Genomic DNA, 57,671 nt, shown 5'->3' with positions numbered 1-57,671 from the left:
GACCGACATGCTCATGCATTACTATTACACGCGTGATTTGACATACGCGAACAAGGTCTATCCGGCGCTCAAACAGGTCGCGACGTTCTGGCAGAACTACCTGTCGTGGGACGGCACGCGGTACGTGATCCTCAACGACGCCCAGCACGAGGGCAACGCGTATCCGCAGACCAACGGCGTCATGTCGCTGGGCCTGGTGCGGTTCCTTTTGCAGGGGTGCATCGACCTGAGCGCGGATCTCAACCAGGACGCGTCGCTTCGCGCGACCTGGCAGGACCGGCTGGGAAAGCTCAGCGCGTTCCCGACCTTCACCCGCAACGGCCAAACGGTGTTCCGCTACACCGAGATCGGGCTGGACTGGAACAGCGGCAACGCCATCGGCATCCAGCACATTTACCCCGGAAGCCAGATCGGCCTGGGGAGCGATTCAACGCTTTTGCAGATCGCGAAAAACATGGTGGGCCAGATGGCGCGATGGAGCGACGACAACGGCACGAACACCTTTTATCCGGCGGCAGCGCGCGTGGGCTATGACCCGGCCACCATTCTCACCCAGCTCGATTCCTGGATCGCCGGCCATACCTACCCGAACCTGCACATCCACACGGGCGGCGGCGGGCTGGAGAATTTCAATACCGTCCCGTCAACCGTGTGCGAGATGCTCGCGCAGTCGTTCCAGAACAAAATCCGGCTGTTTTCCGACTGGCCGGCAAACACGTACGCGAAATTCGGCGACCTCGCGGCGTACGGCGGGTTTCTTGTGTCGAGCGACATAGAGAAAAACGCGGTGCAATATGTGCGGATCGTCAGCAACAAGGGAAGAAACTGCACTTTTGTAAATCCGTGGCCGGGTCAGACATTGCGGGTTTACCGAAACGGAATCGATTCTGGCACGGTGTCGGGGGGCGAAATCACTCTGGTGACGGCGGTCAACGAAACCATCCATGTCGCACCGGACGGAACATCATATAATGAAATTCTGGCGAGGATGAGCTTACCGGCGGGAGCCGCCACTGGAATGGCGTTTGGCCCTTATAGAGCTCAATGTAAAGGATCGTTCAGCATAACAAAAGAAGGAATGCCTGCCAGGACAATAGTATTCAGCACGGTTGATAATGGGGATGACGCTAAACGCCTGGTCGCCGGCATTTATCGTTTGAACGGCAGTTTGATTAAGATGGTGTCCGCAAACGGCAATTCGGTCCGGTGGAATCTGACCGACGCCGCAAACGCACGCGTTCCGGCGGGGGCGTATGTCTGGAAAGTCAAGATTGAGCTTAAGGGTCGGTCGTTTATCAAATCCGGGACTCTTCTCATTGAGCGATGATGAAAGCCGTTCTTTTGGGACAAAACGGCAAAAGACAAGAAAGTCTTGTTTGCATGATCGTCCAGACCTCACCCCAACCTCCCCCTCCGAATCGGAGAGGGGCGTTTTAAGGAATTTACAAATACGCAATATTACCTTTTGCCGCGTTAGGCAGGACTTGGGATGATGACTCCCGTCAGGTTTTAAACGGCAATCGGTTTTTTTAGTAACTTTTAGAGAGCGGAGAAAACAAAACCGTAGTGTACCATATGCTGGCTACAATTCTTGTCTTTCTCCACCGCGTAAAGCTCGCGCTGCAGCTGACGGATCGCAAGCCACTACGTCACTCGGCGAATCATTGGTGTATCGACGTCAAGGAGGGGGTGTGGGTGCAGATCACCGCCGCCGCGCTTCTTGATAATGGGGACAAGGTATGCCGCGCCCATACAAACCTGTGCGGCGGCGGAAGCTGCATCCCAGGGGGAGACCTCCCCCCACAGATTGAATATTTTTTGGCAAATTTACAAGGCACGGTGCCGTGACCGGCAGGCGCCATGATTGCCATGCTGTATAAAAAAAACGTGAAGCCGCGGAACGCCCGCTTTTTCGGTTTTATTATAATGGAGGAAAAACATGAAACAGATTAATCAAAACAAGGTTCCATCAACGTCGATTCTGATTCTCATCGTTAATGCAAGCCTGTTATCGGCGGCGCCGGCCGCATTCTCGCTTGTCGCGCCCGACAGCGTCTGGCTGCAGACGCATTCGCCCGCGTTTATCTGGCAGGCAAGCAGCGGCGCCTCCCAGTATGACTTATGGATCGACGGCAAACAGGCCGCCACCGGAATGACCGGCGTGTCGTGCATTGCGCAGCAGCCGCTCGCGCCGGGACGCCATACCTGGTTTGTCAAGGCGACCGGCGGCGGTGCAACCGTCTCCAGCGCCGACACGGACGTCTTCATGGTCGAAACGCCGCCGCAGCATATGTGGGACTGCACCGACGGGTTCGAGCGCGGCGACCTCAACGACTACATTTCAGACGGCATCGCCATAACATCGAACGCGCTCGACGGCGCCCGCTCCGCGACTTACGCGACGCCGTCGTCCATGGTGATGCATTACGCGATGAACCCCGCGTTCACCAACGAGCAGGAGGCGGAGGCGAGCGTGCTGTTTTCCCTTGACGACCCAAACGCCGACGTGGGCGTGGGCTTTGCCGCCGAAAACGGCGTGTGGTGCTATGCCATACTCGACCGGGCGCACAACGCCCTGAACGTCGAGCGCCGCGCGACGTACTCGATTTTCCCGCACACCGAGGCGGGCTATACAAAGGCGAACTGGACCGAGCGCCAGGAAAACGGCTTCTATGTCTGGTGCGCCGATTCGCAGCCGCTGCCCGCGCTCGCGCAGGGAACAAAGTACCGCCTGAGATTCGACCTGTCGAACCGCCTGCCCTCAATGGGCAAGGCGGCGCAGGCGGTGCTGGAGACCGAAACCGGCACCGTGCTCAAATCGCTGCAGAGCATCCTCGACGACGTGTACGCCCCGCACCCGCTGTTCATCGTGAGGAACGGCGCAGCGCGCGCCGACGATTTCAGGTTCCAGCTCCTTGACAGATGGTCGTACAACTGGGTGCCGCACCAGGGGCCCCTCAATCCCGCCTGGGCGGGATTCAACCCCGCCGTGTGGCGCGACGCGAACAAGAAGTGGTGGCTCACCGCGCGCACCGACAACAAGATCCGCTGGAGCACCGACGGCGTGAACTGGTCCGACCAGACCGCCAACGCGCCGCCGGTGTCCATCATGGACCCGGCCACGCTCGGCGTCGCCGGAAACCCGTGGAGCGACGGCCGCACCTATCTTGCTTCCTGCGACGGCTGCTGTTACAACCCGGTGCAGATATATTATTCCACCGACCCGGGCAGCGGCGTGTGGACCAAGTGGGCCGAGCACGCGGGCCTGCCCGACTGCGGCCGCGAGCACGTGTTCCTTGACACAAAAGACTGGCCCACGCTTTCTCCCATCGCGTACAACGGCACGGCGTATCGGTTCCTCAGCATTCTCGAGGGCGACGTGGGCAAGGGCGGCAGCACCATGATCAAGCTGTCGAACGACGAATTGAACTATGTCAAGATCGAGTGCACCGACCTGTACGGCAACGCCGCCAACGCCGCGCTCGAGCAGCAGAACCAGTGGATGATGGAATGCCTCAACTCGGCCACGAGCAGCGCCGTGGCGCTCGACGGCGACATCAGGGTCATGGGGTTCAAGGACGGCATGCGCTACGAAAAGGCGTTCCCCCAGGAGATCATCCTCGACGGCAAGGCGCCGTGGAAGGTCAAGGCCATCCAGACCATCCCCGGGTTCCCGTATTACTGGGGCGACTGGCACAAGGCGCGCGACAAGGCGGGCGCGTCGTGGTACGGCGGCAAATACGAATGGCCGTCGTGCTTCGTGTGGGTGTCCGAGGAGAAAAAAATATACAGCTACTGGGGCGAGGAAAACACCATAAACCTCTCCACCGCGCTCGTGGTGCCGCAATTTTGCTGCGCCGCGCTTATGGCCGACACCGCGAACGTTTCGGGCGGCGGCCAGGTGGCCGTGGGCGCGACCATCTGGAATTACGGGGACGCCGACGGCATCGACACGGTGCAACTCACCAGCGACGGCGGCGTTGTCGACACGAAGATACTCAGCCTTGCCGCCAACACCGACACGGCAGTGGTGTTTTCGCTCATTGCGCAGGCGGCGGGGCCGCACGTGCTGTCCATTGACAATTGCAAAACGGCAATCCTCGTGACCGGCCCTTCGGCGGTCGCGGCGCCGGCAACAGGCGCGGCGTTCTTTCCCAAGGCGCCCGGGCCGTGGCTCTACAGAATCATCGACCTGCACGGAAAAACAGTACGCATGGCAAAGGCAGGCCGGCCGGACGTCGCGCCCGCACAACTGTGCGCAGGGTGCGCAAAGGGAGTGTATGTGGTTCAGGTGCTGGAGGAAAATAGGGTGATAAAGAGTTTGAAGGTGATGAGATAAAATCAAGTTCGATCTAAAAATCTTAGAGTTGATTAATGAGAACCGGTGCCGTGACCGCAGGCGCCATGATTATTGATGTGGCCACGAGACCTGCTGGGCTTCCCCCCGCAAATTGATTGTGCTTCAGTAAGAACTGCCGCCGCGGCGAAGCCGCGGAACGCCTAACCTATGTGGGCCCGGCTGTGTTTTTTATTTTTTTTGCAAATGTGACAGCCATCACATCTTGCTTTTAAAACCATTAGTATTTTAAAAGAGGTTGACAAAGGTATAAAAAAATTGTTGTGTGAAAAAAGACAGATACATGAATTTGCAAAGAGAAGTTTTTTCAACAAATCCATTCTTCATAAAACCCTTATCCATCAGAGGAGCAATATGAGACCATCAATTTGGAAATCCGCTCTTACCGTATGCGGCCTGGCATTCCTTGCCCATGCCACGCTGTCACAACAGGACGCCATGCAAATTGCCCAGCAGGAAATCCAGAATACCGTAAAAGTGTCCACCTGCGGCAGATGGACGTCTCAAACGCAAATAGCCACGGCCTATCCGATTTACATAGACGGCATAACAGGTATCTCATACTACGAATGCAAGGCAACGACTAATGGGGTCGATGCGGGTTATGTACTGGTCAATGTAAATCAAACCGACGTCATTATTGTTGAAAGTGCTACGATAGGGAAGACGCTGTACGAACAATTTCAAGCAATGCTTGGAAGCACGAACTTTATCGTTTGTCGTTACAACGATGTGTGCTCGGCGGCTTTAGATCCGACCAGCAAAAACGTGCTTGCTACCATGGGATTTCCCAATCCCAACCAACAAGGCTTGGCAAAAACCGCGGCTGCCGCAGCCACTTCGGCCATCACAAACTTCCGGGCAGCTTCCCAAAAGGCCGGGTGCCAACCTAATTATCCGCCTTCCTTTATCAAACAATACTACAGCGACAGCACTAAAACCGTTTTAGGGAAAATTGCGGCCGCCACCACGGATTTTTGCCAATTGAAAAGCAGTTACTCCTGTTCCGGATACCCCCCTTGCAATAACACGCACCCTACTTTGGCAAATATCCAGACTCCGCCGTGGAACCAATATAATAAGAGCGATGGCGCATTCAACGGGTGCGGGCCGGTGGCGTGGGCAATTGTGTACGGTTACTGGAAGCAATTTAAAGGAAAGGACAAGCTCTTTCCGGGCCTTGCAAATCTCAATGGGGATTATTGTATGGAGAATAATACCTGTTCCGGTTCTCCCACCACAATCCCCGCCCTCGATCAGCCCGTCTATAATTGCATGGATATTTGTTCCGGCAATATGGGAACGTTTGAAATCGGGAATTCAAGCGCAACACTGCCGTTTAATATGGGAGAAGGAGTCTGGTACGCGCAAAATTTGGGATACGAAGTAACATGCACGAATAATACCGCCCCGACCAATCTTGATGAGATAAAATCAAATATAAGCAACGATCAGCCCGTCATTATCGGCACGGACGACAATTTCTGGTCAACCGCTTTTGGCGCTCCGGGAGGAATTCCGGACCACTATATTGTCGCCGAGCAATATTTACGATGCAACAAGACGGTTTATATTCTCGGCCAGCAAATCGCGTCCTATGCCTCGTCAATAAAATTGTACTGCAATTACGGGTGGGGAGGTAATTACAAATGGCTCACCTGTGTTCAAAGCGCGATCGGGGTCCCGGGGGCCGTTAATTGCTACACTACCTGTGCCATCAATAATTATTATACCGTCGATTTCTACGCTACGAAAGTTTCCGGAACAATTCCATTTACCGTCACCTTTAATCTGACGAATAATCTGTTGTCAAGCGTCGATCCTATTTGGAAGGGAAAGCTTCCTTGTTTAAAGTGGGATTTTGGCGATGGCGTCATCGTGACCGGACAAGACACGCAGACGCCGCCGAATGTCGTGACATTCACGCATAAGTATGCGAAAGCCGGCAAGTATACCGTCGCCTTATATGCAAGCGACGCCGGATGCGGAACGGGCTGGCAAATTACCGTCAATAAACCAAATTATATCCACGCGTACCCCGGCACGGCCCCCTATGCCGATCTGCTTTTGAAATAGAATGGAAAGACAGCTAAAACAAATATTAAGACAAAAGGAAACCATGATTATTGATTGAAAATCGGAACCGTTATTTTTTCACCTTAAACAAGATGGAGGTTTTTTATGAAACGTATTCTTCTTTGTGCAATGGTCGGGGTCATTCTGGCTTTTTCCGGTTCCTTTGCGGCATGCGGCTCTAATAATCTGTATACCGGGACCGTAAATTGGGTGTATCAGAATGCCAATTCAAATGATTTTTGTTTCGGGTTGTCGGGTTGCTCTGATACGTATATCATTTCCACCACGAATACCACGCTGCAGAATCAGCTGATTGCTTTGCTGATCATGGCGAAGACGGCAGGATTCAACGTGTGCGTAAATTACGACGCTTCAAATAACGTGATAGGAATACAGGTCGCTAATTAGTCGTACAATTTTTCGCCGACGCAGGAAGCCCCATCCGTTTGTGGGGCTTTTCTATTTTTCCGTCTTGCAGCGGCGATTCCTCCTGCCTCGGGAAGCGGCACTGAAGACGGTAAAAAAGCGTGCTTGATGTGCGGTTGGCGTAATAAACGATGATTTTTTCAACAGCCTGTTAGGCAGGACCGGAGGCCTTGCTGACAGAAAGGCCCTGGGCACAAACCTGCTAGTTTCGGTATGCGGATGAGACCTTGTTTGGAATCGGCAGCTAACATCCTCCCCGGGGGAGGCTTGGAGGGCGATACAATCGCATTTTCCTTGCCGGGTCTAAGGGCCGGTGAGGCCCTTCCATATCTTGAATTTGTATTTGCATTTTCGTTTTCTTAACCCTAAATTACCCGTGCAAATTGTCTTCCCGCCCGGGCATGACGCCCAATTAGGCGCATGATATCCTTTTTGACCTATCATTTCGTCCCCAAAGTATATCCTACATGTCAAAATGCTACGCTGTATGCTTTTCTTATTAAATGTTGTCGCATTTCACCGCCCTCAATCCGTCCTGCCGACCTGCCCTTTTCCCATCAAATCAACAAATCCCCACATTATACCATCCCTCCTCCCCAATGTCAACGAAATCCATTTCGCCGTCGTAACCCCCATATCCACAGGTCAATGCGTCATTTTTCTCTTCTTTTTTTTGTAACATCGTGGTATCATTAAGTATCAAAAAATCCATTATCATTCTTTACCGGGAACCGCTTTGAACAAAACAGCCGCATTCACTTTATTTACCGGCCTCCTGACCGTGACCCTGCTTGCCGAGTCCAACAAATACACCATTGCCGTGACCGACCTTGTGGGCCAGGGCATTGACCAGTCCACGGCGGCCATACTTTCGGACCGGTTGCGCACCGAGCTTTTCAAGACCGGTTCGATCACGGTGCTTGAGCGCGGGGTGATGCAGGACATTCTCAAGGAGCAGGGGTTTCAGCAGACGGCGTGTTCGGCCGACTCGTGCATCGTGCAGGTGGGGCAGTTGCTCGGCGTGTCGCACATGATCAGCGGCACCATCGGCAAGCTCGAAAAGTTGTACACGCTCGACATCCGGATGTTCGAGGTGTCGTCCGGGAAAATCGTGTATTCCGAGAGCGTGGACTGCGAATGCCCGATTGAAAAGGTGATTACCGGCTCGATACCGGTGGTCGCGAAGAAGATCGCGCGGCACATTACCAATCCGTCGCAGGACACTGCCCAGATCGCGGCCCCGGCGGAGCAGCCTGCTGAGCCCGCAGCACCGCCGCCGCCTCCTCCTCCTGTCAAGCATTTTGGCGGGCTCAGCGTTGCGAGCGTTCCGAGCGGCGCGCAGGTGATCATCAATGGTTCTGCAGCCGGCGAAACGCCGTTTGCGACCGAGAAACTCGAGGCCGGGCCGTATCATCTCAGGCTCGACATGCCTTCGTACAAGTTCGTCGACGATTCGGTGGTCATTGCCGAGGGAAAGGTTGAAAAAAGGGAATTCACGCTTGAGCACACGGTGACGTGGCGCGATTCGGTGGCCGCGGCGCGGCGCGACTCGCTGCGGAGAATTGCATCTGTCAAGCCTGTGGTGAAGGCTGAAAAAGAGAAGCAGCGGAAGAAAAGCCCCGCGGTCAAGATCACGTTCGGCGCGCTTTCGCTGGTTTCCGTGGCGGCCGGCGTTTACATGGATTTTCTGGTGCAGGAGCAGGTCAAAAAGGCAAACGGCCTTAAAAGCGATTATGCCAAGCTGGCCGACAATACGCAGTATCCGTATTATTCTTCGCAGATCAAGCAGAACACCGACAACGCGAACGCGTTCCAGCTTGCCGAATATATCTGTTACGGGCTTGCCGGCGCGTTGGGGATCGGGTTCGTGGTATCGCTTTCGTTTTGAGAAGGATTATTCATTAAGTTGTAGAAAACATCCTTGCAAAGGCGCCGAGGACGCGGAGAAATTGAAACAAAGTTGGAAGTTGGAGGTTGAGCGTTGAAAGTAAGAAAACAAATAATCGGCCTCAAACCTTCAACTTCCAACGTTAAACTATTCATGTTCTCTCTGTCTTGTGTTCTTTGCGCTCTCCGCGTCTCTGCGGTGAATTTTTAAGAACAAGTCGGGTCAAAATGGTTTTGGAAAGTATTGTGCTCCCATGATAAAAAGAAAAAATATTCTCTATGCAATTGCCGGAACGGCAATCCTGTTCTTCGGCTGCACCAGGATTCCCGGCGACCTGGGAACGCTATCCTACAACAACGTGGACCGCCACATGGTGTTCATTTCCGGCGGCGCGTTTCAGATGGGGGAGTCCGACTTTTCCGATGCGGTGCCGCTGCACCAGGTCACGGTCTCGCCGTTCTTTATTGACAATGCCGATGTGGTGCAGGCCGATTATCAGGCGCTCATGAGCGTGAACCCGTCGTATTACAACGACGATTCGCTCATGCCCGTGGTTTCCGAATCGTGGTACGACGCGGTGCTGTACTGCAACGCGCGGAGCAAGCACGAGTTTTATGATACGGTGTATTCATTCAATTATATCCACGGAACGCCCGGCATCGGGTGCGACAGCCTCGGCGGCCTGCTGATTGACTATTCGAAAAACGGGTACCGGCTGCCCACCGAGGCGGAATGGGAATATGCCTGCCGCGCCGGAACGGTCACGCGCCGCTACTGGGGAAATTCCATGGACCATAATTTTTGCTGGGACTCCGCGAACAGCGGCGGCATGCCCCACCGCGTTGGCCAGAAAATCCCCAACGATTACGGCCTTTACGACATGAACGGCAATGTGCTGCAATGGTGCGACGACTGGTACGCCGCGTATCCGTCGGTGAGCCAGACCGATCCCACCGGCCCGTCAACCGGCGTCAAGCGTGTTCTGCGCGGCGGCTCATGGTATTCGCCGGACCGCGTGGTCAGCTCAGGGAGCCGCTGGAAAGACAGCTCGTCCAACCGGTTTTCCGATTGCGGGTTCAGGTGCGTGCGCGCCAACTCACTCAATGCGCCCGTTCCGTATTCACCGGCCAACGGCGCGACCGGTCAGTCGCAGAGCCTCACCCTGTCGTGGGGGACGGATTCCGGAGCGGTGTGGTATCATGTGCAGTTGTCAACGAGCGACTCCTTTGCCACGCTCATCGTTGACGATTCGAACCTGACCTCCACGTCGCAGGCCGTGTCCGGCCTTGCGGCCAATACGGCGTATTACTGGCGCGTGCAGGCGAAGAACGCGACCGGCGCGAGCAGGTTCTCGAGCCCGTGGAAATTCACCACCGTGCCGGCAACGGCGCTGCCGGCGCCCACGCTCCTTTCGCCCGCCAACGCGGCGGCTTCGCAGCCGCTGGTGGTCGCGCTTTCGTGGACGACGGTGACCGGCGCGACCGGCTACCACGTGCAGGTGTCCACGGCCGTTTCCTTTTTGACAATAGTAACCGAGGATTCCCTGCTTGCCGCGCCTTCCAAGACCGTCGGGAACCTTGCGGCCGCAACGCTGTACTACTGGCGCGCGCGGGCGAAAAACGCAAACGGGCCCGGCGCATGGTCTTCGGCATGGAGTTTCACCACCGCCGCGGGCACGCCGGACACCATGAAATTCATCGGCGGCGGCACCTTTGCCATGGGCTCGAGCGACCCACTGGATTACAACGCCTCGCCGCCGCACCTCGCGACGGTCTCCTCGTTCTACATCGACAGCGCGCCGGTGACGCAGGGCGACTATCTGGGCCTTATGGCAGTCAACCCGTCGAATTTTTACGGTTCCGGCCTCAGGCCCGTTGAGCAGGTCACGTGGTTCGACGCGGCGCTCTACTGCAACGCCCGGAGCAAAAGGGACAAAAGGGACACGGTGTACTCGTTCACCTCCATCACCGGCCGGGCCGGCGACGGCTGCTCCGGTCTGGGAAACCTTTCAATTGATTACACCAAAAACGGGTACCGGCTGCCCACAGAGGCGGAGTTTGAATACGCGGCCAGGGCGGGAACAACCACGCCGTATTTCTGGGGCAGCGACACGCTCACGGGGAAGTCGTATGCGTGGTGGAAGGGCAATTCGCTCAATAACACCCAGCAGGTTGCGTCAAAGCTTCCCAACGGATGGAACCTGTACGATATGAGCGGCGATGTATGGGAATGGTGCAACGACTGGTTCGGCACGTATCAGTCCGGCCTCCAGTCCGATCCCACGGGCGCGGCCGTCGGCACCAACCGCGTCATGCGCGGCGGATCGTGGCGCGACAGCGTCGGCACGCTGCGCTCGGCGTTCCGGTGGAGCAACATGCCGGGCGCGACGCTCAACAGCTACGGGTTTAGGTGCGTGCGGAAATATTTTGCTGCCGCCGGGCCCCAGGCGCCCTCGCTTGTTTCCCCGGCGAGCGGCGCGGTCTCGCAGCCGCTGGCGCCCGCGCTTTCATGGTCATCGGTGGCCGGCGCGACGTCGTACCGGTTGCAGGTGTCAACCGACAGCACGTTCGCATCAGTCACTATCGACGATTCTTCGCTTGTGTCGCCCTCGATGACGCCCGACACGCTTTTGGGCGGGGTGAAATATTTCTGGCGGGCAAGGGCGCAGAACGCAAGCGGCGCGAGCGCCTGGACCACCGCGTGGAGCTTCACCACGGTGATGCCGGCGCTTCCCGCCGCGCCCGCGCTTGTTTCTCCCGTCGGCGGCAGCACGGGGCAGCCGCTCTCGCTCACGTTTGACTGGGCAAAGGTGAGCGGCGCGGCGACCTATTACATCCAGGTGTCCACCAACGCGCTGTTTACCACCGTCACGTTCCAGGATTCCACGCTGACCGCTGATTCCTTTCCGGTGCGCGGGCTTAGCGCCAACACGGTGTACCGCTGGCGCGTGCGCGCCAAGAACGCGGCCGGCGCGGGCGCGTGGTCAAGCATAGTGAGCTTTTCCACCGGCACGGGCTTGCCGCCGTCCGCACCCGTCTTGAACAGTCCCGCGAACGATACGACGAATTTGTCCCGCAAAGGGATCGTCCTTGCCTGGTCAACCGTCACCGACGCGGTTTCATACGAGGCGCAGGTGTCGGGCGACAGCCTTTTCTCAAAATACGTTGTTGATGATTCAACCCTCAGTTCCGCGTCAAAAACCATTGATTCGCTCCCGGGGTCCGTTCTCAAATATTTCTGGCGCGTGAGGTCGAAGAACGCGAACGGCGCGAGCGCGTGGACCAGTGTATGGAGCTTCACCATCAGCGCGGCGGCGCTGCCCACGCCGGTGTTGAGCGCGCCGGCCAACGGGGCGACCTTCATATCGTCGCCGGTGACCCTTTCCTGGTTGATCGTGCCCGGCGCCGCGACCTATCATGTCCAGGTGGCCTCCGACAACCTGTTTTCCTCCCTGCTCAGGGACGATTCTGCCTTGACATCTGCGACGACAACGGTCAACTTCCCGCCGGTGCCCTTCCTCGTGTACTGGCGGGTTCAGGCGCAGGGCGCGGCCGGCGCGAGCGCATGGTCGCCGGTGTGGATTTTTTACGCCAACGGGACCCTTTCGGCGCCGGGACTGGACGCGCCGGCCAACGGGACCGCGGGCATGCCGCTCACCGCCGCGCTTTCGTGGTCCGCCGTGAGCGGCGCGGCGAACTACCATGTCCAGTTGTCAACCAGCAATTTGTTCACGGCGCCGGTTGCCGATGATTCGACCTTGACAACAACGACAAAAACGGTTTCGGGCCTCGCGCGCGGCACCACCTATTACTGGCGCGTGCAGGCGAGGCAGCAAAACATCACGAGCTCGTGGACCGCAGCGTGGAGCTTTACAACCACAACTAATACCGTACCGTGGGTCACCAAAAAAAGCATGCCCAAGGGCATGCTGGCCTCGGCCGCGGTCGTCGGCGACAAGATATATGTGATAGGCGGCTATTACGACACCAACTCGATGAACGTGCTGCAATACGACCCGGCGGCCGACTCCTGGAACGTTTATGACACCCTTGACATCAACAGGTCGCCCGCCGCGGCCGCGGTCAACGGCAAGATCTACGCGATCGGCGGCGGCGACATCAAAACAGTCGAGGAGTACGATCCCGTCGCCAAGACTTGGACCTTGAAGGCGGACATGCCGACGCAGCGCGGGCCCGCCCTGGCCGTGATCGATTCCACCATTTACGCGGTGGGCGGATACAATTCGATTTCGGGTTCGCTCGGTACCAACGAATCATACAATCCCTCGGCCAACGCCTGGACGCAGCTGACCGACATGACGCCCCGCAACAGCACGCCGGTTGCCGCGGCCAACGGAAAGGTGTATGCCATCGGCGGCGAATACTGGCCCAGCACGCCGCTGGACCTGGTGCAGGAATACGACCTGGCCGCCAACGTGTGGAACGCGAAGACCGCCATGCCCACCAAGCGGACGCGGGCCGGGGCCGCGACGGTCAACGGCAAGATCTACGTGATGGGCGGCACCGACGACGTGAGCGATCTTGCCAAAGTGGAATGTTACGATCCGTCAACCGACTCGTGGACCACCAAGGCGAGCATGCCCACGCCGCGGTGGGGCGTTGACCTCGTGGTGGTCAACAACAAGATCTACGCCATCGGCGGCGTGCAGGGGGCAAACGGATACATGACGACGGTTGAGGAGTACGATCCTTCGCTTGATCCGTGATAAATTTAAAATAGAAAGCCATGGCGTTCCCCCATAATAAAGGCTGGGTCACACGATCCAGCCTTTATTATGGGGTCGGCCGTCCTTCCGGTCTCGGGCCCGCCCTCGGGCTGCCGCGCGAAGCCGCCGACGCGGCGGCAAAATTCAAGCCTGTCAACTAGCACAATGGCGCCGACCAAGTATTGATTAATAGGATAACCTCACCCCGGCCCTGCGGGCCGCCTCTCTCCCGCAGGAGAGGGGGACGCTTATATTCTCCGGTTCAACCCGGGGCGGTGCCCCGGGCTATAACTATGCAGCCACTTCGTGGCGGTTTCAATAACTAAAATGAAAGTTCGCCTTGGTAATCGGTCGCTTCAAGGGTGCGCCCAGCGGGAGGTTCGGGCTTGCGGACGCCGGTACCCGGCCGCACCCAGGAGGGGGTAGCGTAGGACCGGGCGTGCTTAACGGGTACGAATCTGTTGAAAAATGGTGGAGCGCGACCTGGCCGGAGCGAGGGGGAAACTTTCCCCACGAGATGATTTTATTTTATAAACTTGGATTATTTACTTCTTACTTGGGGCGCCTTCAACAGCCTGGCTTACCGCGGCCACCAGCCTCTCCAATGTAAACGGTTTCTGGATATACCCCCGTATCCCCGGCATCCTGATGATCGAGGCCGTGTCGCCCACCATGAACCCGGTGGAGAAAATGGCGCGCGCATCGGGATTGACGGCGCGCAGGGCAGAGAAGCAGGCCCTGCCGTCCATGATGGGCATGTTCATGTCGAGCACGATGCAGTCGACATTCCCGTAGTTCTGGCGGTACCACTCCACGGCCTTCTTGGGGTTGGTGAACGAGGTGGTGGTGTGCCCTTCGCCGGACAGGAATTCCTTGACAAACTCGCATATCATGGGCTCGTCGTCGACGACCATCACGTGCAGGAGGCGGCCCTTTTTTTTCGACACGGCCGGCGCCTTTTCGGCGGGCGCGGGGCTCGCCGCCTGCGGCAGCCAGAGCGTCATGGCGGTGCCCTTGGCGACCGTCGACTCCGCCTCGATGAACCCGCCGTGGCGCTTCACGGTCCCGAACACGCTCGCGAGCCCGAGGCCCGTTCCCTTGCCCGGCTCCTTGGTGGTGAAGAACGGCTCGAACAGGTGTGCCTTGACATTTGCGTCCATGCCCGTGCCCGTGTCGGACACGGAGACCGAAACGTACTGGCCCGGCACGATGGTGTAGGGGCGTTTTGCCGCGAACACCTTGTCGATCGAGACGCAGGCGGTGGAAAAGGTGAGCGTGCCGCCGTCGGGCATGGCGTCGCGCGCGTTGATGGCGAGGTTGAGGAACGCGCTTTGCAAAAGCGACTGGTCGCCCTGGATCACCGGGTTGAGCGCGGTGAGGTTCTTGGCGATCACGATGCGCTTGTCGATGCTGTGCGACAGGAGCGCCGCGACGTCGTCGATGAGGGTGTGGATGTTGAGCGGCTTCACCTCGTAGGCGCCCTGCCGCGAGAACGCCAGCAGCTTGCGCACGAGGTCGGTGGCGCGGTCGCCGGCATTGAGGATCGCGGTGGCCTGTTCCTCGACCTTCGGATCGCTGGCCGCGCCGCCTTTTTCGCGGTTTTCGAGCCTGATGAGGCTCGCGTATCCCATGACCGCGGACAGGATGTTGTTGAAATCGTGCGCCACGCCGCCCGCGAGCAGGCCCACCGACTCCATTTTCTGCGACTGCCGGTACTGCTCCTCGAGGGCCTTCTTTTCCGTTACGTCAATCATGCACATGCGCATGCCCGTGATTTTACCTTCCGCGTGCACCTGGTCGCACTGGAGAAGCACCCTGAGCGTCTTGCCGTCCTTGCGCACGATCCTGAAGTCGTGCAGCGGAAGGTGGCTTCCGGCAAGGATCGCGCTAAAATCGCTTTTCGCCTGCTGCCGGTCGTCGGGATGAAGCAGGTCGAGCACGGTATGCTCGCGGTCGAACTCGCCCTGGGTGAAACCGGTCAGTTCGTATCCCGACCGGTTGAAGAACGAAATGACCAGGTCGCGGTCCGCTTCGCAGATGCCCACCGGTAGCATGTCGGCCGTCTCAAAAAAACGCGCGTCGCTGGCGCGTTTCTCGGCGTCGGCCTTTGCCATGGCGTTGCGGTACCCGCGGTGGAGCACGAGCGTGAAGATCACGGCAAGCGCCAGCGCCATGAAAAACGAGGTCGAGACGTCGGCCATGCGTTCGAGCTCTGAAGAATATCCAACGATGATCTCGGGATTGGTGAACTCCAGGATCATGAGCAGCACCACGTCGATGAGGTACATGCCCAGGGTGAGAATGCGCCCCACGCCGCTGGCGAACACGAGAAAAATAAGGGGGCAGATGAGAAGGAACAGCTGCGTGCCGCCGCGGCTTCCCGCGTTGAAAATCCACACCACCGAAAGGAGGGCGACCAGCGTGCCGGTTGCCGGGTACACCAGTTTCGTGTACGAAACGCCGCGCCAGGACAGGTACCAGAACAGGGCGAACAGGAGCGCGGCAAGCAGGGTGCCGATCTGGAGGACCATATTAAACTTGAGCAGGGCATTCTCGACAAACGCTAAAAGGGCGGCGCAGCCGCAAAGGATCTGCACCCAGGGAAAAAGCCATTCCTCCAGGTTCTTGCTCGGGCTGCTGCGGGTGACAAAATGCGATATTCTGCGGAGAATATCCATGAGACCGGCGTGCTCGACGTCCGGGCCGTTCTTGGTTTTGATGGAGGTGGAATTGCTCATCAGGTGAAGCTGATATAATGATAAAAATGAAATACAATACTATATAATGATTCCAAATTGTACTACTTCGGGAGCGGTTTTTCAAGGCCGGAGTAAAGGAAATCGGAATGGAGGATGACCAATCATGCCTGTGCTTACGACCCGAACGCGTAAAAGAGCAGCGCGTAGCAATAGGCCAGCGTCTCATCGGCCACGGCCCTGATGCCGTTGCTGTAATGCCACCACTTTCCGGCGTCGTAATCGCGGCTCGGGCATGCCACGATCCCAACGGAGCAGCCTTTTCCCAGCGCTTTTTGAAAGAGCAGCTGCGAACGCCGCGAATGGCACCCCAGGGAATACAGGGTGATTGATTTTACCCCGGGCGCGGACTGCGACAGCCATTTCTTGACCGCCACCCCTTCCTCGTAGGTGCGGTCTTTCTGGACAAATACCGAAGGAACTGCGATTATTTTGGAACTGTCGACGCCCATTTTCTTCAGGGTGGCCGAACAGATATGCGCGAAGGAAGAATAGCCGGTTAAAAAGAATCCGGTTTCAGGCGGGCCTCCGGTGACCACAAGCAGGCGGCAGTTCCTGTTGAGGAAATCCTTCGCGGCAAGCTGCAGCGCGTAGTCGGGCACCCATCCCTCAACAACAAGAACATCCGATCGTCCGGGGCGCACCGGCGAGAGAAACGGATGAATGGAAAACACAAACGCAAAGCACCCGGCGGCCGCGAGCAGTGCGATGGCGCACCATCCCCACAGGGTGGGAACAAGGAGTTCTCTCCGTGTAAAGAATTTCATTTTAAGCTCTAAAAATGCATCATGCTTAAGCAGTGTGCACCGCACTTATCTTTTTCCAGTCCTGCCTGACGCGCGGGCAAAGGTAATGTTACCGCGTTTTTTTCTCCCCCTTATCAAGGGGATGCCCAGGCAGAGGGGGACTTTCCGCTGTGGATGCGTCGCGAAGGGGCGACGCATCGCGAGCTTTGGTGCGAGCGAACCCACGCGCCCCTTTGCAGGAAAGGGCGTGCCCCCGGATCGCCGCCGCCTTCCCGGTTTTTCTTCTTGTCAAGAGGGCGGCGGAAGCCGGGAGCCGGGGGAAACCACGAAGTGGCGTCCCCATCAAATTAATAAATCGACACGGGCTATGGCGTTCGTCCATCCCCAATGACCTGCAGGCCGCAGATGGTCATGTCGTCGCGAAAGGGGCGGCCGCCCGTGAACTGCCGGACGTCGTCCATGATCCCGGCGACAAGCGCGTCGGCGGTGTCGGCGTGCGGAAGCCTCGCGAGAAGTTTTTCGAGGCGCTCCGAACCATAGGTGTCGCCGTGAACGCCTTCGGCGTCGATGAGGCCGTCGGTGTACATGAAAAAGCTGTCGCCCGCTTCCAGCGGAATGGTCGATTCCCCGAGCTCGGCGCGAAACGAGGCGCCGTCGGAAACCAGGCCGAGCGCCATGCCGCCGGTCGCCATGATCCGCGGCCCGCCGTTGTATTTGTCAAGCTTTATGAGCGGCGGGTGGCCGGCCCGCGCATACGTCATGGACGCGCCGTCGCCGCTGATGATGAGGCACAGGGCCGTGATGAACGAGCGGTGGTCGATGTTCGCCGCCATGCTGTCGTTCACGGAGCACAGCAGGCTGCGTGCCGACGTTTCGCGCCTTCCTTCGGCGCGGAACATCGACCGCAGCATCGTCATGAGTAGCGCGGCCGGGATCCCCTTGCCGCACACGTCGGCGATCGCGACAACCCAGTTGCCGGCGTCGTTCTGGAAATAATCGAGGTAATCGCCGCCCACCTCGTACGCCGGATAATACACTCCCTTGAGGCTCACGCGGGGGATGTTCGGCCTGAATGACGGCGTCAGCCGGTGCTGGATGGCGCGCGCCGCCTCGAGTTCGATGTCGAGACGGGCCTTCTGTTGGAGCATCGCCATCTGCGCGTGCAGCTGATCGTTGGCGGTCTTCAGCTCCGCCGTGCGCTCCTCAACACGCCGCTCAAGGTCGTTTTTCGCCTTTTGCAGCGCGTCCTGATATTGTTTGCGCTCGGTGATGTTCCGGCTCACGCAGATGAGCCGCGAGACACTGCCGCCGTCGTCGAATTCGGGCACCTTTGACGTGGCGACCCACTGCTCCTTTCCCGCGATGCCCATGATGGGCTCCTCGCGGTCGAGGATGGGCGTGCCGGACCTGATGATGTTCCGGTCGTCGTCGTGGTACCGGCCGGCCAGGTCGGGCGGGAAAAAGTCGTACACCGTTTTGCCGATCACATTGCGCTCATCGCTCTCGCCGATGAATTTCCGGTGCGCCGCGTTGTCGACGATGTAGCGGCCGTCCGCGTCCTTGACGTAGATGTTGTCCGGGATCTTGTCGAGCAGCACCTTGAGGAGGTCGCGCTCCCGGGCGATGAGCGACAGCGAATGTTCGCATGCGTCAAGACGCCGCCGCAGTTCCCGCGCGTCGGCCGCGCCGCTCTCCGCGGCGGTGCTCCATGACTGGCGCGTGTGCGGTTTCTTATTCAATGCTCATCAGCTCCAAGACGCCGTGCAGCGGCCGCGCTTCGCCGGCGAACCTGACCTCGGCGTCGTAATAACGGGTGATGGGTTTCCCGATCACCACCTTGACCAGGTAGCCGGTAAAGGCGCCGAGTTCGTCCACGAACGAGTACCGGTACAGCAGGTCGCGTCCGGTGATGATGAATGAATTGTCGAGCGCCGAAATGACGCGGCCCTCGACTTGCTTTCCGTCAACCGACAGCCATTCCTTCCTGATATGAAGGCCGGTCATGGCAAGGGGCTTCTCCTGGCCGTTTTTCCAGATCCATCCCGCGGCCGGCAGTTTTTCCTCCGGCGGCAGCCTGAAATCCGCGAGAAAAAAGCTGTCGCCTTCAAATCCCCTGAAGGTCACCCATCCGCGGCAGACGTCCCGGGAGGTGCCCACCGATTTCGCCACTTCCAGCATGCCGAATCCGTTCAGGTCCTGTTTGGGAAATCCGGGAACGTCGAGCGAGGTCTCCAGCGAGGTCCACGGAACCAGGATTTCATAATCATAGAATTTTCCCGATTCGTTTTTCGGGAAATCGAGGTTGGGTGTTTTCATGGCCGCGGGAACGCCGTGCAGTTTGATCTTCACCGTGCCCTTGCCCAGTTTCGCAAAAAGGCACGTGTTTCCGCCGCAAACGCTCAGCGTGTTGGTCCCCACCGACAGCGTGGAGGCGCCCTGCTCAGAGTAGTTCCATTCCTTCCGGCTGAATTTCTCGTTAACCTTCCAGGAGGTCGCCCCCGGCTTGAGCACGAGCGCCTTGCACGCGGCGTTGTTGTTTTCCACGCCCAGATTGGTAAAAGTCAATTGCACCTGGACAAACAAACGGTCGCCGTGCATGGCGGTGAGGGTGTAATATTCGGTGAAGCTTTTGTTGCCGAGCATGTCGGGATTGAGCGGGTGCCCGGTTTGGGAGGCAAATGAGGTGACGGCGAGAATGATGAAAAGAAAAAGGAATGATAATGACGGATGAAATTTCGGGAGTAACGGTCTGTGCACGATCATTCCTGGAATGTTTTATTAAAGGGTAAATTTTATTATGAATAATATAAATGATACCTGATTTCCATGTAGTAAGGATGGATGCTTATAGAATTATTTTTCGAATAAAAAAGGAAAGTGCAAGCGAGAAACCTCACCCCGGCCTTCGGCCACCCCTCTCCCGTAAGGAGAGGGGAAAAAATTCTTATCCCCCTCGCCCTGTGGGAGAAGGGGGTGAGGTTAACGCAATCAAGATAAAAGAAATTATTCTGTCGGTTGATTATTTGCCGATGTCGGCGCCGACCCCGCGAAGCGGGGAAACGCCCAGACCACAACGTAGATTCATCTCTTTACTTTTCAAGAACGGGAACTGCAGGCATGCGGATATACCCCTCTGCAATAGCTTTGCCCAATAAAGGTGTAACCGTAGACTTTAGCAGCGGCGCGGACGGCTCAAGAATATGCAGCGCGGTTGACAGCTGCGCCACGGGGCCGGTCACCGCCGCGTCGGGAACAATGCCCTTGCGGTGGTAATCGCCGATGCGGGAGCTTATCCCCATGAGGCGCAGAAAGGTGATCTTGAGGTCTCTTTTGCCAAGATATGTGCGCGAGATGATGATCTGGCCGATGCCCTTGCCGTAGGTGGTCTCGCCCACGAGCGCGGCCGTGTCGCCGCCGGCCGCGGCGCGGCCGTCCTTGAGGCCCGCGATGAGGATCTCCGAGGCGCTGGCGGAAAAGCCGTTCATGAGCACGGCCAGGCGCTTGCCGGCGAGCGTGGGCGAATGCGCGAGGAGCGTTTTCCAGTTCACCCACGGCACGGTCGCGGCGGTGCGCGCCGACTCGTCGTATGTGCGGTACGTCGCCTGGATGTAGGGCGTATTGACAGGAAGGAAATATTCCATGATCGAATCGACCGTATTGATGTCGCCGCCGCCGTTGTTGCGCAGGTCGATGATGATGTTGGGTCGCCCGGCAAGGAGGGGAAGCGTGGTGAGAAATTCCGAATAGGTGACGTATTGCTTGAATTCGGTGATCGTCAGCACCGCGGTTGAATCGGTGAGAGCATCATAATACACGGTGTGGGTATCGAGCACGGCCGCGGCCGATGACAGCGCGGCGCCCGCCGGAAGCTGCGTGGAGTCGTAGGTGGTGTAATTGACGCCGTGGAGCGTGTCGTCGACGCTCGCGAGCAGGGCCTCGGGGATCTGAAAGGAATCGAGCGCGGTCTTTTCGCTTGGCACCTTGTCCTGCCACAGGCTGTACGCCGAAAGGTACTGCCACACGCTTTCGAACTCGGGCAGGTCGCGGCCGGAAGTGTCGAAGGGGTAGGTGGCGCATCCGGAAATGAATAAACAGGCAATGCTTGAAAAGACGGCTTCTAGAATCACGCAGGGACGAACAGATGAGTGGGTCCTTTTCATATACGATCTATCCAAATAGAAACCCTTCGACAGGCCTGGCAAGGATGACATCGGGGTCATTCCCGCGAAAGCGGGAATCCATGTGGACTGGACTCCCGCTTTCGCGGGAGTGACAATTATTCTCACTTCGCTTCAACAACCTCTCAACCCGTCAACCTTTTTTCCTGGCTTCCTCCGCCGCGTTGCGTATCGCCGAAATCCGTTCTTTATAATCCTCCGCCTTGAACACATAATTGCCCGCCACAAAAACATTCGCGCCCTCGCGTGCGCACAGCGCCGCGGTTTCGCGGTTGATGCCGCCGTCCACTTCGATGTCGAGTTTGGGGTTACGGCGTGAAGCCTCGCCGGCCAGCGTTTTTATTTTGGGCAGCATTTCGGGAATGAATTTCTGGCCGCCGAACCCGGCATACACCGTCATGATGAGCGCCTGGTCCATTGCGGCGAGATGGGGAAGAAGCAGGTCAACGCCTTTGTCGGGATTGATGGACGCGCCGGCGCGCACGTTGCGCTTGCGGATGTCGGAAAGCACCTGCTCCAGATCGCTTTCGCACACCTCGGCGTGCACGATAAGAACATTCGCGCCCGCGTCGCAGTACTGCGTTATATACTTTTGAGGGTTCGAAATCATGAGGTGCACGTCGAGCGGTATCGAAACGCATTTCTTCACGGCCTCCACCAGAAGCGGGCCGAACGTGAGGTTGGGCACAAAGTGGCCGTCCATCACATCGCAGTGGATGCGGTCCGCGCCGCAGGCCTCGGCCTGCTTCACTTCCTTTTCCAACACCCTAAAATCCGCCGAAAGAATGGACGGCGCCACGAGAACCGCCGGTTTTGACATGCGCTGCTGCTTTCTACTTGAAAAATTGCGAAACGGCCATGACCTTCACCACATCCCAGTTCGAGGCGATGTAATCGTAAATGGAAAAAACCGTCACCGCAGCGGGAACGCACATGACCCAGAACCCCGGGTGCCTGCCCCAAACCACGAGCGGGATCCACGGCACGTGATATGCTGCGCCGAGGCACAGGGCCAGGACCGTGAACGCGCCCACGGCCTGCACCACGGCCTTGAGCTTTCCCATCTGCCGCGCCGCAAGCACCTTGCCGTGGTATGCGCACATCATGCGCAGAATGGAAAGCACGGCGTCGCGGTATAAAAAAAGCAGGAACATCCACAGCGGGATGATGCGGTCGGCGCACACCATGAACGATAGGAAAATGGTCTGGCGCGAAAGGCTGTCGGCCATGGGGTCGAGGAGCTTGCCGAAATCGGAGACCTGGTTGCGCGCCCGCGCCATGCGTCCGTCAAAAGCGTCGGAAAGCTCGATGAGCGCCGCAAGGCCGGCGGAGATCCACAGGCCGACCACGGGCGAGGCGGCGTGAAAACTCCGGATGAAGAAGAACGCGAAAAACGGCGCTATGACGATGCGCGACAGGGTAAGCGCGATGGCGAGGTTGAACGGTTTCATTTGGGGTTGCCTCCGGTTTTTACGTTCTGTATGATCGCGGCAATGGACGCCTTGCCGCTGCAGCCGAATTTTTCCCACACCGGTCCGCATTTCGCGGTGAACAGGCAGGCGATGGTCGCACGCGGGTACCGGCGGCCGAATTCCGAAAGCACGTAGTAATTGGCCTGGCCTTTTGCGATCACCAGGTCGGCGCGGGACAGCGCGGCCGACAGCGCGCGGCTCATTTCCCTAAAAGAAATTCCGAGCGTGTCGGGGCCGGCACCAATGAGCCGCGAAGCCGCGTGCTGCATCCCGGCGGCCCTTGCGTCGGCCATCACCGCATCGCTGGTGATGGGCCCGCCGCGCAGCGGCACGGTGACATCGGCGCCGTACGACGAAAGAAGGCCGACCAGAAGCTTGTCAAAGGGGAGCTCGCCCACGTTGTCCGGTATGTAAACGATCGATTTGGCCCGCCACGCCGCCGCGTGGATGCGGCGGCAATGGTCGACGTCGAGCCCTTTGCGAAAATACCCGGCAATGGTTTTTTCGGCCCGCGCGGCGGTGAGGCCGTAGCCCGCGCCCGCGGTGCGGAAGTCAAGGCTGTTTGCCGCAATCGCCCACCGTACAAGATACCTGAACCTGCGCTCGCCGCTCAGCGCCGAGGCCCTCTTTTCGACCCTGCGGGCGATTGCCATTCCCGCCTTCAGGCACGCGGCGCGCAGCCTTGCAAAGGGCATCTTGACGCCGAGGCGGCGCTTGAGGATACGGTGGAGCTCGGTGATATAATACGAGGGGGGCATCCCGTCGGCGATATGGCCGGAAAGGTAGGCAAGCGACTCGCTGAGCACGGCCGCGCCTCCGGCGGCCGGCGCGTGGAGCATGTCAAGCGCTCCCGTTATGTCATCCACGAAACAGGCGAGGCATTCGGGGACGAATTTCATAATAGTAAAATAAATGAAAGACAAGTATTGATAAGCCGTTAAAATGATGATGCTTGTAATTTACGGTCAATCTCTATATAATGGTTATATGATTATGATAATGTTGGTGGGGCCTCCACCTGGCCCCCTGCTTCCGCCGCATCCCATATGTCAATAATAAAAACCTCTTGGAGGATGCGGCGGTGATCCGGGGGCACACCCCTCTTGGCGCCGGTACTTTAGTGATTCGCGGAAAGAATTAGTGGCTGGCGATGCAGGAGTGGCAGCGTAAGCCATTATTCTGTAGATAAAGACAAGTATTATAGCCTGTAGGGTGCAGTTGCCGAGTGGCCGCTTTTAAGCGGCGTATCGAGACGCAAGGCATATAAGGGCGGTGGCAGCCCGAGTGTGAAGCACGAGACCGGAAGGACGGCCGACCCCGCGCAGCGGGGGAACGCCCAAACCTTATATTTAGCAAACCCCTGCTTAATAGGAGCCGGGCAATGAAATTGCTCAGGAGAATCGGGAAGAGCCTGCTCATCGGATCGGCCATGGGGATCGCTGTCGCCCTTTTATTCAACCTCTTTTTTTTAAAACGGGTCATCGACGTGCTTGAAGACCAGACCTATTACCTGCGCTATCATATGTTATACGAAGATAACGCGCCGGCCAGGGCGGACGGCATGGAGGAGGAAAACGACAACGGCATTTACATCATCGACATCGACGAGATGAGCCAGCACAAGCTCGGCAAGTATTGGAACTGGGACCGCTCGTACCATGCCCAGATGCTCAGGACGCTTGCGAAACACGACCCCGCGGCGGTCCTGTTCGACATCATGTTCTTTGATCCCGACGATAAAAATTACGTCTCGCGGTTCGAGCGCCTTATTGACACATGCAAAAGCAGGACGCCGGGGTTTACCGTGCCCGCGCCGGTATACGGGCCGCTTTTGTCGTCCATCGATTACGACCGGCGGTTCATCGCCGCCACCGGTCAGGCGGGGAACGTTTTTCATGCCGTTGAGATGGAAGAGAAACGCGACTATCCGGGCTGGGCGCAATCCACGATCGAATCGAAAATGACCATGGAATGGCACGATTCGCTCCATCCGTCGTCGGCCCTTATTCTGCCGCCGCTCAAGCGGAAGCAACTTTTCGATAAAAAGCCGGTCATCGACGGCATATTCCCGGAACTCGCCCGGGCCGCGCGGGACATCGGGTTTGTCAATATGCCGCCCAACTCGGACGGCGTTGTCCGCGAGATCCCGCTTCTGTACGGCTTCGGCGACCATACGCCCGTGTACCTGCCCATCAGCGTGCGCGCGGCCGCGACCCTGTTCGGCACGCCCAACGGCGAGATCGTGTTCGAGCCGGGACGCTATCTCGACATCGGCAGGCCCCTCAAGGCCTTCAAAGACTCAAGCGGCACGCTCAGGTTCTCCTACCCCAACCTCACCGCCCCCATGGTGGAAGCGATAATTGACAAAAGGGAAGCAATCATGGGCTGCAGGCCTCGTGCCACGGTGGAGGTCGCGTCGCTGCTCAGGGTCGGCAGGGACAAGAACGGCGCCGCGTTCGTCGAGATGTCGTGCGGGCTGTTCCCGCCGTCGGTCTCCCGCGCGCTCCTCGACTCAGGCACCGGCAGGATGGCGGCGTTGAGAAAAGGTGATTCGCTTTTCCTCGGGCCTTCCATGGTTGTCAAGCGGTCCTCTTCGGACCAGTGGGCGCTCACCGCGCCCGAGGGCGACGGCGAATGGGATTTGTCGGCAGTGGACCTCGAGACGCTGGGCCGGCTCAGCCGTTCCGATTTTGACAAGGTCCGTCCCGGTGAAAAAAGACTTCTGTTTTACGATTTTTACGTGACGAACCATGACGGCACTCTCGCATCCTCGCTGCCAATCATGAACGCGTCGGTGCTCAAGGATTTGTGCACTACGGGCTGGGCGCCAATCGAAAAACTGGCCCCCGGCACGCGCATGGACTTCGGCAAACCGGTGAGGATACCGCTCACCAAAGACAACCGCCACATTGTCACTTATTTCGGACCCAAGACAAAGACCTTTCAATATAAAAGCTTTTATGAAGTCTTAAAGGACCGCGTGCATGGCAATCTGGAAGGCAGGATTTTCCTCGTGGGCGCCTCGGTGCAGGGCCTTTTCGACATCGTGCCAGCGCCCATCGACAACCGGTACCCGGGCGTGGAGGTGCACGCGTCGCTCCTCAATTCCTTTTTGACCAACACCTTTGTCACGCGGCTTGCGCCGTGGCAGGACTTCATCATCCTGCTCATGGTGGCCATCATCATCGGGTTCATGTCGTTTTTCCTCAAGCCGCTTGTCGGCGCGATTTTGAGCGTGGCCGCGGTGATCGGGTACTTTGCCGTCGCGATGACCATTTTCGGCGGCAGCCATCTGTGGATCGAGATCGCGCGCCCCGTGCTCGCCATCCTGCTCACGTTCACTGCCGTGATGGCCTACCGCTACATCACCGAGGAGAAGGACCGCAAGTTCCTGCAGAGCACCTTCAAACAGTACCTGTCGCCCGAGCTCATCGACCGGATGTACGCCTCACGGCAGCTGCCCATGCTCGGCGGCGACGAGCATGTCCGCACCGCGTATTTCACCGACATCCAGGGGTTCTCGACGTTCTCCGAGAAGCTTGGTTCCCCGACGCGCCTCGTGGAGCTGCTCAACGAATACCTTTCGGAGATGACCGACATCCTGCTGAAGCGCGACGGCATGCTTGACAAATACGAGGGCGACGCGATCATCGCGTGCTTCGGCGCGCCCATGCCCATGGACGACCACGCCAAGCAGGCGTGCCTCACCGCGCTCGACATGCAGCGCCGGCTGGCAGAGCTGCGGAAGAAATGGACGGCGGAGGGCGACAAGTGGCCCGCCATCGTGCACGAAATGCGCATGCGCATCGGCATCAACACCGGGCGCATCGTCACCGGCAACATGGGCTCCAAGACGCGCATGAACTACACCATGATGGGCGACCCCGTGAACCTCGCGGCGCGGCTGGAGAGCGCCGCAAAGCAGTACGGCGTGTTCACCATGATCAGCAACTTCACCTGCGACCTGGTGAAAAACGATTTCGAGGTGCGGCAGCTCGACAAAATCACCGTGGTGGGAAAATCCGAGCCGGTGACCATCTACGAGCTCATGGCCGAAAAGGGGAAGCTTTCCACCGGAACCGCGCAGATGCGGGACCTATATTCAAAGGGCATGGCGCACTATTGCAAACAGGAATGGGACAAGGCCGTTGAGGTGCTTAACGAATCGGAAAAACTCGAGCCGTACCGGGCGTTTGCAAAGACCACGCCGAGCAGGGAGCTCATCAGGAACTGCGTCAAGTACAGGGAAAACCCGCCCGGCCCCGGTTGGGAGGGCGTGAACCGGCTGACGTCGAAGTAAATGAAACGTCAATGAAAAAAGTTTTGACGCCGCCTGAATAGTATATTGATTTAACCGGCAATGGTTTTGCGGCTGGAACGTATTCTTGTCGACACCAAAAAAGGGGTTCGCTATGATGGGAAAAATCATTCTTCTGCCTTTCTGGATCCTTAAAAAAGGCCTGGGCGCCGTGTTCGGGATTGTCCGTCTTGTTCTCGGTACGGGCATCGCCGCGACCCGGTTCGTGCTCGGCAGGCGGCTGGGCACCGTTGCGCTTGTCGTGGCCGCGTTTATTTTGGGGAAAAAGTATCTGGAGAAGAAGGCCGAGACGCCGGATCTTGATAATTCAAATTAATAATCCGGGCGTTCCCCGCGCTCAAGGCACGGGGTCGGCCGTCCTTCCGGTCCACCCCTTCGGGTGCTTCTCCCTCGTCAGGGATTTCCAAGGGTCACAAGGGTCGTCGTCCTTCGGCTCGGGCTGCCACGGTGTCCGGGCAGCATCGCGCTCCGGCGCGGCCCCCAGTCCTGCCTGCTATGTAACAAGGCAATAAAAAAAATCTACCTTCAGAAAAAAGATTTCAACAACCTGCTATCCGAGCTCTTCGCACAAGTTTGCTGTTCGTGAAATTGGGAGATGGTGTCAACAATTCTAACGCTCGTTAAAGATTGCTCTCTAACCAGTAGGACTGACGTCGTACACCACTTTCCCGAACTACTTGTCGATTTCTTTTTTCTAAGCCTTCATTGACCATTTGTTTTCCAGTCCCACTACGCAACAAGACCTATTTGATATTCTTGATTCATAACCATACACGCATACAGCCTTACTGCAAGCTTGCGTGCCACCGCAACAATAGCCTTCTTCTTACTCCCCGAGTTTCTCCTCACCTTTTCGAATTTCTCACGCAATACTGGGTCCTTTCGGATGCTTACCCATGCGCTTTCTATCATCCACGATCGGACAAACGTCGGCCCCTGGCCGGTTATTCTCCCTTTGTGTTCCGTCTCCCCTGAAGAATGTTCACCTCCTGTCAATCCAAGAAAATTTGCTAGCGACTTGCCGGTGCTGAATCTCGTAAAATCTTCCCCAAGCTCCAGCACCAGCCGTATGGCCGTCAGCCATCCTATCCCAGGAAGACCTCTTGCTATTGCAAATGCCCTCTGGTATCGCGGATTCTTACTTAATGCTAGTAGCTCCTTACGCAACTCAATTTGATATGTCCACAAATTCTCTAAAAGTGAAAGTAGCACCTTGATCGGCTTCCGCAGCACTACACCTACCGACAATTCCTCAACGCTCCGAAATTCACTCTTTCCCCATGCTTTCTCCTCCGGTATCGCCGTCTCGATACCGTGATACTGCAGCAACTTTCTAATCCGGTTGCGTGTCGACTTGATCTCCTTCTCCACCGCATTCAGCGTCCGGCACGCCTGACGGTCCTCTCGCCGTTCCTTATCAGGTACATGACATCCGCGAAGATGCTCTTCGCCTTCAAGCATCTTCGCCAATCGCCATGCGTCCCGTCTATCCGTCTTTACTCGGTTTACCTTCTCTTCCAACATCAAGTGTGGTGGCAACACGACACACTCAATCCCATCTTCACTCAAACGGTCGTACAGGTTAAAGCCCCTGAATCCCGCCTCATACATCACCTTGATCGTACACTCCGGATATCGGCGTCTTAAATAGGCACGCAACACGTCGTAGTTGGCAGGCATACTGCTTTCGTGAACTGCCATCTTTTCAGAACGTACGCATACACGCCACGTCTTCTTCGCATCATCAAGTCCAACAAAAACTTCTTTCCCCTTTACGATCCAATCTTGCATTTTCTTGTCCATAAGCTACCTTCCTTTCTTTGTGGTGTTTCTAGCACTACGTTGAGTTTGGTTTAGAAAGAAGGTAGCTTTTTTATTGGGCTATACGCAACTTTGTTAACATAGTAACTAACGCCGGAGATAAAAAACTTTGCCGGTTTTGTTTTCCGCTTTGTTAAAATGAAAATGATTAATGATGTCATTGCGAGGGGTCCTCGACGAAGCAATCTCCCGAAAGAGGTTAAAAGATAAAACGTCACTTTCACACTGCTTACCGATGAATTTCCTAATTAGTCCTTCATTCTATCCTCTTGTTGTTGTCCTAACTTCTCCCATTCAGCTTTTATTTTAATGAAACTTGCGGAGATGTTCATCAAGATCAAACATTTCCGGCGCAACTGGATTATTCTCACCTATTGCCTTATGGTCGTTCAATCAATTGGATATTTACTCACGGGCTTGGGAAAGTAGCATTCGTCAAGATATGCAATCCCATTTTTGATTTGCTGACCGCTGATTGGTGACTGCTGAAATCTGCCGCTCTAAAATCGCCGGACGTGAATATCCTGTTGACGCACCAGTTTCGCCGGTATATAATAAACATTGTCAAGAAGGAAACGCAGACACCCGAACAAGGACACATCTCATGGAAATAACGGCACATGATCAGCGTCCCGCAAGCCCGCCTGAAAAAAGGATCGATTATATGGCCTGCTTCGGCGTCGCCTGCTTGTTGCTCGCAATTCTTTTAGCGCCGCTGTTTGTCTGGAAAACCGCGCACGTGCGGCACAAATGGAACGGGGTCGTCGCGGCGGTGCAAAAGAACGTTGTCCCTCATTCGGCCGAAGCGATGTTTCTCAAGGACGCCCTTGCCGCGACGACCGTACAATACGGCAAGGCGTCCATGCGGGCGATGCATGCCATGGCGATGGAGATCGAGATGACGCTTGCGGTGGCCGGGGTGCTGCTGCTGTGGTTCAGGGTGAGGGAAATAAAGAGGGAAAAGAAAAAGGGAGCCGGTTCTTAGCGCTCCCTTGGGTTTCAATCATCAAAGCGACGCTGTTAAAATACAGCTATCATTTTACAGACCTTCCTTCCCTCCGCCTCGACCTTCAGGAAATAAATCCCTTTATCCATGGTGGCCGTCTCCAGCCGGACACTCGCGCGATTGCCTGCGAGCATGATTGACTTTATCAACCTGCCTGTGCAATTGTAAAGCTGCAGCCGCTTGCCGGCCTCCGTCGCGCCGGTGAAGGTCAACGCGAAGTTCCCGTTGGCCAGGCGTTCGATGCGGAACAGCTGCGCCGAGTTTCTTAAATTGTCAATCACGCCAGGGTTCTGCCTCACCGGGTTGTTCCCATTCCTTATCCCGTACAGGTATCCGTACAGCGCGATCTTCCCCCGCATGGTCTGCTGCGGCGTGAACTCCGAATGGGCGTACACCCAGCGCGTGTTGAAATAGACCTCGCCCTTGGGCCACGTGTTGTTGGCCGGGTAGCTGAACGCGCACATCCAGCTCGGATTTCCCATGATCATGTTGCCGCCCCAGTCGTCGGTGTTGAAATAGGGCGTCATGCCCGGGTGCTGGCCCGGCGTGCCGTCATTGCCGCCCGAGATGTACATGGCGTCCACGCTGCGCTTGCTCGACAGGGGCGTGGACGCGGTGGTCATCTGGATCAGGTTTGCCGGGTTGCGGCCCAGGTTCCAATCCGCCTCGCAAATGAGCGCGTTGAGGAACAGGTCCTTGTCGGCCTGGGTCGCGGCGACCGCATGGGCCAGGATCGTGCGGTGCACGTGCGTTTCGGTGTGGAAATACTCGGTGTTGTTGTCGGTACAGCGTCTTGACGGACGCGAGCCGCTGTAGTTGGTCTCGCTGTTCTTCGCGTCGCTCACCACCGACGACACCATGTTGCTGTAGAGCGTCTGGTAATGCACGGTCCTGTTCGTCTTGAGATAGCCTGCCGTGGCCCAGATTTGGTTGAAGTTGCTCGGGTCGATGATCGCCGCGGTGGCGCTGGACGCGGCCTTGCTTTCGGCGTTGACCTCGTCCTCGTAGGCAGTGGTGCCGGTAAGGTTGTACAGGTAGGCGGCGGCCGTCATCTTGAGGTCCCTGCCGCGCACCGTGCTTTCGCCCACGTTCTGCTTGAAGTCGAGCATCTGGTCGGCGAGCGTGCCGGCGAAATTGTACGCGTTGACGGCGGAATCGCGGTAGGCGTTTGAAAGCGCGGTGTTTCCCGCGATGCGGAACGCCTCGGCGAGCATGGCGCTGCCCGCGGCCGCTGCCCACGCTGCTATAGCGTTGGTTCCCGCCTGGTAAAGCACGTTGTTGCCGTCCGGATTGGTGAGTCCGTACGAATACGCCTGTCCGTCGCGCAGCCGCAGCCAGAAATCGACCTCGTTTCTCGCTTCGTCAATGATGTCCGGGATGCCGTTGCGGCTTTCGGCGATGCCCAGGTTGTCGTCCGAAAGCGCCCCGCCCGTGAGGATGTAGGGGAACAGCATGTCGTAAATATTGGAGATGTGGTTCATGTTCCGGTCCCAGTCGGCCGCGTCGGCGTGGCCGCCGTAGGCGTTCGCATTGGTCTTGCCGTTTTTATACGGCGCCCAGGCGTCGGGATTGTCCCACACGTCGCCGCCGGTAAAGGTGGTCCAAGCGGGATCGGTGGGCTGCATGGTGGTGATGTACACCACGGTGTTGGCCGGGTCTTTTCCCGGAATGTAAAGCGGCCGCCGCGGAATGGGCCGTATGCCGGCGCTGTCCTGGCCGATGCGCATGTAAAAATAGCCGCGGACCGCGACCATGAACGGGTCGTGATAGATGGTGTCGGCGATGGTGAAGTCCTGGCTGCACCCGACGCCATCAACCGCCAGACGGTAGGTGCCCGGCGTGGTGAAGCCGGTGAAATCAACCTTCCACACGTTCGAGCCGGTCATGTTGTAGCCCTGCGCCTCCGCCGCGCTCGTTTTCCACAGCGACACCGTGCCGGTCTGCTGGGGCGTTCCGGTGGAGGTGTTGACAATATAGACTTTGTTCCCGACGAATCCGGAGTAGTCCCGGGCCCCGCCGTCGCCGAGCCAGGCGTACAGGTCGGCGGCCTTGACGTTCGGCGCCGCCGAATACCCCGACAGGTTCACATGCACCGCCTCGGAGCGGCTGCTGTAAATATCGTACGTGAATGTCGCGGACGTCGAATCGGTGTTGGTGCCCGCGGCGATCTGCAGCGTATAGGTCTTGCCCTGCACCAGGGAAGACGGCAGCTTGAGGTAAATATGGTGTTCCATGGTGTGCGAATAGACGAAATCGCTGCCCGACCAGCTCCCCTCGTACATGCCGTTGAGCTTGGATTTGCGAAAGCAGTTTACGGGCGCGAGTCCCGCGGTCCCATACGCCGCGTCGTCGGCTGAGGCGAGCTTCCACGAGGCGGTCGTGACCGCTGTGGCGGTGTTGAGTCCGGTGCCGTAGTAGGTGAGGATCTCGTTGGTCGTGTCGTGGGCAAGGTTGAGAAACGCGCTGGGGCCCTTTCCGTTGTCAACGAAAAAGACGTCGCCGTCCTTGAAATACACCTCGAGATAATCCTTGTCAACGACCCGAACCTCGGCGAGTTTCGTGGCATTTACAGGTTGGACTGTGAAAAGAAAAAGAAGAAGAGTTGAACTGATGACGGACGCAAATGCGGACGGAACACGATTTTGCATGTGCCCCCCTTAATGAGATGTGGACTGGATGTTCTCAATATAATACCCGGATGGTTGAGGTTTCATTCGGTTGTTGTTGACAGGGCGATGGATAAAAAATGTTGTGTCATCTGGTGGGAGAGGTATCCCCCTGGGGTGCGGCTTCCGCCGCCTCCTTGACAAGAAAAGAAATTTGGAAGGCGGCGGCGATCTGCGCCCACACCCCCTTTGGGTGCGGCCGGGTACCAGCATCTTGCAAGCTCCACACATCCGCTGGGCGCACCCGCGAGCGGCGGTTGAAACGATATTCTGGTACTGTGTACTTGCCAGCGAGCAAGAACGTCATTGCGAGGAACTGCCGGCGACGAAGCAACCATCCAATGAAATTCTCAATAATCGCTCGATATCCAATCCGGGATGCTCATCAGTCAAATGGCTTCAAACCCCTTTTACCCCGGATTCGCATAACAGTATAAGCACCTGTGCGGACATTTCTGCAAATATGACCCCACGTCCCTGCTTTCAAAACACCCGCATCCTTCCCGCGTGGGCTTGAGGCCTAAATCCGGGTGAACGCCGAACCTGTCCGTCTCCTTTAGAATTTCATCGTCAATGCAATGCGCCTGTCTGATTCCCGGAACAAGCCGCAGGACTTCCGGATTGCAGCAATTATACAGTACCATTCCCGCCTGTGAAGCCGCATCCAGCAATTCTTTTCCCAGCGCGGTTCTTTCCTTTTCATCAAAATCACCGAACAGCACATCCCTTTTCTTCAATTTTGAATAATGGCTCATGAACGAAAAGTAGCAGCGTTTCACTCCCGATTTCTTGACATGGGACAGAATGTCATAGAAGGACGGAAAATTCGTGACGGCACTTCCGTCTTTTCTCCGGTATTTGCAAATCGGATCAAACCGCCACGACACCCTTTCCGGTCCCGCAAGTTCGCAAAGGCGATCAAGCGTCTGCAGGCGTACGTGAAGCGGCGCGACATTGGGCTCAAGCTCAGGACAATTATTAATGGTGTAATGAAACACGGCGTTGTTTATTTTCCACAGTTCACCAAACAGTTCGTGCTTGATAAACGCGGAAAAATCTTTTGACCAGAAAACGTATCCCAGCACGTCCCGCGGTTTGAGCGAAACCGTGTAGGACCGTCCGTACCCGGCGTCGTAGGAGATTTCGCCCTTTTCCCACGCGTCAAAAAATTCATTGAGAAAGAACCGTGGAACATCGGTGCGCCGCGAGCAGGAAATGTAATATGCCTTTTTTAAATTCATGAGGGAAAAATATATCCGGATTCAATAGAAATATTCTTAAGATTTATAGGGAAACGCATTGCCAAGTGGCGCGATAGGATGTCTTGACTGAAAAGAAATTATGTCCCGCGCGTTAGGGGCGACTGGAGGCCGCGCTGGAGTGCGGTGCTGCCCGGCCCTCGCCGTCAGGCATATAGGGGCCGTGGCAGCCCGAGCCGAAGGCGAGACCGGAAGGAGAACCGACCCCACCTCGCACGGGTGTGCGAGGTGGGGGAACGCCCAGATTTTTATAATTTAATTTTAGTTAGTAGTTCAAACCCCGTACAACTGGCACGCGCACTGGATCTCGCACATGCATTGGCCGTCGCAGCCGCAATTGCTCTGGCAGGTGCATTGCGGATCGCAGGCGCACGGGTTGTAGTTCTGGCACGCGCACTGGTTCTGGCACGTGCAGGTGCTGTGGGCCGAGCAGACCGCCGCGCTGTAGGCGTTGCAGCTGCACGGCTGGAACGAGCCGTAGCTCGCGCACGTGCCGGCGTATGCCTGGCACTTGCACCCCATGTCCGCGTCGCACGTGCAGGCGGGCGCATCGGACTGGCAGGTGCAGGGGACGTGGGTCTGGCACTTGCATTGGAGGTCGGTGTCGCAGGTGCAGCAGAGGGTCTGGCCCGGAACGTCCTTTGTCGAGGCGATAGTGCGCACGCCGGACGGGCCGGTGATCATGGGAGTGCCGATTGACGGAAAGGCAAGCAGGGCCGCGCCGCCGAGCATTTTCTTGAGGAACGCGCGCCGCCTGGTGACTTCCGCGGCGTTGACGAGTCCGAGACGCTGGCGGGTTTCAAGATGGAAAAGATCGCTCACGGCGAGGATCTTCGGACCTTCGGGTTGTTTTCTACTTCTTTTCTCCACAGTGCCTCCTTTGCACGCTCCGTTCCTTAAAATCAAGCTGCCGCAGCAGCTGGTGGAGCGTGAGCTCGCGGTTGATGCCGCAACGGTAATCGTTGGCGAGTTTTGTGATATTGTCAAAATCGGGTTTCTTGGCCAGGCAGTCGCCGGCGCAGTGCCAGCGCGCGAAGCACGCCGAGCACGGCTCGAACCGCTCCATGCGCAGCGACTTGAGCCGCCGGTACTTGGCCAAGTTGAAATCAAAGGATTTCTTTTTGGCATTGAATGAACCGTAGAAGAACAGGCGCGAGCGCTTGTCGCGACGCGACGAGACCTCGAGGCACGACGTGACGTCGCCCTGCGGGGTGATGAAAAAATTGTCGCCCGCCGCGCCGCAAAAGGCATTGCCCATGTAGGCGAGCCGGCCGCCCGAATACTGGATGCCGATCCTTTGCTTTTGCGCAAGCCGCGAAACCGCCTTGATGCCGTTGATAAACGCGCCGGCGCCCGGGCGGCGGCAGGATTCGGTGGGCCGCTTTCCGCACACGAAGAGCGGCTCGAAGCAGATGCTGTTGGGCCTGAACCGTGTGGTGAGGTGGCGGTATATCGCTTCAATCTTGTTTTCCGAGATGCCCGTGACGGTCACGCGGAATCCATACGGCTTTTTCAGCCGCGTGAGCCGGTCGATGGCCCTGGCCACGACCGTGTAGGAAGGCCCGCCGCTCCTGGTGGGCCGCTGCCGGTTCTGGATCGCGGGCGTGCCGTCGATGGATATGGTGACGCTGCCGATGTTGCGCGCGATCCAGTCGGCCTTGACAACAGGGAGCAGCATGTTGGTGCACAGCGAGAAGCTGCATCCCAGCTTTACTTCCGCGCACCGCCTGCGGGCATACTCGACCGTTTTTGTAAGCACCTTCCAGTTCGCGGTCGGCTCGCCGCCGCCGTGGAACCCGATGTCAATGCTGCGCTGATGAGCCGCCAATGCATTGCGGATCACGAGATCCACCGCGGCGCGGGCATGCGCGAAGGACATGCGGCTGCGGCTGCGTATGGCGCCGCTGTAGCAGTACAGGCAGGCAAGGGAACAGTCATGGGTGAGCAGCAGTTGGGTGCGGTACGGCGCGGGTTTGGAGACCTGAAGGCCGGTGTAGGGCGTTTTGTCGCCTGCCCCGTTAACCAGGCCGGCGCCTTTCAGCAGGGAGATAAACGATCTTTCTTTCGGGGAAAAACCGTTTCTGCCCGCCTTGAGCCGCCCGATGACTTCCGCGGCGGTCTTGTTTACTTTAAAGAACAGCGACTTGAGCGGGAAATACAGCAGCCATTGGTCCGGCTTGTGCGGAACACGGACGCAGTGACATTCGGACGTGAGCGTCAATGCTCCGCCGTTTTTCCGGGAAATGTTATAGGCCGACTCAGGCATGCATCATCATCCGATTCGGGTGATCAGTCATAAATAAAGTATTCGTCCTTCAGTCCGTAATAATAGGTTTGCGCCACCACGGAACCGCCCTTGGTGACCGTCATTTGAACGTCAAAGGTGCGGCACGGACCGGTATTGTACGTGCCGGTAAACGGATGGCAGACGGCGGCGCCGGGAGAAACCGTGTAGGAAATGGTGCTGGTGCCGTTTGCCGTGTTGTTAAGCGGGAACCACTGGGTGCCGGTGCTGAGCCGGTAATAAAAGGTGGCGGTGACGGTCTGCGTGCCGCCCGTGTTCACCGACACGCATGAGTTGAGTGTCCACGAGCTGTAACAGCCGTTGTTGTTGCCATCGACATGTGCGGTAAGCGCCATGGTTGCGGTGAAGATCACCGGGACGTCGTCCGCCGGCGTTTCATCCGGCACGGAGAACACCGCCGTGTCGATCAGGATGCCGCCCGCGCGGAACACCTTGAGGGTGATCGTGGCGGTGGCACCGGCTTCGAGCCCGGTCAGCATCACGTAATGCGGGTTCGTCTCCGCGGGCAGCGAATTGCTGATGGGGAAGAGCGGGCTCTGGTACACGATCGAGTCCGTCGCAAGCGCGGGCCCGTGATGGATGACCACCGCATACGCCGAGTCGCTGCCCCAGCTCATGTCGGCCCCGAATTTCAGGCGGTACTGGCTGTAGTAGTGGTCCTGGTCGCCGTCGTAAACGCTGTCGATGACCGCATAGGCGAGGCGGTAGACGCGGTCGTCGTCCCGGCTCTCCTCCCTGACGCCGAGGATCGAATCGGACGCCACCGGGCGGCCGGAAAGGTCCGTGACGCGTGCGAGGATGTCCACCGTCTCGTGCTGGTCCGCCCCTATGGTTTCGGAGACGCGGTCCGACGTGCTGACGCCGGTCACGGTAATGGTGTCGCGGAGGAACTGTTTCCATGCCGTGGTGCCGTTTTGCCGGCTGTAAAGCCGCACGACCACCTGGCTGGTGCCGCTCGACACATCGACGTCGTACAGAATGGAATAATTGCTCAGGTACCCGTTTTTGTTGAAATCGACGCTGTCCTTGAGGGACATCTTGATGGTGAACTGCTGCCGCACGATGCCGTCGTCGGCGTTGGACTCCTCGCGGATGCCGGTGAGGATCCGGGAAGAAAGGAGCGTGCCGGCCTGGTTGAAGACCGATGCGCGGACCGCGACGCTGTCGCGCAGGTCGGCGCCGGTGATGTGCGAAAGCGTGGTCTCGGCTTTCGCGGCTGTAAAGGAGACGGTGTCGGCGTGAAAGGCCGTCCACGCCGTCGCCGCCGACGGAAGGTAATACACCCGGCAGATGACGGTGCCCGTGTCCTGGCGCGTGTTCTGCAGCGTATAGGACAGCGTGTATGAGCTCGCATAGCCGTCGTTGTCGTTGTCGATCTGACTTCCGGACGAGAGCGCAGACACGGTGATGTGCGGCGATGCGTCGGGGATGGTGACCGGTACCTCGTTGGAGCCGGTCATCAGCCCGTTTTCATCCACGCCGTACACCTTGAAATAAAGCGTGGAGCCCGGCAGCAGGTTGCACAGGGTGAAGCTGCGGCCCGTCCCGGCCGTGGCCACAACAACGGTGTCGAGGCTGTCAACGCCGCTCTGGTGCGAGAACACCAGCCGGTAGCTGGTGATATTAAGGCTGTCTGCGCCCGGCTTCCACACGAGCGTTGCGCCGTTGGCCGTTGGCTGGGTCACCGAAAGCTGGGAAGGCTGGGGCGGTTTCTTGGCGTTTTCCCCGTTTCCGGAACACTGCAGGAACAGGAAGGAAAAAAGCAAAACCGGAAGCAGTAATGCGGCTGGTTTCATACAACACTCCTTACATCGAATATTCAACACTGCGGATTGCGAGAGCGGTGCGGACCGGGCGATTTCCATAAAGCTACCGTATGGAATTTAGTACAATTTATCAATGGAAGCAATTAAAAACAGTATTTGTCTGCATGAGAAATCATGGGGTTTCCAAGGGAGGTTGTTCTTTTCGCATTTTCCACTTGAAAACGTAATAAAAAAATCCCCCTTGACAAGCGGGGGATTTTTGGATGCATCGGCCCAAAATGTCGACCGCTACGGCCCGGGCATCACGCAGCCGCCGTTCTTATCGGTCTTTATCAGCCATAGTTTGTCGCCGTTGCCGTTGCTTTCATTGGTGCCGCATACGACAAAGCCGCCGTCCGGGGCAATGTCCACCGATTGCCCAATATCGCCGCCGGATTGTCCGTAATTCACCTGCCATGTTTGACTTCCATCGGAAGCCAATTTCATCAAAGAGGCCTGTTGGCCGCCGACGTTCATGGCATAGCCGGCCGCTATGTAACCGCCGTCCGACGTCTGCTTGACCGATGCAAGGGAGGCGGCGCCGGTGGAATACCCGGGAAAAACATTTGACCACACCTGCGCGCCAGTCGCGTCGGTTTTCAAAAAGTAGTTTTGCGGCACGCCGGAACTCGTCGGGGCCATTCCCGCGATCACCAGGCTTCCATCCGACGCCTGAATAATACTACCTGCGGACCAGTCGAAACTGCTTGTGGCCGGCATGCGTTTTTCCCACAGGGAGTCGCCGGCCATGGAAACTTTCCCCAGGTCGATGTCGGCGGCCATTCTGGTGGAGTTCCAGATACGTCCCGCATACACAGCCCCGGTGCCGTCGCCCAGCACCACAAGATCGTAGGCTTCGGTCTGGTACGTGTTGAATGATCTGCTCCACAAAAGGGTCCCGGATGCGTCGAGCCTGAAAATGCAGACATTGTCAACGCCTGCATTGGATGATTTACCGCCCACCAGGCACCCTCCGTCCGGCAATGCCCTGACGCAGTTCGCATGCACGCCTTGCGCCCAGTTATATGTTTTTGAGAAAAGCGCGCCTCCCGAGGCGCTCATCTTCATGACGAGCGCCGTCCAGACCGTGCCGTTGTACAGGGACCCCACGCAATACGCAAAGCTTTTGTCGGCAGCGGCGTCCATCTTGCCGGCGGACCAGGAGAGCCCGCTCGAATACGCATAGGTGAAAACGGTGTCTCCGATGCTGTCGAGTTTGCAGAAGAAAGGCAAGTGCAGGCCGCCCGCCTGCGGCTGAATGGTTCCGAATACGAAATAACCGTTTTGGGCGGCGGCCACGCTCGCGCCTTCGGATGCCGGCGTGTTCGGAAAGTAAAGCTTCTGGAACCAGAATTTGGTTTGGGAATAATTGGTCAACGACAGCGGCGTGGAATCCGATGAGGCGAAGCCCGACGGGTACGAATAGGATCCCTTCATCGCATACCAGTACTGGGTGCCCGGCGTCAGCCCGGTGTCCGCATAGTGGAGACCGGTAAGGCCTTGCGCGGCGATGGTCCAGGGGCCGGTGTTGTTTATTGACGAACGGAAAATCGTATAGTTGGTGCAGTATTGGATGGGCGCCCAGGACAAATAAACGTTGGTGTTGTTGAAACTGTCCACCGACGCGTAGTTCGGCTGGTTGAGGGGCTGCTTCAAAAAGAGCCAGAATGTTTTTGACCCCGTGCCTGAATAATTGTCGGTCGCGCTGACTTGAAGGGTGTTCCACACGTTGGCGTTGAGTGCCGCCGAAATGTTCCAGTTGGGGAAGGTGCCGCTCACGGTGGCGGCGTTGCCGTTCACCAGCGCCGACATGCTTGTGACGGTCGCCGGGGTGCTCACGGTTCCCGACACGGCGACGGGCGAGCTGTTGACAAGATTGGAATCCCGCTGCAGGTTGGGCGAACTGATGTAGACGATCGGCAGCGGGACCTGCGTGGTGGTGGCGTTCACCTCGTTGCTTGGCGTTGTCGAGGGGAATTTGTCAACGGTGAAAACCTTGAAATAATACTTGGTGTTCTGCTGCAGGTTGATTACGGTGCAGTATGACGTCGAGACATCGGTGATGGTGGTGTCGAGCGTGCTTGTTGTGGAGACGTTCGGCTGCTGCGAATGATAGACCTTGTACGACGCGAAGTCGTTGTCGGCGCTCACCGACCAGGTCAGGTGCACGCTATTGTAGGAGAAGATCGTGGGCGTTGCGAGCACCGCGGCGTCGGGCGGCGGGTCGTAGGTGAAGGTCGTCCGCAACGTTGCCTGGTTTTTTCGGGTGCTCGCGTCGGTTGCAACGATGAGGATATGGTTGGTGCCGGCGGTGCAGGGCATCGACCATGAATAATTGCTGCCCGACGGAGAAACGGTAACGCCGTTGATCGTCACCAGGGAAATGCCGCTTGCGTCCGTGATGGTGGCGCTTACGGTTGCGGTGCTCACGTTGACCGCGCTCGCGGGCGAGGCAAGGGCGATGGTCGGCGGCGTGGTGTCCGCGGCCGTTGAGTCGTAAAACAGGGTGAAATTCAGCACGGCCCGGTTATGGTTCGAGCTTGCGTCGATTGCATACGCCTTGAATGCGTTGGCTCCGGGCGCCAGCGTTCTGGTCTCAGAGTACATATTGCTGCTTAGCTGCAGGGTGTCGCCGTTCAGCGTGACCAGGGAAATTCCGTTCGCATCGGTCGCCGTAAGCCGGACCGTGACCGTCTTCACCGACATGACCTGGGAATCGGCGAGGGAAACCAGCGAGATTTTGGGCGGCGTCGAATCCGTAAGTGTGGAATCGTACGTGACGGTCAGGTTTTGCAGGGCCTTGTTGTGGTTGGGGCTCGCGTCCTGGGCGGTTACGGTGATGGTGTTCGATCCCTGGGTCAAATGCACCGGATGCTGGTAATTCGCGTTTGTCGAGGAGACCGTGTCTCCCCCGATGGTCACCAGCGCCACGCCGCTCTGGTCCGAGACCGTCACCTGGACCAGCACGGGTTGCGCGGAAAGCTTCTGGCCCGGCTGGGGCGAGACAAAGGTTATGGTCGGCGGCGTGTTGTCCGCGGCCGTCGTGTCGCATACGAGCGTGAAAACGAGCGTGTCTTTGTTATGGTTCGAGCTCGCGTCCTGTGCCACCACTTTTATGGTGTTCGTGCCGTTGACAAGAACCTCGTTCCGCTGGTAGTTGCCCGCGGTGAGGACCGCCGTGTCACCCATGATGGTGACCCACGCAATGCCGTTGGCATCGGTCGCAGTAACCTGGATGAGAGCGTTTCTCGACGAGACCACCTGGTTGTTGGTGTGCGAGACAAGCGTTATTTTGGGCGGAACCGTGTCGGCTGCGGTGGGATCGTAGGTAAGCGTAAATTTGAGCGTGTCTATGTTGCGGTTCGTGCTCTTGTCCTGAGCCAGCACCTTGATCTGGTTCACACCGGTTGCAAGCGTGATTGATTTCTCGTATTTGCCCGCATTGAGGACGGCCGTGTCGCCGTTGATGGTGACCCAGTTGATGCCGTTGGCGTCGGTGGCGGTCACCTGGATAAGCACGGGCGAGACCGATACGGTCTGTCCGGTCGTATGCGACACAAGGGTAATCGCGGGCGGGATCACGTCGGCCGCAGTGGAATCGTATATGAGGTTGATGCTCGTGGAATCCTTGTTGCCCGCGCCGTCGGTGGCGACCGCCCACACCGCGTTACTGCCGGGATGCGACAGTGAGATCACCGCGCTCCAGGTGCCGCTCGTGTAGGCGGCAGAAAAACCGTTAACCTTGACAGATGCAATTCCAGCCGGATCCGACGCCGTCCCGGTAACGGTGATGTTGAGCGGATTGCTCACCACGGTGTTGATCGACGGCGAGGTGATGGCCACCGAGGGCAGGGTCTTGTCCTGCGCCGCGGCGTTGTAGACAATGGCGATGGAATCGCGGGACACGTTGTGCTGCGGCGATGCGTCGGTCGCGGTGATGAGGAGCTTGTTCGGCCCGGCGGCCACGGGAACCGAGACCGACCAGGTGTTGTTCACGATCGTCGCCGCAACGCCGTTCACCAGCAGCGAGGCGACACCGCTGATGTCCGCCGTGGTCCCCGATATCATGACCGTTGCGGTCGCCACGGTGTCGCCGTTTCTCGGCGTGGCAACGGTGAAGACAGGACCCACGGTGTCCTTAACCGTGGTGTCGAGGGTCACGGTAAACGTGTCGGACGATTTGTTCTGCGAGGGGCTGTTGTCGATCGCCGTGATGATGATGGTGTTCTTTCCCGGGACAAGGTCTTGGTTGATCGAGAACGACGAGCCCGAAAGCGTAGCCGTCTGCCTGTTCACCTGGACTGCAAGCACGCCCGAGGGATCGGTCGCCGTCCCCAGTATGGTGACCGGCGTCACGGGCACCTTGCTGCTGTCGGCCGGCTGCAGGAGCGCGATGACCGGCCCGGTAACGTCATGCGCGCTGGCGGAATTGACAAGCGTGAGCGTGTCCCTGAGGGTGTTTCCCTTGTTGTCAACCGCGACAAAGGCGAACGTGTTCGTGCCGCTTACAAGGTCCACGTTGCGCGACCATTGGTCGCCGGTCACGGTAATTTCGGAAGTGCCCATTTTAAACGTGATCAGGCCGTAGTCCGCGTCGATCGTGCCGCTCAGGGTCGCCGAGGTGTTGGCCAGGGTGTCGTTGTTCTTGGGCGAGATGAAGGTGAGAACGATGGGGTGGGTGGAAAGTAATTCAATCTGCGGCTGGGCTACCACGTTGGCCTCGATCGTCACCGAAACGCTTCCCGAATCAAAGACCTGGCCGGCGCTGTCGAGCCCCTCGACGGTTACCACCACCACGCCGACGGGAACGCGCGTGATTTGGGCCTTGTGCGCCGAATCCGGGACCGTGATGCTGGTGTCTATCTCGGCACCCATGACCTGCATCCTGATGCTTTTTACCTGCGGGGGAACCGCAATGGTCGACGCGCCTTTCTTGAACAGCAGCACGGGGTACACCTCGCCGTACGGCTTCGATTCCGGTTTGTTAAACAGTGAGTCCCTGCCGCAGAACAGCAGGAGGAGGAAGCACGCCAGGGCGGCGGAAACGACGATGCTGAAACGGCTCTTTACTTTGGTTACCATTGTACCATCACTCCTCCGGTTTGCTGTTCGGGAACTTCAGAGTTTTTTCTTTCAAAAACGACATACGCGGCCGCTGCGCCGCCGCACACTACTACCGCGGCGGGCACCCAGAAATACCATTGTGTAAACAGCGATTTTTTCTTTTCCGGTTTCTGGGCCGCTTGCTGCGGCTGCGGCGCCGCGGCAGGGGCCGGAGCCGCCTGCGCGGGCTGGGCCGCGGCCGGGGCCTGCATGGCCGCTTTCGTCTTTTCAACGATCTGCTGGGCGATGGACGGGACCGACTTGGTGAGCACGTCGCTGATGGCGCATTTGCAGTCGAGGGTGACCGAGAACCGGACCTCGCCCGTCGCGACGTCAATCATCCGCGTGGAAAGCGTGTACATCCCGCCGATTTTTCCGATGGTGCCCGCGAAGATTTGCTTCACGCCCAGGATCTGTCCCATCTCGACCATGCAGGATTTGTCGTTGCACATGCCGCTCTGCTGGAACCCCTGTTCCTTGAGGATGGTTTCCATCTCGCCGCGCTCCATGACGCGGAAAATCTGGGCATTGATCAGCTCCGACCTGAACCGGTCGGAGATGATGCGCGCCTCCGACGCCTCGACCCCTTCGCCCGTCAGGTCGTTGACCGCGATGGGAATCTGGCCTTTGTCGGCGAAGCAGAGGCAGGGAGCAATGATCAATGCGGAGAGCAGAAAAACCAGGGCGCGTTTCATCGAAAATCTCCTTATTATGTGGTTCAAACGGAATCAAACGGGGTTCAGCGCATGGTAACTCATAATTATGTCATAAAATGTAGCATTTTTCAACGTAAAATAATGTGATGTATGTCACATCATTTAAAAAATTTAAACAAGGAAAAAACGGCAAAATGAGGGGTCCGGTTCAATTATCCTTCCTTATTATAATAGGTGAAATCGAAATTGGCAGAGGCGGTCAACGTTCCTTATGGATTACCGCCAAGCTTCCCTATAAGTCTCTCCTCCGCCTTGCCCTCAAGCCCCGAGGATTTTCCCTTAACCAGGTTCCTCACCGCCGTCATCTCGCTTTTTGAAAACCTCACGCCGTTCAGCACATGCTCCTCGAATGCCTCGAACGCGACAGGGCATACTTTTTTCCCGATTTTCAGGAGCACCGCGGCGTACTGGCGGATTTCCATCTGCGCGTGCGCGTCGAGCCGCAGCATGATAAAACGGAACAGGTTGTGCAGGTCGATCTGCCAGTACCATTCAGTGTAAAGGGACAGGGGCAGGTTGATTCTCGCGAGCTCGCGGGCGATGTTGTTTTCGAGAAGCGACTCGTATGCCCCATAGAGCTCGTTCTGATATTTCTTGAGGATGGTCAGCACCTTTTTCCGCAGCGCGGCCGGTACCGCGGTGGTCGCGCGGCCTTGCTTGTTGTTTTCGCTCTGAAACGCTATGTCGGCGGTCGACGGCATGTAGAATTCGTTCTTCATCACGCTGTAGCGGCCTGAAATCTCGTTGAGCCGCGCGGTGCGGTGCCGTATCCACTGCCGCGCCACGAAAATAGGCAGCTTCACGTGAAAGGTAAACACCACCTGCTCGAACGGCGAGGTATGGTCGTTGCGCAGCAGATAGTTGATGAGCCCCTTGTCTTCGCGGTAGGTCTTTGTCCCCTTGCCGTACGATACGCGGGCGGCCTGGACAATGCGCGAATCGTTGCCGAGATAGTCGACGAGACGGACAAAGCCTTTGTCGAGGACCTTGAATTTCTTGTCGAGGATTTTTTCGGCTGCGGGGGAGATGCAGTGGGACATGTTGAACTCCAGCTACGCCAGTTTTTCAAATAGTTGGAAATGCCTTTGAAGGCTCTCGCGTTAGGCAAGACTGGAGGCCGCGCGGGAGCGCGGTGCTGCCCGGACCCCGGCGGTCCGCCGCCATCGGGCCGTGGCAGCCCGAGCCGAAGGACGACGACCCTTGTGACCCTTGGAAATCCCTGACGAGGGAGAAGCACCCGAAGGGGTGGACCGCAAGGAGGAACGCCCAACCATTTATTTTTTAATATCTATAATGTTCCGCCTTGTACGGCCCCTCGACCGGCACGCCGATATACTCGGCCTGCTTCTTTGTCAGCGTGGTCAGCTTCACGCCGATCTTCTCCAGGTGCAGCCGCGCCACTTCCTCGTCAAGATGTTTGGGCAGGCGCGTCACGCCGGGCCTGTTCGTGTCCCTGTTTTTCCATAAATCAATCTGCGCCAGGGTCTGGTTGGTGAACGAGTTCGACATCACGAAGCTCGGGTGGCCGGTGGCGCAGCCCAGGTTCACGAGCCGGCCCTCGGCGAGCAGGTAGATGCAGTGGCCGTCGGGAAAGATGTATTTGTCAACCTGCGGCTTGATGTTGACCTTCTTGATGCCGTGATAATGGTTGAGCTTGTCAACCTGGATCTCGTTGTCGAAATGGCCGATGTTGCAGACAATGGACTGGTCCCGCATCTTCGCCATGTGGTCCGCGGTGATGATGTCGCAGTTGCCCGTGGTGGTCACGTAGATGTTGGCAAAGGGGAGCGCGTCCTCCACCGTGGTCACCTTGTAGCCGGCCATGGACGCCTGCAGCGCGCAGATGGGGTCGATCTCGGTCACCCACACCTGCGCCTTCTGCGACGAGAGCGATTCCGCGGAACCCTTGCCCACGTCGCCGTAACCGCACACCACCGCGATCTTGCCCGCGAGCATCACGTCCATGGCGCGCAGGATGCCGTCGGCGAGCGAGTGCCGGCAGCCGTAGATGTTGTCGAATTTCGATTTCGTCACCGAGTCGTTCACGTTGATCGCCGGAACGAGCAGCTTGCCCGCCTGCTCCATCTGGTACAGCCGGTGCACGCCCGTGGTGGTCTCCTCCGAAACGCCCTTCCATTCCTTGACCACCTCGTGCCAATGGCCCGGCTTTTTCTTGTACACGTTCTTGAGCAGGTCCTTGATCACGCCCTCCTCATGGCTTGACGAAGCGGAATTTATCCACGTGTCGCCGTTTTCGAGCTGGTACCCCTTGTGGATGAGGAGCGTGGCGTCGCCGCCGTCGTCCACGATGAGCTCCGGGCCCTTGCCGCCCGGAAACGAGAGCGCCTGGAAGGTGCACGCCCAATAGTCCTCGAGCGACTCGCCCTTCCACGCGAACACGGGAACGCCCGCCTTCGCGATCGCCGCCGCGGCATGGTCCTGCGTGGAGAAGATGTTGCACGATGCCCAGCGCACCTGGGCGCCGAGCTTCGTCAGCGTTTCAATGAGCACCGCGGTCTGGATGGTCATGTGCAGGGAGCCGGAAACGCGCACGCCCTTGAGCGGAGCCTCTTTCGCGTACTTTTCGCGCACGGCCATAAGGCCGGGCATTTCCTTTTCCGCAATTTCGATTTCCTTGCGTCCCCAGTCGGCAAGCCCGATGTCCGCGACCAGGTAGGGGAGCGCGTCCCAGACGTTGATGTGCGGTGCCATGATATAAAACTCCTTTTTTTAATAAATTTCTTCTGGAATTGAGAGCGAGAAAAAATAGTTGATGCTGGGATAAAAAATTAATAATTACTTAATGAGGTTGGGCGCCCCGCCGCTTTCGCGGCGGCGGCCGTCCTTCCGGTCTCGCCTTCGGCTCCGGCTGCCACGGCCCCTATATACCTGACGGCGAGGGCCGGGCAGCACCGCGCACTGGCGCGGCCTCCAGTCCTGCCTGGCGCGCGGGCAAGGGCGAACTTTCCGCAGTTATTTTTCCCCCTTATCAAGGTGGATACCGCCGGAGGCGGAGGGGGATGTTCCGCAGCGGATGCGTTGCGAAGGGGCGACGCCTCGCGAGCTTTAATGCGAGCGAACCAGCGCGCCCCTTTGCAGGAAAGGGTGTGCCCCCGGATCACTGCCGCCGCGCTATTGTTATATGTGACATTCTGCGGCGGCGGAAGCCGGGGGCCAGGGGAAACCACGAAGTGGTGTCCCCACCAAATAAGGAAATTAATTATTATTTGAGAACCGGTGCCGTGACCGGCAGGCGCCCAGATCATTTAACTTTTTAATAAAAGGGGCTGCCCGGTCCTGTCGATCACGTCCCGCCACAGCGGGCTCTCCGGATCGACCCGGTTGCGTTTCGATACGGCAAGTCTGATTGGTAAATGCACGAAGTTGTTATTGACAAGCGAGATGAGCACTTCGGTCCTGCCCGCCATGGCCGCGTGCGCGGCGTTTGATCCCAGGCGCGCGCAGTAAATGGAATCGGTGGTAATGGCCGGCGCGCTGCGGATCATGTAGCTGGGGTCTATGTATTTCACGCTTATCTCGATGCCCAGTTTTTCAAAATGCTCCTCGATGCGCTTCTTGAGATACAGGCCGATGTCGCTGAGCTTTTTATTGCCCGATGCGTCGGTGCCCGTGGCCTCGCCCGCAAGCTCCTGGCCCGCGCCCTCGGCGACGAGGATGACGGCGTGGCGGCGCGATTCGATGCGTTTTTTGAGCGACGCGAGAAGGCCTTTTTCGCCGTCGAGCTCGAACGGGACCTCGGGGATCAGCACGTAGTTGACGTCGCCGGAGGCCAGCGCGGTGTGCGCGGCGATGAACCCCGACTCGCGCCCCATCACCTTGACGATGCCCACGCCGTTCATCACGTCGTGCGCCTCAACGTGCGCGCTCTCGGCCGCCTCCACGGCGAGCGACACCGCGGTCTCGAAGCCGAAGCTCCGCTGGCAGAACGCAAGGTCGTTGTCGATGGTCTTTGGCACGCCGACCACGCTAAGCCGCGTGCCGCGCTTACACGCCTCCTGCGAAATGGCAAGCGCGCCCTTCATGGTGCCGTCGCCGCCGATGGCGAACAGCATGTTGATGTTCATCTGCTCAATGGTGTCGACCATGAGCGGGATTTTTTCCCCGCCGCCGCGCGAGGAACCGAGCATGGTGCCGCCGTTGTGGCGGATCTCCTCGACCGCGGAAGGCGTCAGTTCCATGGGCGCCACGCCGAATTCCGGAAGCAGGCCGCGGTACCCGTTTCTGATGCCCGTGATCCTGCGCACGCCGTACCGGTGCCACAGTCCCATGACGATGGAGTAGATCACGTCGTTGAGGCCGGGGCACAGGCCGCCGCACGTGACGATCGCGGCGTGCACCTTTGCCGGGTCAAAGAAGATCTTTTCCCGCGGACCCGCGAGCTCAAGGAGGTTCTGTTTTGCAAACGGGCCCTGCGCGACGCCGGGCCGCGCCGCGATGTCGTACATGATGAACTGCTCGTCGGTCGCGTAATTCGCGATGAGGTCGTCGGGCAGTTTCGACAACACGATGGGCGACTGGATGCGCGGCGCGCCGAGCGAGGGGATGGAAAAATCGAAAAGCTCCATGGGATGCTCCTGAAAATGGGGAAGCGGCGAATAGGAAAATACGTTAAAGGGGTGATGAATTAAAGGGTTAATGCGTCGGGAGGAGATTCTCCCATGATTCTTTTAAAACGGGCGACCGCATAACTATTTTACTGATGACACCGCGTTGAAGGGACAATTCCCGAATGCCCGTTCCTCAAGAAATAAGCCTGCTCGTAAACCGGTTCAAGCAAAACATTTCCTCGTATTCCTCCCCGTCGTACAACGAAGCGCAACTTCGCCAGGAATTTCTTAATCCTTTCTTTGGAGCGCTCGGCTGGGACGTCGCCAACAAGCAGGGATTCGCCGAGGCGTACAAGGAAGTGATCCATGAGGACGCGGTCAAGATAGGCACGGCGACCAAGGCGCCGGATTATTCGTTCCGGGTCGGCGGGACGCGCAAGTTTTTCGTCGAGGCAAAAAAACCGTCCGTCAACATCAGGGAAAACGCGATCCCGGCCTTTCAGCTCCGCCGTTACGCCTGGTCGGCGAAATTGCCGCTCTCGGTCCTTTCGGATTTCGAGGAGCTTGCGGTTTACGACTGCAGGGTGAAGCCCGCGAAAACCGATAATGCGGCCGTCGGAAGAATCCTGTACATCAAATACGATGAATACGAAAAACGCTGGGACGAAATAGCAGGTATTTTTTCAAAGGACGCGGTGCTCAAAGGCTCGTTTGACAAATACGCCGAGGAAAACAGGGCGAAAAAGGGCACCACCGAGGTGGACGACGCGTTCCTTTCCGAGATAGAGGAGTGGCGCGATCTGCTTGCAAGGAACATCGCCCTGCGCAATGAAAAACTCTCGAACCGCGAACTGAATTTCGCCGTGCAAAGGACCATAGACCGCCTGATTTTCCTGCGCATCTGCGAAGACCGGGGAATAGAGGACTACGGCCGCCTGCAAGCTCACCTGAACGGCGAAAATGTTTATAAACGGCTGTGCGTGCTTTTCAGGGAGGCGGACGACAAATACAATTCCGGGCTCTTTTATTTCCGTGAGGAAAAAAACAGAAAAGAAGGGCCGGACATCGTTACGCTGGGTCTTGACATTGACGACAAGGTGCTCAAGCAGATAATCGAGAAGCTGTATTACCCCGAAAGCGCCTATGAATTTTCCGTGCTGCCCGCCGACATTCTTGGCCAGGTGTACGAACAGTTTCTTGGAAAAGTGATCCGGCTTACGGCAGGACACCAGGCAAAGGTAGAAGACAAACCAGAAGTAAAAAAAGCCGGCGGCGTGTTTTATACACCGACGTATATCGTGGATTATATCGTTAAGAACACGGTGGGAAAGCTGGTGGAAAACATAGCGCCTAAAAAAGCGTCGGAACTCCGCATCCTCGATCCCGCCTGCGGCTCGGGCTCGTTCCTCATTGGGGCGTATCAATACCTTCTGGACTGGCACAGAGAATGGTACACGAAAAACGACCCGGACAAATGGACCACCGGAAAAAATCCAACGCTTTACAAGGCGCGAGCAGGTGAATACCGTCTTACCACACCGGAGCGTAAAAGAATTCTGCTCAATAATATTTACGGAGTGGACATCGACACGCAGGCGGTGGAGGTTACGAAGCTCTCGCTTTTATTGAAAGTCCTGGAGGGAGAAAACGAGCAGAGCATTGCGCAACAACTGAAATTGTTCCACCAGAGGGCGCTGCCGGATTTGGGGAATAATATCAAGTGCGGGAATTCTTTGATTGAACACGATTATTACCACTCCGAAGGCGTTCAGGAGACAATGGCCCTGTATGACGGGCATGAAAGCGCCGGGGATGACGAAGAGTATAAGATAAACGCGTTTGATTGGAAGTCGGAGCAGGGGTTTAAGGAGATTATGGAGCGGGGAGGGTTTGACGCGGTGATTGGGAACCCGCCGTATGTGCGCCATGAAATGCTCGGGCAATTCAAGGACTATTTCAAAAACCATTATAAAGTGTTCCACAGCTCCGCCGATCTCTATACCTATTTTATTGAGCGAGGTGTGTCTTTGCTCAACGGTTCCGGCTTGTTCTCGATTATTGTCGCAAACAAGTGGATGCGTGCGAATTATGGGGAACCGTTACGCAAATGGATGAAAGAACAAACGATTAATGAGATTATTGACTTTGGGGATCTGCCGGTCTTTAAAAATGTGACCACCTATCCGTGCATTTTAAAGCTTTCCCAAAATAAGCCGCTCGGCAAAATGAGGGTATGCAAAGTCACGAGCTTGGAATTCAAGGATTTGATGGAATACGTTTCGGAACATGTCGCGATTATGTCACAAACCCCGTTGCCGGATTCAGGCTGGAGCCTTGCGGACAAAAAGACTGAACAATTGTTAAATAAAATCCGAGGGAAAGGAATTAGGCTTGAGGAATATGTCGGGGGAAAAATTTATTATGGGATTAAGACTGGATTAAATGATGCTTTTGTTATTGATGAAAAAATTAAACGAAGCCTCGTTAGAGAGGACAAAAACAGCAAAGAAATAATAAAGCCGTTTTTAATGGGAAGGGACGTAAACCGATATTTTACGGTGTGTGAAGGGCAATATTTGATTTTTACAAAACATGGCATTGATATTGAGAAATATACCGCGATACAAAAATATTTAACAAAATTCAAAGACCAACTCGCGCCCCGCCCTAAGAACTGGAAAGGCAAGGAGTGGGATGGAAGAAAACCTGGTGCCTATAAATGGTATGAAATTCAGGATACCATAGATTATTACAATGAATTTGAGAAACCAAAAATAATTGTACCGGCAATCATTCAAAAAGCAACCTACTGCCTTGATACGACGGGATATTATTCGAATGATAAAACCACAATTATAGGTTCCGATGATCTATATCTCTTGGCGTTGCTTAATTCAAAAACCGTTGATTTCGTCATGCATTCCATTTCATCGACAAAGCAGGGGGGCTACTTCGAATATAAGCCGATGTACTTATCAGAATTGCCCATCCGCAAGATAGATTTTTCCAATTCTGCAGAAAAATCCCTCCATGACAAAATTGTCTTCATGGTTTCTTCCTTGCTTGAGGACCATAAGAAACTTTCCCGCACCCCACCCAGTCACATGCAGACCGTCCTGTCCCGCAAGATAGAATCTACAGACAATAGAATCGACGAACTCGTCTACGAACTCTACGGTCTCACCAAGGAAGAGATCAAGATCGTCGAAGGAAATCAGCAATAGACTTTTCCTCGCACCCTCCCCCTATTATTATTTATATGGATCCATTTTGGGATCTCCCGGGACCTCAGGCAAATTCTCAACAAACTTCCTAATCTCGTCACGCACCCTGCGAAAGACTTGGAGAATCTCCTCCTCGGATTTCAGTGATTTCGCAAGGTGCGGCGGATCGTCGAATCCGGCATGGAACCGTTTTGTCTTTCCGGGAAATACCGGACAGGTCTGATACGCTTCATCGCACATGGTTACCACATAGTCAAAAGGAATATCCATCAGCTCGCTAACGTGCTTTGACCGCTGGCTTGAGATGTCAACGCCCGCTTCCGCCATGACCTTGACGGCAAGCGGATTCACGCCGTGGACCTCGACGCCCGCGGAATAGGCTTCTATTTTATCGCCCTTGAGCGTTCGCGTCCAGCCCTCGGCCATCTGGCTGCGGCACGAGTTGCCGGTGCAGAGGAAAAGGATTTTCAATTTTTCCATATGTTCTTATTTTTCCCTTACTCCCATTTGACCGGCCTGGGGGCAAATGAATTTTGAGCGGCAGTGAACGCAAGCCATGCCGGGAATAATGACGAAGAAACGCAGAGCAAGGAGCACAAAGAGGCCGATCACCAATCCCAACAGCAAAAGGTTGAATTTGAACACAAGGAAGATTGCACCGCAGAGAATCGGCAGGACCAATGACAAAATGTAAAGATTGTTTTGACACAACAGCCCTTTGGCCCTGTTCGGAAAATTTGCCGGCTTGCCGGGTTTTGCAATGAGACGCGCGAAAACATTCAACCCCGAGATGCAAAGACTGTCCGGCAGCCTGAAGTACACGCAGTTGGTGCAGACCTTCATGGGCATGATTATATACATTTCCAGAAAGGAAAGCGCCGTGTAGAGCACCGCAACAATAATCCCTGTTGATCCAATGACCTTGGTCAGGAATAAGAAAATGAAACCGCCGGCGAGGAAATGCACCATGGTCGTGCCATTGTACATGATAACGCTCGACACCGGATATCTATCAAATATTTCAGCCTTGGACATGCGTCATCCTTCCTGAAACAATAATGAGCACATTCGATAGCCGCTAGCAGCATGTCCCCGAAGAAACGGCGCCGCTGCAATCGCAGGTGCCGAGGTCGGGATCGCCTTTTGTCAGGATGCCGTTTATCATTGCGGTTGCGCATCCGACCCCGCTTTTCACCGAGAGCGCGCCAAACGCGCAGTTCTGCGAGCAGGCGCCGCATTCCATGCAATTGTCAAGCGCAATGATATGAGCACGGCGGTCATTGATATCGAAAACACCGTGCGGGCATACTTCGACGCACCGTCCGCAGCCGGTACATTTTTCAGAAGCAAGTTTTAAGGTGGACACCCCGCGTAAATAAAATTGATTCATGAAAACCTCCAGAACCGGTAAAGTGCCGCGGCAAACAAGACAAGTGAAATTCCCGCGCCTGCAAGGTACAGCGGCAACGCGATTTTCAATTCGGCTTTAACGCCCGACGGAGAAGTGAAGGTGGTGCTCCCGGTAAAAAGGAACGCCTGATACGAGCTGAACGCAGGCATTGCCACCAGGCAAAATGCTGCGAGGAAAACATCGGTGCGAACCGGCTGGAGGAATAAAAATACCGCCACCGCACCGATCAGGCCGGTGCAAAATCCTTTGAATGAAAAAGCCCGGCCTGGAATGAACGGCAGCAGCAGCGGCGGCAGGCCGGAGCCGGTGAACACCGATGTCAGCCCGGCAACAACAATCGGCCAGACGCCGGCCAATGCTTGCTTAAAGATAATGCCGGTGCGGGTGATGCCGAAGAGGATGGCTGCGATAAGAAGAAACACACCCAGGGTTTTAAGAGCGGGAACGGCCTCCATGGGAACAAGTTTGGCCCTATCGACAATGGAAAACCGCACCCGTCGCATGTCGGGGGTCGCGGAGAAATTATTGTCAAGATATGCCGGGATGTCCGATGCGCGAATCGGCCCGAATTTTATTGTAAATCCGCTTGCCTTGTGCAATTTCGAGGCATTAACCCCGGAGGCGCTCAGTTGCGGCAAAATAAGTGTCCGGTGCGATACTTTCGAACCCAGGTCGCTGGCTGTCAGCTGCCGCACGATCTCGGCAGTGCAAAACGTCCCTTTGCCTGCCGCGCACCAGACGTTGATGCCTCTTGTGTTCAGCACCAGGACATGGACATTTCTATTCTCCATCGCCTTTCGAACGTGGTTGCAGGTCAACCGGTAATTGGCGGTGACCAATACATTTGATTCTTGCGACGGGTTGCCTATCCGATAAAGCCCTGGTTTGATGGAATACTTCATCCTGAATTTATCGCTGACGCGACACAGCACGTCTCCCATGAAATTAAGGGGAGGAAGGTGAGGGGCGGCCGTGTCGCACTTCGGAGATGCGATCATGGTTACGACGCCTCCCGGTCCTTGCGCCGTTGAAATTTATCCTGACGTTTCTTGCAAAGGTATTCGGGGCTGCGCTGGAGGATTTTTGACAATTTCTTGCCGTCCTCAATGATTTGATTATCCTTTGTCAACGAGATAAACAACCAATCCAGAACGCCGTGGATAACCGGCGTTTTTTGCAAAGCTTCAGGCAGGCGGTAATAGATCCAGCGTTTTTCCTTGCGGCTGTTCACGAGCCCGGCATGTTTTAAAACAGTCATGTGCTTTGAAACAGTCGAGGGGGCCAGCCCGAGTAACTCAATTATACGGCATACGCACAATTCGCCTTTTCTGAGGGCAAAAAGGGTGCGAACCCGGTTAGCGTCCGACAAAGCCTTTGCGATGGTTATCATTTCTTTCATTTTTTGATCATGCCTCCAATATACGCCAGTTATCATCATGATCCGGTTATTTAATAGGTGACAACCGTTCGCCCTGAGCTTGTCGAAAGATGAACGCTCATGGTTCGACGCGCTCACCACGAGCGGTATGGGTTTCCATCAAAAATGTCGTCTATATTCTGACCTCATTAATAATTCTACATTTCGCCACATATAGAAATATAATTTAAAAAACGACCTGTATCAAATCTTCGGCCTCGTGTGTGAGTTGACGCCGTTACGAACAACTAAATCAAGATCATCGAAGGAAATAATCAATAAGTTTGAGCCCCCCGTTTTCACAGACTTCGCGAAATGCCATTCCTTTCCATATTATATAGCGCAATCATCAAATCAACAATTCCTCGCTTCATCCTCCCTCTATATTGTAATTTCTTTTATTCCTCTATCGCTTCATCATGGCCATTTTTATTGACAGATTTTATTTCATGAAACATCCTCACACCAATTTTATGAACACAGGTAAACTTTTTTTATTCATCTTCATTTCATCAACAATAATATTCTATTTGTCCTGCGCCCACCAGATCCCTCCCAGCGGCGGGCCGGACGACAAGACGCCGCCGAAGGTGCTGTGGGCGGCGCCGCCGGCGGGCACGGTGAACGTGCCGAAAAAAAGCGAGATCGTCTTCAATTTTTCCAAATGGGTCAGCCCACAGAACATCGACAAATGCCTGAGCGTTTTCCCATTGCCGTCCGGCGGGGTGAAGATAAGCGTATCGGGCAGAAAGATAACGGTGAGGCCCAAGGCCGTCTTTTCCGACTCAACGACCTATCACATCGTTTTCAACACCTCGCTCAACGATTTGCACGGCAATTCCATCGGCACGCCGTACCAGCATTATTTCTCCACCGGCCCCACCATCGACAGCGGCAGGGTGTTCGGCTGCGTGGCGCTCGGCGACGCAAAGGGCGTGCAGCCAAAGGTGGCGCTGTACACGAGGGCGGGCAAGGGCGACACCATTTATTTCGGCCTGCCGTCGTACCTGACGCAGACCGACAGCGGCGGCTCGTTCTCGTTTGAAAACATCCACCGCGGCGCCTACGAGATCCTCGCCTTTACCGACGCGAACGGCAACAACCGGCTCGACCCGACGGGCGAGGCGGCGTTCGCGCCGGTGCAAAAGAACATCGTGCTCGACCGCACCGCGGGCCCGCTCGTGCTGTACCCCGTCAACTGCGACACCAGCACGCGGCACATCGCCACGCTTTCGCCGCTCTCGCGCACCTGCATCGCGGGTGAATGGGCGGGCGGCGGCACCCTGCCCGATTCCCTGTACGATGCGGCGTGGCGCATCGAGGCCGTGGAATCGCCGCGCGTGGTCGCGATACAGAACTATTTCACCGTGCTGCATACAAGACGGTTCCTGCTTGGGCTCGCGGACACGCTCGGCCTTGCGCCGTTCAGGCTGGTGTACACGAAACATGCGCCCATGCTTTTCGGTACGACGACCGTTCTGCGGGACACGATCCGGTTCAACGGCCTGACGAACGCCGACACGGTGCGGCCGGCGGTAAGGGGTTTTGATCCCAGGACGAATGCGGAATTGAAACCCGTCATAAAGCTGTTCTGGTCCAAGCCTGTGCGGTCGGCCGCGGCGCAATGGCCCTGCCTGGACACGCTCAAGAACAGGGTTGATGTCAATTTGTCAAGGGGATTCGGCGACACCACGACGCTGACGCCGGTCCGTGCCTTGACGCCGGACATGGGATACTCCATCAGGATTCCCGATTCGGTGTTTACCGACATCGGCGGGAACAGCCCGCACGATTCGCAGGGCGTCGTCATCAGCTTCGTGACGATTTCGGAAAAGGACATCTGCTTCAGCATCTCGGGGAGCGGCGCGTCGTGCCCCAAGGGCGACAGCGCGCTGCTGTGGCAGTTTCTCCCGCTGGGAAAGCAGAATTCCTATTTTTCAAGGGACGCGGCCGGCAAGTTCCGCTTCGATTCCCTTCTGGCCGGCAAGGGAAGAATCAGGCTTTTCTCCGATGTCAACCATGACAGCGTTCCCACCCCCGGTAGCCTCATTCCGTGGACGCCGCCGGAACAATACTGGGTTTTTCCCGACACCGTCGAGGCGCGCGCGCGCTGGGACGTGGAGGGCGTGTCGGTCACGTGCGAGACGTGCAAGTCCAAAGCGATGCCGGCGCAAAAGCCGGCCGTTGAGGAAAAGAAGAAGTAAGACGCCTCACCCATCACCCCGCCCCTCGCAATGCTCGGGGCACCCCCCTTCCCCTCTCCACCCGTGGACAGGGGAAGGGTCCGGGGAGAGAAGGAGTGAGGCGGGCGAAACGGAAGCAACAGAAAAAAAGGAGATCTCATGCCTTCACAAAGGAAAATCAGGCACCTCGGATGGTGGATCGCGGCCATCGTGGTTCTGCTCGTCGTGGTGTTTGCCAAGAACATCGTGATGTTCGTCACCGATTATTTCTGGTACCGGGAGCTCGGATACGCTCAGGTCCTCGTTAAAATGGTCCTGTCGCAGGCGGGCGTTTCGGCGGTCGCCGGACTTGTGGCGTTTATCGTGATCTACGGCAACCTCCTGCTCGCGCAGAAGCTGTCAAAGCCGCTCTCATTCACGGCACGAACGCCCTGGACGCCGTACATCGAGGCGTACGGCATAATGCCGTTTGTCAAATACGTGCTGCCCCTTGCCGCGGTCGCGGCCGCTTTTTTCATCGGCAGCGTCGCCAGCGGGTACTGGGACCTCTTTCTCAAGTTCAAGGGCGCGGTACCGTTCGGCACGGCCGACCCGCTTCTGGGCAAGGACATCGGGTTCTACGTGTTCAAGCTGCCGTTTTACCGGCTCCTCTATAATGGCGGCCTCGCCATATGCCTGCTGTCGCTGGCGGGAAGCTTTATCGTTTATTTTTTGCGGCAGAACATCACGTTCACCGGCCGGTGGGTCAAGGCGGCGGGTGCCGCCAAGGCGCACATTCTCGTCCTCACCGGGCTGGCCGTGGCGTCGCTGTATTTTCTGTTCCAGTTCCGCATGTACGACATGTTGAACGGCGTCGGACGCATCGTCAACGGCGCCGGCTATGCCGATATCCATTTCTACCTGCCGTTTCTCAGGCTCATGCGCTACATCTCCCTGGCGGCCGCGCTTCTCGTGTGGCTCAACCTCTGGACCAAGACACTCAGGTTCGCCATCGGCGGCATCCTGCTCGTGTTCCTCATGTACCTCATCGGCCGGGGCGCGAGCGGCATCGTGCAGCAGGTGGTGGTTCTGCCCAACGAGGTGAACAAGGAGTCGCCGTACATCAAATGGAGCATCCAGAACACGCGCGCCGCGTACAACCTCGACGTCATAGAAGAAAAGCATTTTTCGCCCACCGACAACCTCACGGCCGAGCTCGTGCGCAAGAACGACCTCACGGTGAAAAATATCCGTTTGTGGGACAA

The 57,671-nt window shown here is 57.1% G+C and carries 38 protein-coding genes (2 of these 38 cut by a window edge); 14 read left to right on the top strand and 24 right to left on the bottom strand.

The window, feature by feature from the left end; translation table 11 throughout:
• The 8 genes from VLX68_08200 to VLX68_08165 all read left to right on the top strand — a co-directional run.
• Positions 1-1,327 carry the 3' portion of a hypothetical protein gene (locus VLX68_08200; GenBank protein HUI92213.1) on the top strand. 1,235 nt of this gene lie to the left of the window's left edge, so only the last 1,327 of its 2,562 coding nucleotides appear in the window; its start codon lies beyond the left edge, outside the window; it ends in the stop codon at positions 1,325-1,327.
• Between the two features lie 248 nt (positions 1,328-1,575).
• Positions 1,576-1,848, top strand: coding sequence for a hypothetical protein (locus VLX68_08195; GenBank protein HUI92212.1), 273 nt, complete (start codon positions 1,576-1,578; stop codon positions 1,846-1,848).
• Between the two features lie 91 nt (positions 1,849-1,939).
• On the top strand, positions 1,940-4,339 hold the full coding sequence (locus VLX68_08190; protein HUI92211.1) for a hypothetical protein: 2,400 nt from the start codon (positions 1,940-1,942) through the stop codon (positions 4,337-4,339).
• Between the two features lie 372 nt (positions 4,340-4,711).
• Entirely contained in the window at positions 4,712-6,433 is a 1,722-nt protein-coding gene (locus VLX68_08185) for a PKD domain-containing protein (protein HUI92210.1), read from the top strand.
• Positions 6,434-6,538: 105 nt separating this feature from the next.
• A complete protein-coding gene (locus VLX68_08180; protein ID HUI92209.1) occupies positions 6,539-6,841 on the top strand; it encodes a hypothetical protein in 303 nt (100 codons plus the stop codon).
• 754 nt (positions 6,842-7,595) lie between these two features.
• On the top strand, positions 7,596-8,747 hold the full coding sequence (locus VLX68_08175; GenBank protein ID HUI92208.1) for a PEGA domain-containing protein: 1,152 nt from the start codon (positions 7,596-7,598) through the stop codon (positions 8,745-8,747).
• Positions 8,748-9,000: 253 nt separating this feature from the next.
• Positions 9,001-13,473 carry an SUMF1/EgtB/PvdO family nonheme iron enzyme gene (locus tag VLX68_08170; protein HUI92207.1) on the top strand — a complete coding sequence of 1,491 codons (4,473 nt, stop codon included), beginning with the start codon at positions 9,001-9,003 and terminating at the stop codon, positions 13,471-13,473.
• Between the two features lie 20 nt (positions 13,474-13,493).
• Positions 13,494-13,634, top strand: coding sequence for a hypothetical protein (locus VLX68_08165; GenBank protein HUI92206.1), 141 nt, complete (start codon positions 13,494-13,496; stop codon positions 13,632-13,634).
• 384 nt (positions 13,635-14,018) lie between these two features.
• On the opposite strand, the gene VLX68_08160 is transcribed toward VLX68_08165, so the two are convergent.
• From VLX68_08160 to VLX68_08125, 8 genes are all read right to left on the bottom strand, one after another.
• Positions 14,019-16,211, bottom strand: a complete 2,193-nt coding sequence (locus tag VLX68_08160) for a response regulator (GenBank protein HUI92205.1) — start codon at positions 16,209-16,211, stop codon at positions 14,019-14,021.
• Positions 16,212-16,345: 134 nt separating this feature from the next.
• A complete protein-coding gene (locus tag VLX68_08155; GenBank protein HUI92204.1) occupies positions 16,346-16,996 on the bottom strand; it encodes an ElyC/SanA/YdcF family protein in 651 nt (216 codons plus the stop codon).
• A gap of 344 nt (positions 16,997-17,340) precedes the next feature.
• Complete coding sequence (locus VLX68_08150; protein HUI92203.1) at positions 17,341-18,714, bottom strand: SpoIIE family protein phosphatase; 1,374 nt, start codon at positions 18,712-18,714, stop codon at positions 17,341-17,343.
• On the bottom strand, positions 18,707-19,732 hold the full coding sequence (locus tag VLX68_08145; GenBank protein HUI92202.1) for a hypothetical protein: 1,026 nt from the start codon (positions 19,730-19,732) through the stop codon (positions 18,707-18,709). The genes VLX68_08150 and VLX68_08145 overlap by 8 nt, the downstream gene beginning before the upstream one ends.
• A gap of 332 nt (positions 19,733-20,064) precedes the next feature.
• Positions 20,065-21,135: a S41 family peptidase gene (locus VLX68_08140; protein ID HUI92201.1), complete on the bottom strand. Its 1,071-nt coding sequence runs from the start codon at positions 21,133-21,135 to the stop codon at positions 20,065-20,067.
• 151 nt (positions 21,136-21,286) lie between these two features.
• On the bottom strand, positions 21,287-21,973 hold the full coding sequence (gene rpe, locus VLX68_08135; GenBank protein HUI92200.1) for a ribulose-phosphate 3-epimerase: 687 nt from the start codon (positions 21,971-21,973) through the stop codon (positions 21,287-21,289).
• Between the two features lie 13 nt (positions 21,974-21,986).
• Positions 21,987-22,604: a CDP-alcohol phosphatidyltransferase family protein gene (locus VLX68_08130; protein HUI92199.1), complete on the bottom strand. Its 618-nt coding sequence runs from the start codon at positions 22,602-22,604 to the stop codon at positions 21,987-21,989.
• Positions 22,601-23,524 (bottom strand): ARMT1-like domain-containing protein, encoded by a 924-nt coding sequence (locus tag VLX68_08125; protein ID HUI92198.1) that lies wholly within the window; start codon positions 23,522-23,524, stop codon positions 22,601-22,603. Before VLX68_08125 ends, VLX68_08130 begins: the two co-directional genes overlap by 4 nt.
• Positions 23,525-24,006: 482 nt before the next feature.
• On the opposite strand from VLX68_08125, the gene VLX68_08120 reads away from it, so the two are divergent.
• The gene (locus VLX68_08120; protein HUI92197.1) at positions 24,007-26,925 is read left to right on the top strand and encodes an adenylate/guanylate cyclase domain-containing protein; all 2,919 of its coding nucleotides are present in this window, start codon (positions 24,007-24,009) and stop codon (positions 26,923-26,925) included.
• A 112-nt stretch (positions 26,926-27,037) separates the two neighbouring features.
• A complete protein-coding gene (locus VLX68_08115; protein ID HUI92196.1) occupies positions 27,038-27,259 on the top strand; it encodes a hypothetical protein in 222 nt (73 codons plus the stop codon).
• Positions 27,260-27,672: 413 nt separating this feature from the next.
• On the opposite strand, the gene VLX68_08110 is transcribed toward VLX68_08115, so the two are convergent.
• Positions 27,673-28,746, bottom strand: coding sequence for an IS110 family transposase (locus tag VLX68_08110; GenBank protein HUI92195.1), 1,074 nt, complete (start codon positions 28,744-28,746; stop codon positions 27,673-27,675).
• Between the two features lie 622 nt (positions 28,747-29,368).
• Here VLX68_08110 and VLX68_08105 point away from each other — a divergent pair.
• Positions 29,369-29,749 carry a hypothetical protein gene (locus VLX68_08105; protein ID HUI92194.1) on the top strand — a complete coding sequence of 127 codons (381 nt, stop codon included), beginning with the start codon at positions 29,369-29,371 and terminating at the stop codon, positions 29,747-29,749.
• Between the two features lie 35 nt (positions 29,750-29,784).
• Here the strand turns inward: VLX68_08105 and VLX68_08100 are convergent, their stop codons facing one another.
• From VLX68_08100 to VLX68_08055, 10 genes are all read right to left on the bottom strand, one after another.
• Positions 29,785-32,418 carry a cellulase N-terminal Ig-like domain-containing protein gene (locus VLX68_08100; GenBank protein HUI92193.1) on the bottom strand — a complete coding sequence of 878 codons (2,634 nt, stop codon included), beginning with the start codon at positions 32,416-32,418 and terminating at the stop codon, positions 29,785-29,787.
• A 428-nt stretch (positions 32,419-32,846) separates the two neighbouring features.
• On the bottom strand, positions 32,847-33,677 hold the full coding sequence (locus VLX68_08095) for a DUF1848 family protein (protein ID HUI92192.1): 831 nt from the start codon (positions 33,675-33,677) through the stop codon (positions 32,847-32,849).
• A 291-nt stretch (positions 33,678-33,968) separates the two neighbouring features.
• Positions 33,969-34,565, bottom strand: coding sequence for a hypothetical protein (locus VLX68_08090; GenBank protein ID HUI92191.1), 597 nt, complete (start codon positions 34,563-34,565; stop codon positions 33,969-33,971).
• The gene (locus tag VLX68_08085; GenBank protein ID HUI92190.1) at positions 34,549-35,961 is read right to left on the bottom strand and encodes a radical SAM protein; all 1,413 of its coding nucleotides are present in this window, start codon (positions 35,959-35,961) and stop codon (positions 34,549-34,551) included. The genes VLX68_08090 and VLX68_08085 overlap by 17 nt, the downstream gene beginning before the upstream one ends.
• Before the next feature lie 23 nt (positions 35,962-35,984).
• Complete coding sequence (locus VLX68_08080) at positions 35,985-37,796, bottom strand: fibronectin type III domain-containing protein (protein ID HUI92189.1); 1,812 nt, start codon at positions 37,794-37,796, stop codon at positions 35,985-35,987.
• 258 nt (positions 37,797-38,054) lie between these two features.
• The gene (locus tag VLX68_08075; protein ID HUI92188.1) at positions 38,055-42,887 is read right to left on the bottom strand and encodes an Ig-like domain-containing protein; all 4,833 of its coding nucleotides are present in this window, start codon (positions 42,885-42,887) and stop codon (positions 38,055-38,057) included.
• Complete coding sequence (locus VLX68_08070; protein HUI92187.1) at positions 42,881-43,603, bottom strand: CsgG/HfaB family protein; 723 nt, start codon at positions 43,601-43,603, stop codon at positions 42,881-42,883. Before VLX68_08070 ends, VLX68_08075 begins: the two co-directional genes overlap by 7 nt.
• A gap of 230 nt (positions 43,604-43,833) precedes the next feature.
• Positions 43,834-44,664: an FAD-dependent thymidylate synthase gene (thyX, locus tag VLX68_08065; GenBank protein ID HUI92186.1), complete on the bottom strand. Its 831-nt coding sequence runs from the start codon at positions 44,662-44,664 to the stop codon at positions 43,834-43,836.
• Positions 44,665-44,905: 241 nt separating this feature from the next.
• A complete protein-coding gene (gene ahcY, locus VLX68_08060; protein ID HUI92185.1) occupies positions 44,906-46,336 on the bottom strand; it encodes an adenosylhomocysteinase in 1,431 nt (476 codons plus the stop codon).
• A gap of 554 nt (positions 46,337-46,890) precedes the next feature.
• Complete coding sequence (locus VLX68_08055; protein ID HUI92184.1) at positions 46,891-48,210, bottom strand: ATP-dependent 6-phosphofructokinase; 1,320 nt, start codon at positions 48,208-48,210, stop codon at positions 46,891-46,893.
• A gap of 164 nt (positions 48,211-48,374) precedes the next feature.
• Between VLX68_08055 and VLX68_08050 the strand changes: the two genes are divergently transcribed.
• Complete coding sequence (locus VLX68_08050; GenBank protein HUI92183.1) at positions 48,375-51,416, top strand: N-6 DNA methylase; 3,042 nt, start codon at positions 48,375-48,377, stop codon at positions 51,414-51,416.
• Between the two features lie 27 nt (positions 51,417-51,443).
• Here the strand turns inward: VLX68_08050 and VLX68_08045 are convergent, their stop codons facing one another.
• The 5 genes from VLX68_08045 to VLX68_08025 are packed head-to-tail and all read right to left on the bottom strand — an operon-like array spanning position 51,444 to position 54,226.
• On the bottom strand, positions 51,444-51,896 hold the full coding sequence (locus tag VLX68_08045; GenBank protein HUI92182.1) for an arsenate reductase ArsC: 453 nt from the start codon (positions 51,894-51,896) through the stop codon (positions 51,444-51,446).
• Positions 51,897-51,902: 6 nt separating this feature from the next.
• On the bottom strand, positions 51,903-52,451 hold the full coding sequence (locus VLX68_08040) for a hypothetical protein (protein ID HUI92181.1): 549 nt from the start codon (positions 52,449-52,451) through the stop codon (positions 51,903-51,905).
• 43 nt (positions 52,452-52,494) lie between these two features.
• On the bottom strand, positions 52,495-52,806 hold the full coding sequence (hgcB, locus tag VLX68_08035) for a mercury methylation ferredoxin HgcB (protein ID HUI92180.1): 312 nt from the start codon (positions 52,804-52,806) through the stop codon (positions 52,495-52,497).
• Positions 52,803-53,825: a mercury methylation corrinoid protein HgcA gene (gene hgcA, locus VLX68_08030; GenBank protein ID HUI92179.1), complete on the bottom strand. Its 1,023-nt coding sequence runs from the start codon at positions 53,823-53,825 to the stop codon at positions 52,803-52,805. The genes hgcB and hgcA overlap by 4 nt, the downstream gene beginning before the upstream one ends.
• A gap of 2 nt (positions 53,826-53,827) precedes the next feature.
• Positions 53,828-54,226, bottom strand: coding sequence for a metalloregulator ArsR/SmtB family transcription factor (locus tag VLX68_08025; protein ID HUI92178.1), 399 nt, complete (start codon positions 54,224-54,226; stop codon positions 53,828-53,830).
• Positions 54,227-54,693: 467 nt separating this feature from the next.
• Here VLX68_08025 and VLX68_08020 point away from each other — a divergent pair, with 467 nt between their 5' ends.
• Together VLX68_08020 and VLX68_08015 are read left to right on the top strand one after the other, a co-directional pair.
• Positions 54,694-56,448, top strand: a complete 1,755-nt coding sequence (locus tag VLX68_08020; protein HUI92177.1) for an Ig-like domain-containing protein — start codon at positions 54,694-54,696, stop codon at positions 56,446-56,448.
• A 138-nt stretch (positions 56,449-56,586) separates the two neighbouring features.
• Positions 56,587-57,671, top strand: partial view of a UPF0182 family protein gene (locus tag VLX68_08015; GenBank protein ID HUI92176.1) — the start only. 1,648 nt of this gene lie beyond the right edge of the window; the window shows 1,085 of its 2,733 coding nt (coding positions 1-1,085); its start codon is at positions 56,587-56,589; the stop codon falls past the right edge of the window.

Source organism: Chitinivibrionales bacterium, from assembly GCA_035516255.1.
Classification (GTDB): Bacteria; Fibrobacterota; Chitinivibrionia; order Chitinivibrionales; family FEN-1185; genus FEN-1185.
The sequence above is the reverse complement of the archived record's forward strand: the minus strand, read 5'-3'. Positions and strand labels throughout refer to the sequence as shown.

Bases quoted from the DNA above. Each gene is read 5' to 3' on its own strand.
- VLX68_08130 (HUI92199.1), bottom strand. From the start codon at position 22,604: ATGAAACCGTTCAACCTCGCCATCGCGCTTACCCTGTCGCGCATCGTC.
- VLX68_08075 (HUI92188.1), bottom strand. From the start codon at position 42,887: ATGGTAACCAAAGTAAAGAGCCGTTTCAGCATCGTCGTTTCCGCCGCC.
- VLX68_08120 (HUI92197.1), top strand. From the start codon at position 24,007: ATGAAATTGCTCAGGAGAATCGGGAAGAGCCTGCTCATCGGATCGGCC.
- rpe (HUI92200.1), bottom strand. From the start codon at position 21,973: ATGTCAAAACCGGCGGTTCTCGTGGCGCCGTCCATTCTTTCGGCGGAT.
- VLX68_08095 (HUI92192.1), bottom strand. From the start codon at position 33,677: ATGAATTTAAAAAAGGCATATTACATTTCCTGCTCGCGGCGCACCGAT.
- VLX68_08165 (HUI92206.1), top strand. From the start codon at position 13,494: ATGGCGTTCCCCCATAATAAAGGCTGGGTCACACGATCCAGCCTTTAT.
- VLX68_08100 (HUI92193.1), bottom strand. From the start codon at position 32,418: ATGCAAAATCGTGTTCCGTCCGCATTTGCGTCCGTCATCAGTTCAACT.
- ahcY (HUI92185.1), bottom strand. From the start codon at position 46,336: ATGGCACCGCACATCAACGTCTGGGACGCGCTCCCCTACCTGGTCGCG.
- VLX68_08115 (HUI92196.1), top strand. From the start codon at position 27,038: ATGATGGGAAAAATCATTCTTCTGCCTTTCTGGATCCTTAAAAAAGGC.
- VLX68_08045 (HUI92182.1), bottom strand. From the start codon at position 51,896: ATGGAAAAATTGAAAATCCTTTTCCTCTGCACCGGCAACTCGTGCCGC.
- VLX68_08170 (HUI92207.1), top strand. From the start codon at position 9,001: ATGATAAAAAGAAAAAATATTCTCTATGCAATTGCCGGAACGGCAATC.
- VLX68_08055 (HUI92184.1), bottom strand. From the start codon at position 48,210: ATGGAGCTTTTCGATTTTTCCATCCCCTCGCTCGGCGCGCCGCGCATC.
- VLX68_08110 (HUI92195.1), bottom strand. From the start codon at position 28,746: ATGGACAAGAAAATGCAAGATTGGATCGTAAAGGGGAAAGAAGTTTTT.
- VLX68_08040 (HUI92181.1), bottom strand. From the start codon at position 52,451: ATGTCCAAGGCTGAAATATTTGATAGATATCCGGTGTCGAGCGTTATC.
- VLX68_08155 (HUI92204.1), bottom strand. From the start codon at position 16,996: ATGAAATTCTTTACACGGAGAGAACTCCTTGTTCCCACCCTGTGGGGA.
- VLX68_08140 (HUI92201.1), bottom strand. From the start codon at position 21,135: ATGAAAAGGACCCACTCATCTGTTCGTCCCTGCGTGATTCTAGAAGCC.
- VLX68_08085 (HUI92190.1), bottom strand. From the start codon at position 35,961: ATGCCTGAGTCGGCCTATAACATTTCCCGGAAAAACGGCGGAGCATTG.
- VLX68_08050 (HUI92183.1), top strand. From the start codon at position 48,375: ATGCCCGTTCCTCAAGAAATAAGCCTGCTCGTAAACCGGTTCAAGCAA.
- hgcA (HUI92179.1), bottom strand. From the start codon at position 53,825: ATGATCGCATCTCCGAAGTGCGACACGGCCGCCCCTCACCTTCCTCCC.
- VLX68_08125 (HUI92198.1), bottom strand. From the start codon at position 23,524: ATGAAATTCGTCCCCGAATGCCTCGCCTGTTTCGTGGATGACATAACG.
- VLX68_08160 (HUI92205.1), bottom strand. From the start codon at position 16,211: ATGAGCAATTCCACCTCCATCAAAACCAAGAACGGCCCGGACGTCGAG.
- VLX68_08180 (HUI92209.1), top strand. From the start codon at position 6,539: ATGAAACGTATTCTTCTTTGTGCAATGGTCGGGGTCATTCTGGCTTTT.
- VLX68_08105 (HUI92194.1), top strand. From the start codon at position 29,369: ATGGAAATAACGGCACATGATCAGCGTCCCGCAAGCCCGCCTGAAAAA.
- VLX68_08070 (HUI92187.1), bottom strand. From the start codon at position 43,603: ATGAAACGCGCCCTGGTTTTTCTGCTCTCCGCATTGATCATTGCTCCC.
- VLX68_08190 (HUI92211.1), top strand. From the start codon at position 1,940: ATGAAACAGATTAATCAAAACAAGGTTCCATCAACGTCGATTCTGATT.
- thyX (HUI92186.1), bottom strand. From the start codon at position 44,664: ATGTCCCACTGCATCTCCCCCGCAGCCGAAAAAATCCTCGACAAGAAA.
- hgcB (HUI92180.1), bottom strand. From the start codon at position 52,806: ATGAATCAATTTTATTTACGCGGGGTGTCCACCTTAAAACTTGCTTCT.
- VLX68_08025 (HUI92178.1), bottom strand. From the start codon at position 54,226: ATGAAAGAAATGATAACCATCGCAAAGGCTTTGTCGGACGCTAACCGG.
- VLX68_08020 (HUI92177.1), top strand. From the start codon at position 54,694: ATGAAACATCCTCACACCAATTTTATGAACACAGGTAAACTTTTTTTA.
- VLX68_08185 (HUI92210.1), top strand. From the start codon at position 4,712: ATGAGACCATCAATTTGGAAATCCGCTCTTACCGTATGCGGCCTGGCA.
- VLX68_08080 (HUI92189.1), bottom strand. From the start codon at position 37,796: ATGAAACCAGCCGCATTACTGCTTCCGGTTTTGCTTTTTTCCTTCCTG.
- VLX68_08195 (HUI92212.1), top strand. From the start codon at position 1,576: ATGCTGGCTACAATTCTTGTCTTTCTCCACCGCGTAAAGCTCGCGCTG.